Genomic DNA, 57,671 nt, shown 5'->3' on the forward strand with positions numbered 1-57,671 from the left:
GCATATCGTAAATTCGTTGTATCAAAAGAACTTGTCTAACCTATAAATAAAAACACCCACAGAGTGTGTATTTTCCCTCTCTGTGGGTGTTTTTATTTATAAGCTCTTCTGGTCATCCTATCTTTAAGATGCGGAACTAACCTGATTTCTACCATTTCTTTTGGAGTAATATAATGCATCATCAGCAGCTTGAATAAATTGCTCTGGTGATTGTTCATATACTGAAATCCCTACTGAAACCGTAATTTTTATTTTTGTTCCATCTAACAATTGGAATGAATGTTTTTCAACAGCTGCGCGAACTTGTTCCCCCATACGCATTCCGTAAGCTAATCCCTTCTGCGGTATCAGAAGAGCGAACTCCTCTCCACCCTTTCGAAAAGCCAAATCTGGAAACGTTGAAACTTCTCTTAAAATACGACCTATTTGTTTTAACACTTCATCTCCTGCAGGATGCCCATACGTATCATTTACACACTTAAAGTGATCAATATCTATAAGTAGTAAACAAAGTGAATCATTTTTCATACGCTTATTACCAATATGATGATTCATTTCTAAATCAAACTGCCTTACATTTCCTAAACTTGTCAATGCATCTATCGTTGCATATTGCTTCATCTTTTGAAATAACTCATTGGATTGTAATACATAATTTGCGCTTATAAATGTGATATATGCTGCAACACTACTACAAACTAAATATAATGCTACTATAGACATATCCTTAAATAGCATAGAAAGTGGCACCGCTAAAATAAATAAACTATATACATTAAACCAGATCCATCTTGTAAACATAGAAACTTTCATCCGCCAAATGAAAGTAACTCCAATACCTATCAATACAATAGTATAACAAGCTAATTCAGAGGCTAAAGAGTACTCGGTTAACAATAATCGGGTAATTAAAATAATCGTAACTGTTATACTACTAGCTATCGGACCTCCGATTATAATTGCCAAAATAACCGCTAAATAACGTAGATCCAACATAATATTTTCTATATGTACACCAAAATACATTAACAGTACACTTAGTATTCCAGTAAGAATACCTACTACACATTTCTGCCAAAAAGAGAACCCTTCTTCTAACGGTTTATCTCTTAAAAGCTGACCTCCAACAAAAATAAAGGAAAGAATAATTGTTGTGTTTACAAATAAGTCCTTTAACATAAAATAATCTCCCTACTTTTCTATCTATCCTTTTCCTTATTTTATTGTATACGAAATACCTATAATTCCCAAAGATTTTTATTTTTTTGCTGTTCCACGTGAAACAGCAAAAAAATAAAAAGGACGAAAATTCGTCCTTTTCACTAACAACAGCGCGAGATTTTTCCGCCCTTTGCATTAAACCTTGCTTCTTGCGCTTCTGCAAAAAATTGTTTTTGACATACAACTTCTTCTTCTGGATGATGCTTTTTCATATGCTCTACATATGTTTCATAGCTTGGTACCCCAACAAGTAAGCTAATAAAGTGTTTCCTTTGTCCCCATACTTGCCGTAGTCTTTTAAGCATAGTTTCTCGACTCACTTTCATCTCTAGGGATATATGGTGCCTCTTTTAGCGGCATCGGCTTATTTCTTAATACTTGAATCCAAATTCGAATTGCAGAAATTAATACAGCGATTACAACGATCATAAAAATCCCACAAAGTGCCGCATCAATATAATCATTGAAAATAATTTGCTTCATTTGGGCAACATTTTTAGCTGGCGCTAACACTTTCCCTTCATCTAATGCTCCTTGAAACACCTTTGCGTGGGATAGAAATCCTATTTTAGGGTTTTCATGAAATAGCTTTTGATAACCCGCTGTCATCGTTACAATAAGCAATCCGACAGTTGGAATAAGCGTCACCCAAACATATGCCTTTTTTCCCATTTTGAATAAAATTGTCGTTCCAAGTAATAATGCAATACCTGCTAACATTTGATTTGCAATACCGAAAAGTGGCCATAATGTATTAATTCCACCAAGTGGATCAACTACCCCTTGATATAAGAAATAACCCCATCCTAATACACATAACGTTGTAGCTATTACATTCGCTAATGTAGAATCCGTTTGCCCAAATGGCTTATACACATGCCCTAAAATATCTTGAATCATAAATCGGCCGACACGCGTTCCAGCATCAATTGTTGTTAAAATGAATAGCGCTTCAAAGAGAATCGCAAAATGATACCAAAATGCCATCATGGCCGTTCCACCTATTACTTGTGAGAAAATATATGCCATACCTATCGCTAACGTTGGCGCACCACCTGTACGTGATAAAATCGTTTGCTCTCCAACGTTTACAGCGAGATCTTTTAGTTCATTTGGTGTAATAGCAAATCCCCATGAGGAAATAACTTGAGCTGCCTGCGAGACATCTGTACCGATAAGTGCTGCAGGACTATTAATTGCAAAATACGTTCCCGGTGTTAATACACAAGCTGCAATCATCGCCATGGCCGCTACAAACGACTCCATTAACATTGCTCCATAACCGATTGGCTGTGCGTGTCCCTCTTGCTCAATCATCTTCGGCGTCGTACCTGATGAAACAAGAGCATGGAATCCAGACACTGCACCACAAGCAATAGTAATAAATAAGAACGGGAATAAGTTTCCAGAGAACACAGGACCAGTTCCATCAATAAATTTCGAAACTGCTGGCATTTGTAAATCTGGTGCTACAATTAAAATACCGATTGCTAATCCTACAATTGTTCCGACTTTTAAAAATGTACTTAAATAATCACGTGGTGCTAAAAGCATCCAAACTGGTAATGCCGATGCGATAAATCCATATACAATAAGCATAATAGCAATTGTTTCTCCGCTAAACGTGAACATGCTTGCAAGCGCTGGATTTTCCGCTACATACTGCCCTCCAATAAGAGACAGTATAAGTAGGATAATTCCGATTACTGAACCTTCACCAACTCGTCCGGGCCTAATGTAACGCATATATACTCCCATTAAAATAGCAATAGGAATCGTTGCTGCTATCGTAAACATTCCCCAAGGGCTTCCGACAAGCGCCTTTACTACTACTAATGCTAATACTGCTAATAAAATAATCATAATGCCTAAAATACCAATCATTGCAATAAGTCCTGTAACAGGACCAATCTCATCTTTAATCATTTCACCGAGAGATTTACCATTACGTCTCATCGAAGCAAATAAAATAACAAAATCTTGCACAGCTCCAGCGACAACTACCCCTACAATAATCCATATTGTCCCTGGCAAATATCCCATTTGTGCCGCCAAAATCGGTCCTACTAAAGGCCCAGCCCCAGCGATTGCTGCAAAATGATGCCCAAATAATACCCATTTATTTGTCGGAACATAATCTTTTCCATCATTTAATGTATGAGCTGGCGTTTGCCGATTATTATCTAAACCGAATACCTTTCTGGCTATAAATCTACTATAAAAACGATAAGCAACTGCATACACACATACCGCAGCTACTAAGAGCCATACAGCATTAATAGTTTCACCTTGTGATAAAGCTATTACACCAAAAGCACCGGCTCCTACTGCTGCAATAACTCCCCAAAGTAAAATCGACTTCAATGTTCTCACATACAATCCCCCCAATACTATTTCTTAGTGGGATTGTACTAAATTTTCTGAATATTTAATTTGAATCCTCCCTATCATGAAGGATTTTTAGTTTATCATGTTAAAAACTTCGCATTATCTGCTATAATTCAATTTTATTTCGAAGTCGTTTCACATAATTACGACTTACTGGAATCGGTTGCTCATCATATTTATCTAAATACAGATTATATGTGCCATTATAGTAAGGCTTTAACTCTTGTACATATGACATATTAATTAAATAACTTTTATGCACACGTAAAAAATCATATGCATTTAGCTTATTTTCTAGCTCCTGGAGTGTATATGTTGAAATATACTGATTATTTGTTGTATAAATTGAAACTGTTTTGTTTTCCTTGTTTTTGCTTACATATACAATATCTTCAGGGAAAATATACCGAATCCCTTCTTGACCTTCTATCGGTAGTTTACGCAAATAGCTCTTTGCTTTCTCACCTTGCTCTTTAGCCATTCTATATAAAAGGAATTGCAAATCTTCCTCGCGAAATGGGCGTAGTAAATAATAAACTGCTTGAAAACGAAACGCTGTAATGGATTCTTCTATATCTTCACCCATAAAAATAAATTTCGTATAACAATTTACTTCCCGTAATAAACTCGCATATTCAAAACCCGTTCCATCTAGTAATTTTGAATTTAAAAAAACAAAATCTGGTGTATGCTTCTTCATCATAAATAATGATTCTGTTCCTGTATTTGCTTCAAAACATTCTACATTCCTTATATTTTCAATAAATTTTTCAGCTAAACTTTTTCGCTCTTCTGCATCTTCCATAATCAGTAAAATTTTCATTTGTTCAACCACCTAATTCTTTTGTCCGTATGTCCTGTTGTATACATTCGCTTTTATAAGGAACATTCCCTTTTTCTTACTATACCATTATTTATCTAAAAAAACAGAAAAAAGGGAACCATCATGGTTCCCCTGCCCTTTTATTCCGTTATTTGTAGGCAGTAAAACCCACTGAATGAGAAAACATGAGCTCTTAGTTTTACTACTCTAAAACATAATTGGTACGGGCCAATAATGAGATCACTTACCGATTAAAGTTTTACCTTATACTAATTCTCGTTGTTTCGTTTCTTGCCCAAGTATAATTACAGCAAATACGCCTATTAAAATTGATCCACAGAAAATCGTAAATATTAGTGATAGTGAAGCCTGTGAAGCCACTAAATATCCTACTAATAGCGGTCCAAGAATACCACCAATACGACCGAATGCTGCCGCCATCCCTGCACCTGTACCACGAATAACTGTTGGGTATTGTTCAGGTGTATAGGCATATAATGCACCCCAAGCACCTAAATTAAAGAATGATAGTAACATGCCTGCTACGATTAATACCGTTAATGACTCTGCCACTCCAAATAAGTAAGCACTGCAAGCTGTACCAATTAAATACGTAACTAAAACAAACTTACGACCAAGACGTTCAATAAACCAAGCAGCCGTGAAATAACCTGGCAATTGAGCTAACGTCATAATAAGTACGTATTGGAAACTTTTTATTAAACTAAATCCTTTTAATACCATTACACTAGGTAACCAAAGGAACATGCCATAATAGGAGAAGACAACAGAAAACCATAAAATCCATAACATAATTGTTGCCTTACGATATTCCCCAGACCAAACTGACTTTATATTTTCGATAACGGATGGCCTTTTTTCAACCTTTTGGAATCTTGGAGAATCCGGTAAATTCCATCTTAAATATAAAGCATATAGCGCTGGAACCGCACTCAATATCATCGCAACTTCCCAACCATATTTCGGTATAACAAAATACGAGATAAGAGCTGCGATTAGCCATCCACCTGCCCAAAAACTTTCTAATAGCACAACTATTTTGCCACGTTCATGTGCTTCAACACTCTCCGATACCAATGTAGAAGCAACTGGAAGTTCTCCACCAAGCCCCATACCAATTAAAAATCGTAAAACAAGGAACATAGCAAGTGTCGTCGTTAAAGCCGTTAAACCACTACCGATAGAAAATAATAATAATGTAATAATAAAGACTGATTTCCGCCCTATTTTATCTGATAGTATTCCAAAAACGAGCGCCCCGACCGCCATACCAATTGAATTAATGCTGCCTATCCAGCCCATTTCTTGCGTACTTAATCCCCAATCTTTTTGCAATGCTACCATTACAAATGAAAGCATTCCAACATCCATTGCATCAAATAACCATCCAAGCCCCGCTATACCAAGTAGCTTTCGCTTCGAAATTTCTTTCACCTTGCCCACAAGAAGTCCTCCTTACACAGCTGTCTTTACACATCATTTTACATGTGTGAATTGTATAAGTAAAATACTTTCGTGTAAAAAATTCTCCTTCATCATTCCCAAAAAGTAAAATACTTATCCGACTATTTGATGGCAGTAAGACCCCTCACCTCAAAATTCAGCTGAAGCAAAGGCGGACAGATAAAAAAAAAAATGGCCATTAAACACTCGATTAGTGAGGGTCCGCAATCGGTAGTAGATGAATAAAAACTCACTTTATTAAAAATGGACAAATAAAAAAGTAGCGATAGAACGCTACTTTTTTGAACGCATGACTTCTTTTAAAAATTCCGCTAATACTAACTGACGACGCCAACGCGTTGGATTGCTACATAATCTATAAAACCACTCTAAATGGATCGCTTGAATCCATTTTGGTGCACGTTTTACCTCTCCAGCCCATACATCTAAACTTCCGCCTACTCCAACAGCTATTTTCGTTTCTAAACGATGCTTATTCGTTTGGATAAAGTTCTCTTGTCTCGGGAAACCAAGTGCAACAAGCAATAAGTCTGGTTTTGCCTTTTGAATACGAGAAACAATATTCTCTTCTTCTTCTTGTTTAAAATACCCATCTTGTATACCCACAATAGATACAGCTGAATACGTCTTCGTTAAATGATCTGCTGCAGCTTGTACAACATGCGGTTTTGCACCTAATAAGAAAACTGATACTGGTTTACTGTCTTCTGATAACGCCGCAAGTAAATTACACATTAAATCAAAACCTGCTACACGTTCCTTTACAGGTGTACCTAACATACCACTTGCTTTTACGACTCCAATACCATCAGGTGTAATTAAATCTGCATTTAATAATGTTTGATGGAATGCTTCATCCTTTTTTGCACACATAACAATTTCAGGATTTGCTGTTACTACCTGAAAAGTATGTGTTCGCTCCACTTCTAGTTGTTCTTTTAAATATTGGACCGTTTCATCCATTGTCATTGTAGAAAAAGGAACGCCTAGAATATCAACTGTTTGTACTGCCATAGTTAACTATCCTCTCTATCATTACAAGTTTTTCGCTATTAATTGCTTATATGTTTCCTTTGTATCTTCATATAGTTTTTGAAGTGAGAAGTTCATAATAGCATGCTCATAAATATGTTTCCCCATTGCTGCTAATTCTCCAGTTTTCCACTTATCATACGCTTCTTCTAAAGCTAATGCTAATGCCCTTCCATCATCTGTTGGCACAATCCATCCGTACGTTTCATCTACAATTAATGGTTCAATTTCTCCAGCCCTAGTTACAATTGATGGTACGCGTTGATTTGCCGCTTCTAATAAAACTAGTGGGAACCCTTCACTATGGGAGGTTAATAAATTCACATGTGACGACGCAAATAATTGTTTTACATCTTGACGATGCCCTAAAAACTCAACTTTATTATTAACCCCTTTTTCAGTAGCCAATGACTTTAGATTTTCTTCTAACGGGCCATCGCCAACTAACAATACTTTAATTTTCTCTAATTTTGTTCGTTGTAACGCATCAAATAGAACTTCATGTCCTTTCACAGGATGCAATCGTGCTACTTGGATTGCCGTAAATACATCTTCATCAATATTGAACATTTCTTTTTTATTATAACCTTCTGCTTTTTCCTTATCGTATTCAATTCCATTATAAATAACATGCATCTTTTCATTAGAAATACCTAAAGCAGCTAAACTTTTCTTTAATCTATTTGTTACAACAAAAAATAAATCTACATTTTTTAAGGCTTTCAAATTTAATTTCGTAAAAATCCAACCTTTTAAGCCTTGTTTAGTAAAGTCTTCAAATGGATCACTATGAATAGTTGTTACCCATTTTGCCGTTATTCTCTTTTTCATTAAAGAAACATAGAAATTAGCCCTAGGACCATGCGTATGAACTATATCAAATTTTTCATTATTAATGAATTCGCTTATATTCTTTAAAATAGATAAATCATAGCGGGATTTTTGTGAAAACACATGGACTTTTATCCCTAACTCTCTTGCTTCTTTCGCAACAATTCCATCTTCAAATACCGCTAATTCTACTTCACCAGTTGGAAACTGATCGAGAAGTGAAATAATATGTGTTTTCCCTCCCCCATCTTCTGCTCCTGCATTCATATGCAATATCCTCATATTTTTTCCTCCTTTAAATCCTCGCTACATTTCCATCTATCTTTATTTTACTGTACTAAAAAATAAAAGCTAACAAAAGTTAGCTTTTATTTTGATCATTCAATTTCTAAGTCTACAATTAGATAAGCTAACACCACTACAAAATAAATCCCAACTCCTGGTGCTGTTAAAATATGTCCTGCAATATAAGCAATACCTAATGCTAACAATAAGCTTGCTGCAATCATTCCATATTTTATATTAAATATCTCTTTAAACCTTGTAATAAATACTAGTAGGATTCTTAAGCCGTAATAAATAAATGGAATCATTAGTAATGCAAAACCAATAATCCCAAAGTCATAAAACCAATCGTGGAAGTCCATTTCAATTAGCTTTGGATCTGGCTGCTTTTGTTCATTATATTTAAAATTACCTGCATAACCCATTCCTAATAACTTTTGTGACATTGGCGCTTCTTTAAAGAACTGCTTATGTCTTTCTTCATATACTTGACGTCCGCTGAAAATAAGGTTTTCTTGATTTTCTTTCTTTTGCTCTTTCTCAAGCTCTTTCTTAACTTCCTCTTCTATCTTCGCCTTTTCTTCTGGCTTTTCACCTTTATGATGAGTTTCTTCTTTTGCTTTAAGTTCTTGCTCTTTTTTCAGCTTCTCTTTAATTTCTTTTTCTTTTTGACCTTGCTGTGCTACATTTTGCTCTGATAAATAGTTATTGTGAATACCCATATTTTGTGCTAATGGTGTCTGTTTAAACGTTCCAACTACACCAGCTAATAGGACAATAGCAATTACTGCATTAAGCGCAAGGGATTTTTTGTTCGGATTTTTTCTATTAAATAATAATTGTAGTACAATGATCCCGATTGCTGCCGCTAACGTAGCACCAATTGAGCCCATTCCTACTTTCGTACCGACCTGAATTAATGAGTAAATCATTAAAAGCGATGGAATCCAATATAAAACGTGTTTCCAGCTCTTTGTTTTTTGAATAGAATATAGTACCACAATAGGGAAAATAATAGCTAAGATTGAACCTAGTTCATTCCCTGCATAGAACCAACCTCGAGAACCCACCTTCATCCATTCATAACTACCAAAGTCAGTAGATGTTGAAATAGAAATAACCATAATTGCGTTAATGATTAATGTAGAATATACAATACTATTTCGAACCTTATCACTAATATTAACTTTCTTTTTCAGTGATTTTAAAGCTAAAATGTATGATCCCAGCATGATATATATATATAATGCTTTCGCAACGAATTTAACTTCTTCACCAAGTACAATAGGATCCTTAACTAGTTTGTTATTAATAAATCCTACCCCTAAAACTCCGGCTAATAATATAAGATAAATTAAAAACTTTCTATTTCCCTTCTCTTTTGCCTGAATTAAAATGTAAATACCACCAACAGCCATAATAAGGAATCTTACTAAAATTCCAACGGTAGCACTTGACTTTAATAAAGTGATGCTAAGAGACGTTAATAAATCTAAAACAGGCTGTAAAATAATAAAAAAGAGCAAAAAACGCTCAAATCTAACCCTAGCTTGATTTGCTAACATTCCAAGACCTCCATACAAAATCTTAACATTATCTTTTAATCATAATTTTTTATCATTCAAACACACCTAGCAATTATAACATAACTCATATTCAAATCGAGAACTATTTTTCCGGCTAAAACTAGCAAGGACAAGTATTAATCAGTAATAGAAATTACTGTCCTTTCGCTATACTCCCTATTTTTACAAAAGCTATCTAACAACCATCCCCTTATTTTTGTCAGTATATACATATTTTTTTATCATTTTATACAGATGTAAACAGCATACCTAACATTGTAACATTTTACCAAATAGGTAGCATCAAAAAATGTAAAATTAATCTTTTCATATCTTTTTCAAATTACTTTATAGCTATTTTCCAAACATTTTCAAACGCTTTCTTTATGTATTTTATCCGTTTTTCTACATGTAGCGAAAAGTAATTGTTATTTCCAATACTTTAGTGTATATTTTTTCTCTGGAACATCTTTAAGAGGAAGGGATTAAGGCCATGTTATTAATCGATATATTTACGTTTCTTGGCATTATCGCCGCTGCCATTTCTGGTACATTAGTTGGTTTAAAAAAAGATTTAGATTTATTCGGTGTCCTTTGTTTAGCTGTAGCTACTGCGCTCGGCGGCGGTATTATTCGTGATATTATGATCGGTAACCTGCCTCCCGTCGCATTTGTTAAACCCATTTACTTTTTCGTAAGCGTATTATCAGCATTATTTACTTGTATGTTTTTTGAGCGTATCAATAAACTTCAAGTTGTTATTATGCTTTCTGATGCTGTTGGCTTAGGCGTTTTTACAGCTATTGGTGCAAATGCGGCAATGTCACATCATGTTGACGCCTCATTTTTAGTTGTTTCAATGGGAGTCATTACAGGTATTGGAGGCGGTATTTTGCGTGACATTTGCGCTCAAGATATCCCCTACGTATTCCGAAAAGAAATTTACGCCATCGCTTCTATTTTAGGGGCAATTAGTTTCCTAATCACATATGCAATGGGGGCACACGTATTGGCTTTCTATGTTTGTTTATTAGTAACATTCATTATTCGTGTTGTCACTGTCATATATAATGTACATTTCCCAGTTTTCTTTAAAACACATGCTAAAATTAATAAAGGTCATTAAGAGAATTCTATATGGAATTCTCTTAATTTATATACTATTCTACACACTAATATAGAGTAATTGCATATAAAAATATATAATTATATTAGAACCAAAAAATGAAAACGCTTTACAAACAGGGGGAAGAACGATGCTTGGGGTTTTTAAAAAACATAACAATAAAACAAACGTAAGTATACTTGAATTAAGTAAGAATCAACAAATCACTTTTAACGTTCCTACTAATTCTGAACTGAAAATTCAAATGGATATGCTACATATTTCAAAAGAAGATTTACAAATCGTAAAGGTACTACAGCCTTTTATTTATGAAGAAATTGATTGGATTACTGAAAAATTCTATTTCAATATTACAAAACAGCCTAATTTAATTACGATTATCGAACGTTATAGCTCTATTCCAAAACTAAAGCAAACTTTAAAAACACATATAAAAGAATTATTTAGCGGAGATATGCATGAAGACTTTATTGAACAACGTGTTAGAATTGCAAAAAGACATGTACAAATTGGGTTACATAGAAAATGGTATACTGCCGCTTATCAAGAATTATTCCGCTCTATCATAAAGATTTTAAAAACGAAAATTACAACAATTGACGATTTTTCTTATTCTATAAACGTAATAAATAAATTATTTACTCTTGAACAAGAACTCGTTATTGCGTCTTATGAATCTGAATATGAAAGAATGCAAAAAGAACTTGAAAAAGAAAAAGAAATAACAGCTATGACCATTACGCATATTGCAACAGAACTAGCATCTGTATCTGAAAAAACAAGCGCTTCTATTCAGCAGTTAACCGCTAAATCTGAAACGATTGTAGAAATTGCTAAAACAGGTACGTCATTAGCTACAACATCAGAAGAAAAAGCAAATAAAGGTAAAGAACAATTAAATGAGCAAAATAAACGAATGGAATACATTCAAACGAACATGGAAACGATTATTACAGATACACATGAACTTCTCGATATTTCTAACAAAATTAACGAAATTATAGATATTGTAAAATCAATTGCCGAGCAAACAAATTTACTCGCACTAAACGCAGCAATTGAATCTGCGCGTGCTGGGGAATTTGGCAAAGGCTTTTCTGTTGTAGCTGGAGAAATTAGAAAGTTATCAGAGCAAACGAAAGAATCTATATTTAACGTTACAAAGCTCGTTGAAAAAACAAATGAACAGATTGTTCGTGTCTCTTCTTCCGTGAAACAAATTAGCTCTCTCGTATCTGAAGGAACTGATAGTATGTCTGCAACGGACCAATACTTCCAAGAAATCGTAAAAGACATGTCTAACTCAAAAGAACAGAATAAAAAAATTGAAAATGAGTTAGAAACCATTTCACAAGTAATGAAAGGAATTCAAGACGATTCCTCAAAAATGGCTCTAACAGCTGATAGTTTACAACTAGAACTGAACCGATAGAGCGATTATGTCAGTAGAGATTCTTTATCTCTACTAGCTCTTAGTATTCATCTTCCATCAAAAAAAGAATCCGAATTGGATTCTTTTTATTTTCTAAAGAATATTTTTTGACAATATACATAACTCATATAAACACCAAAGCTTTGCAAAATAAACAATGCTGGCACAATAAGATTATAATATGCCATATCGACTTGGAAGAGCTTTAACAATACGTATCCACTAATTAACAATAAGAACAACATATATCCCTCGTTTTGTTGTTTCTTAATAAGAAAGTGTAATAAAGCGATAGACATAAACAATGTTACCGCTGTATATATCAGTTTTTCATATTTGAAAAGGGTAGAATTTATCCCCTCATCTGAAAACTGATTTATCACCGGTTCTAAAAGTTTAAATCTTTCTCCCTCAATCTCTTTTAACTTTTGATCAATATGCTCTGTTACACTTTGATTTTTCGATACTTTTTCCTCACGTTGCGTTTTTCCAATTAAGACAGATTGAACATACGTCTCATTCGTAATCGTATATTGTGACAGTCCCATTGTCTTAATTCCATAATTCACACTAAAATGAGCACTATAAAACAGAATAAGTATCCCTATCGTCTTTAGTAACACTTTTTGTTTCGTTGCTGATTGAAACACTTCAATTAATAATACATATATCGTGATAAAAATAGGAAGAAATAATCCCACTGGGAAAATCATATTACTACATGCAAATAAAATTGCTGAAAACACCCACATATAAGGATGATCTAATCCTTTATATAAAAGTATGTAGCAAGCAAAATAAAATAAAAATATTGCAAGTGACTCATGAGTTACTACGGAACTCATGAATATATTTGGAATATACAGAGCATAAAATGTGGAAGCAATACGACCGCATCCTTCCCCAAAAACCATTGCCGCAATACGATAAATAAAAAATGCAGTTCCTGCGCAAAATAACACATTAAATAGTTGTAAAGCAAATAATGTATCACCAAATATACGAATAATTACTGACTCATATATAATAAACGGCAAATGAGTTACAGTCCCTATATTATTACCAATTGCAATCTCCTTTGCAGACTCATACATCACTTTCATATCACCAATTATTGGAACGTCTACAAATAACAGCATACTAAGCCTCACAACTATAGATATACTTATAAGAAAAATAAAAAATTGTTTGTCTGTAAAACGATATTGTAAAATTGATGCCACTAACAAAATGAGTATGACGAAAATTGCCAATATGATTGTTACACTTGTTGTACTTCCTCCAAAAAATTGCTTACTCGTCTCAAATGCTGTCCAACAACTATAAACAAAAAATGCGAGCATCGCACCGATCGTAATTTTATTGAAGAAAGATGAAAAATTTGTTTGTATATGATTCATATGTCCATTGCACCTCTATTTCCATTCATAACAAAACGATTCTATCATGAATGGGTACACGGCTGATAGGGAATTTCTATGACAAATACATAGTCATTACTTTTTACTTGCAATGTAAGCGAATCCTCTTTTACACTACATTTTAGATAAAATAAATTTTCTTTCAGTTACATGAATACAAATACAGAAGTTTAAATAATCCTCTTTTGGAATACGCTTTACTTTATTAAATATCTAATATGAGTAATCCAATTACACATATTATTCTGATTGAAAACAGACTATAGGGGCTGAATATATGGAAAAGAAATTCATGCGAGAATCAAAAGCAATTAAAACAACACGTGTTTTTCCTAACGATTTAAATAATCACCAAACACTGTTTGGAGGGAAATTATTAGCAGAAATTGATAGTATTGCTTCAATTGCGGCTGCAAGACATAGTCGTAAACATTGCGTAACAGCATCTATTGATTCAGTTGATTTTTTAACTCCAATTCACCAAGCTGATTCTGTTTGTTATGAAGCATTTGTATGTTATACAGGGAAATCTTCAATGGAGGTTTTCGTAAAAGTAATCGCAGAAAATTTATTAGCAGGCGAGCGTAGAATTGCCGCCACTTGCTTCATTACATTTGTGGCAATAAAAGATGGAAAACCTTCGTCCGTACCACAAGTACTTCCTGAAACTGAGGAAGAACATTGGTTACACACAACCGGTTCAGAACGCGCGGAAAATAGAAAAAAAGGACGTTTAAAAAGTAAAGAAATGGCTGAGGTTTTAACTTTAAATAAACCTTGGAATATTTAATACGATACTCTTCCATATACATGCATAGGTTCTTTCTTCCTTGCATGTATTTTTTATACAAAACATTCCCTCTTATCCTTTGATTCTCAATCTGTTCTCTTAAATCATGCACCAGCTTTTCCTTTATTTTGTTATACTGTTAATGGTATATTAAATAAAGTTCGTTTAAAAATAACCATAATATGATTAAGTATATAAGGGATGGTGCGGTAATGACTATTGAAGTACCAATTTCAATACCAAAAACGTTAATTATTATTCCAGCGTATAACGAGGAAGAGGCAATTGCAGATACATTAACAAGATTATTAAAACTAAAACAGCATTTTACTGGATTAAGCATTTGCGTTATTAATGATGGATCACACGATAAAACAGCTCAAATCGTAAAAGAATTTCCTGTTCACCTTGTGAATTTACCGTATAATCTAGGTATTGGCTCAGCTGTACAAACTGGATATAAATACGCATATGAGAATGGATATGATATTGCGATTCAGTTCGATGCTGATGGACAACATAACCCCGATGATTTATATAAAATTATAAAGCCTATCGCTGAAGATGAATGCGATATGGTACTAGGGTCACGTTTTACAGAAAAAACAGCATATAAAGGTAGTATTTCCAGAAGAATCGGTATTTTTTATTTTACTGCCCTATTGAAAGTACTAACAAAACAAACATTTATGGATCCAACTTCTGGATATCGTGCTATCAATCGAGAAGTAATTACAATTTTTGCACACAATTATCCAAAAGATTATCCAGAACCAGAAGTTCTTATTCATTTAAAAAAGAAAAAACTTCGCATTAATGAAATATCTGTAAATATGCAAGAGCGACAAGGTGGACAATCTTCTATCACACCTTTTAAATCTGCATATTACATGATTAAGGTAAGTCTTGCTATATTGATGCAAAAAATCGTGAAAGGTTGATAATAAATGCCTATAATTACCTTTTCATTCATCTTTATTTTATTATTATTATTATTAATTATTAATTCTATTCGTCGCGGAACTTTAGAAACGAAATATGCTGTTTTGTGGATTTTTGTTTGTATTGCAATGGCTATTTTAAGTTCTACCGATAAAATTATAAACTGGATTGGAAAACTATTAAAAGTAGAATATCCCCCTTCCATTTTATTTTTATTTGGATTATTATTCTGTTTCATCTTAATTTTTGACCTAACAAGAAAAATTTCTAAACAACATCATCAACTTGTAACATTAACGCAAGATTATGCGTTACTAAAGCAAAAATTACATGCAACTGAGCCAGACAAAGACTAACCTAATAGTTCAAAGCCAATATAAAAAAACCTCTTAATTTATTTCAAAAATTAAGAGGTTTTTTATTCTCAATGATCATTTATTCCCCTTCACAATCGTTATGATAAATACATCCTACTTACTAACTAAATAAAAATAGTATAAAGAAGAATTTATATGCAATAAACATATTAAAGCTGTTTGAAATACGAAAATTAACCATAAGCCACCACCTTTTTAATAGAAAGTTGATTTACAAAGTTTATATGCGTTAAAATTATACAGATGTTCTTGTAATCTTCTTCCTTTCAAAAGGCTTGTATATATGGTGCAAGACATAAAAAACTTGAGGAGATAAAAATTCTATGATGGAGCAAAAACAACTTGTTTCTGTTGTCATACCTCTGTATAACACGGAAAAATATATTGAAGAAACGATGCAATCAATATTAGATCAAACATATAAAAACATCGAAATTGTAATTGTAGATGATGGGAGTAAAGATCAGTCACCTTCTATCGTAAAAAATCTTGCTGAAAAATACCCAGGGCAAGTAAAATACGTTCATCAAAAAAACCAAGGCGTTTCAGTAGCCCGTAATACAGGTATGGAAAATGCTAGCGGAGAATATGTCGCTTTCCTTGATAGTGATGACTTATGGCATCCAACTAAAATTGAGAAGCAAGTCGAAAGTCTGCATAAAAACGAAATGGACGCGTGCTATTGTGGTTATATGAATTTCTACGAAGAAACAGGCGAGAAGGTTGAACATACAACAAACTTTATTAAAGGTGATATGACAAAAGCATTCCTTACACATCAAGTTGTTGCTCAAACAAGTACTTGGATTTTCAAAAGATCTATCGTAATAGATCATAACATTCGTTTTACACCAGGATGTAGTTGGGGCGAAGACTTGGAGTTTTTATTTAAACTTATGAGTGTGACAAATGTATGTTATGTCGATGAATACTTAACATATTACAGAATCTTATCAGAAGGAAATCTTTCTTCTAAATATAAAGATTATGAATTAAAAACGGCAAAAGAGCTGGAAGTATTCAATCGTATGAAAGACTGGATACATAATAAATCTCAAGATTTCATTACAAAAGACCCTCAGTCACTTATTGAGATTCTTGAGACTTATTTATTTCCTTATACAGTCATCAATAACTCTTGTATATATATTAAAGAAAACTCTCAATTAGATAAATCACAAGTTCAATTAATCAAAAAAGATATAAAGAAATATTGCCGTAAAATCTATTCAAAGAATGGAAAGCGTAGTAAAAAACTATATGCAATGCTTTGGTTTGTACGAATTAAATTTCTGTTTTCTTAAACTGAAAATATAACGATACTCTCTTTCTGTGAACAAATCAAAATTACAAATAGGACGAGCTAACCGGGTCCTAAAGAATAGAAAGGTCTTTTCTCATGAAAACAAATAAAATTCTAAAAAATGCATCCTACCTCTTTGTAGGAAACATTACTGTTCGTTTTGTACTGGCTATTGCAACAATTCTCTTTGCAAGATATGTTTCACCAGATGAGTACGGGATGTTTACAGTTGCATTAGCAGTTTCCGCTGTCATTTGCTATTTTACGGATGCAGGTTTGACACATACGTTTATGCGTGAAGGAACAAGAAGCAACGCTAACATTAGCGTATTAATAAGCAGTTATTTACGAATTCGTTTAGTATTAGCTATCGTAATTTCTGTGCTCTTCGCCATTTTCGCTCAGTTCTTCTACACCGATGCTTACTTACGTGCCATGGTATATTGGGTCGTACTACCAACCATGTTTGGAGCTACTTTACAAGGGGTTGGGATGGCCTATTTCCAAGTAACAGAGCGTATGCAATTCACAGCGATTATTTCTGTACTACAAGGTGTGACGGCCGCAGCCGCTCTTCTGCTAGGGATGTCATTTAAATGGTCACTTATGATGGTTGCTGCTATGTACGGAATATCTAGCCTTGTAACAGGAGTCATTGCCTTTATAATGACAATCCGCTATACAACAATTCATAAGGGTTGGAATAAAGGCATTTTAGATCAATTACTTATTTTCACAGTCAATGGCGTTATCATTATGCTTTTACCGCAGTTAGGTCCTATTATCTTAGAAAAAGTTTCAACGAAAGCACAAGTTGGATTCTTTGGGGCCGCCTATAAAATACCTGCTGTACTTTACCAAATACCTGGTGTAATTGCAGCAGCCTTTTATCCAAAATTGTTTGCTTTTGGAAACGAAAATAATATTGATGAACATAGAAAGCTATCTCAATTCGAATTAAAGCTTATGTCTTTCTTAGGGATGGGAATTTCTATCCCGTTTATTGCCGATCCAAGTTTTTGGATTGTAACTCTATTAGGTGAAAAATATGCACCAGCTGGTGATGCCCTTGCAATTTTAGCCTTTATGGTCATTTTACAATCTATCAACTATCCGCTTGCTGATAATTTAACAACAGCTGGTCAACAATGGAAACGTGCAACAACTATGGCAATTGGATTAGCTGTCGCTATCATAAGTTACATCATATTAGGTAGCCAATTTGGAATGATGGGAGCTGCTGTAGCTGCTATCCTTACTGAGATTACATTATTAATCGGATTTTCATTATTCGTTCGTAAAGGATTTTCATTGCTATTTAAAGGAATAATATTCAATACACTAGCATTTATAATTAGTTATGCAATATACCGCACAGTACTAATTAGCTTACCACCACTAGTAGCTTTAGTACTTACTGGTATATTGTATGGCATTATTGGCCTTGCAATTGATCCACAAATACGTAGATTAATTTTAGGGTTTGTAAATAAAAAGCTAGGTAGATAAACAATAACAAGGCAAGCTTCTAAATTGTAAATAGAAGCTTGTTTTTTTACTTATATACAATTCCCCTTCATAATAAGAAGTTCTAGGTACAACCCCAATATATTTCTCGTACTTCTCTCCACTTAATACAACTGGTTTTTCCGTCAAATATAGTATTTCCACAAATTCTTTCATCTGCTTATCAAACAGACCAATGAACTGGATCATTCCTCTTTTTACAGTTATTATTCGTTTGGTATATCCCGTTAATTCCCGTATGTGTTAAATCAATTCCTCACCTGTAATGGCACCATAACCTGATATGTTCCAATTTTGTCCATAGGCCTCGTCATGTGAAGCTAATTCAACTATTGCTTTTGCACCATCTGGTGTAAAAATATATTCACGGGCGATCTTTTTATCTCCAACAAAGCTAGACATTTTATTTGCAAGTATTCCTTTTAATGTATGATGGACAAGTGTGTTTTCTGCATTTGGACCATAAAAGTCTGGGAAATGAGCAATAAACATTCGTACATTGGCTTGTTTTGAAAATATATACATTTTGAAATGATGGCATTATATGAAAGAATTTAGTATCATGATTCAAGGTACTATTTCAAGTTGGACGGAGGATACTATGAGCTTATTAACAGTTGAAAAATTAGGACATACATTTGGCGATCGTACATTATTTAAAGATGTATCTATGCGATTACTAGCAGGTGAACACGTTGGATTAGTTGGTGCAAACGGCGTTGGTAAATCAACATTTATGAATATCATTACTGGTCAACTTATTCATGACCAAGGTCGTGTAGAATGGACACCGGGCACACATTACGGCTACTTAGATCAGCATACTGTTTTAACGCCTGGACGTACAATTCGTGACGTACTGGCGGATGCATTTTTACCGTTATTCGAAAAGGAAAAAGCTTTAAATGAAGTTACAGAAAAAATGGGAACTGCTACACCAGAAGAGCTAGAAGAACTTCTTGAGCAAATGGCAGAAATACAAGATGCACTTGAAGCAGGTGGTTTCTATTTACTAGATATGAAAATTGAAGAGGCTGCACGTGGTCTTGGAATTGATGCGATTGGTTTAGATCGTGATGTTTCAGCACTAAGCGGTGGACAACGTACAAAAGTATTGCTTGCAAAGCTATTACTTGAACAACCAGAAGTGTTATTACTTGATGAACCTACTAACTATTTAGACGTTGAACATATTCATTGGTTAACAAATTATTTAAAAGAATACCCACATGCATTCTTATTAATTTCTCATGATACGGAATTTATGAACAAATGTGTTGATGTTATTTTCCATCTAGAATTCACAAAAATGACACGCTATACAGCGACATATGAAAAATTCCTAGAACTAGCAGAAATCAATAAAAATCAACATATAAACGCTTATGAAAAGCAGCGCGAGTTTATCAAAAAGCAAGAAGATTTCATTGCAAAGAACAAAGCCCGTTATTCAACAACAGGTCGTGCAAAGAGTCGTCAAAAACAACTTGATCGCATGGAACTTATTGATCGCCCGGAAACAGCAATTAAACCTGAATTCTCATTTAAAGAAAGTCGTGCAAGTAGTCGCTTCGTCTTTGAAGGTGAAAATGTAGAAATTGGATATACACATCCGCTACTACCAAAGCTATCAATGACAATTGAACGCGGTGAAAAAATTGCTATCGTTGGATGTAATGGTGTTGGTAAATCAACGTTACTAAAAACAATTTTAGGTAAAATTAAACCTTTAAGTGGTAAAACGAGTCTTGGTGACTTCTTAGAGCCAGCATACTTTGAGCAAGAAGTTAAAGCTGATAATATAACACCAATTGATGATGTATGGAATACATTCCCTGGCCTAGACCAGCATCAAATTCGTGCGATGTTAGCAAAATGCGGATTAAAAAATGAACATATTTCTCGCCCATTAAGTCAATTAAGTGGTGGAGAACAAGCAAAGGTTCGTTTATGTAAGCTAATGGGTGAAGAAAGTAACTGGCTACTATTTGATGAGCCGACAAACCATCTTGATGTTACAGCAAAAGCGGAACTTAAGAAGGCTATGAAAGCATATAAAGGAACAATTCTTCTTGTATGTCACGAACCGGACTTTTATGAAGATTGGATTACAAAGGTTTGGAACATAGAAGAATGGGCACAACAAAACTCTTAATTACCTAAACCTGCCCTTTATACTGTAACTTAACGTACAAAGGGCAGTTAAGTTGAATCAGTAATAAATTTTGATAAGGGGTTTTCAAATATTATGGAAAGTACGTTCTCTCTCAAACTTAATACGTTTTTTGTGAAATTTTTATTAGTACTATGTCTAATTATTTCTGGTGCTATCACATGGCATTCGGTAGCAGTGATTAAAGAACATGATGATACTAGCCTCTTAGTTTTAGTACCAGTCCTTATTCTAATAGGTCTTGTATTTTTACTTTTTGGCTATATTTCTAATAAATATATGTCAAAATTGACATTTTCTATCTCACTAATCATTTTGGCTTTTTCTATTCGATTAATTTGGGTGCTCAATATTCAAACCCCTGTAGAAACAGACTTTGCAATGATGTACCATAGCGCTATACAAGCTGCTAAAGGAGACTTTAGTTTCGCACAAAATACTTATTATACTTCATGGGTTTACCAACTTGGATTTACAATGTACCAAGCCTTTATTATTAAGTTATTTGGCGAAGGGACGTTTCTCTTAAAATTTTTAAATATAATCTATTGTACAGGAACAACATTACTAATTTATAAAATAACTTCTTATATATTTAATGAGTGGTCTGGACGAATAGCTGGATTACTATATGCATTTTATATACCAAGTATTGTATTGAGTTCTGTACTAACAAATCAACACCTTGCTGTATTTTTATTTTATCTAGGCTTCTATTTATTAATTACAAAAGGCCTAAGCAATAAGTATACGTGGATTTTTATAGGAGCTATCCTAGCTTTAGGAGACATCATGCGTCCACTTGGTGCTATAATCTTAATTGCAATAACTATATATGTCTTTTTACAAGGTATATTAGGAAAATCCAGAAAAGAAATTTTTACTTCTGTAAAAAAACTTGGTGGCATTTTGATTGTATTTTTCCTTTTACATCAAATTGTAAGTTATTCATTTATATATTCCGGAATCACACAATACCCTCTATCTAATCGTGATCCGCTTTGGAAATTCACAGTAGGATTTAATCATGAAACAAAAGGGAGCTATTCTGGTACAGATGCGGAATATATTATGTCCCTTAAACTTGGCGAAGAACGAACTGCGGCCCAAAAAAAGCTAATTCAAGAGCGACTATCTGATCCACAGAAGGTTTTATCTTTATTTGGGGATAAATTTGTACTCATGTGGGCAGATTATGACTCCGCACCATTATGGAGCCTAGTAACATTGGAAAAGACAGATAAGGATATGGTGTCATTAAAAGAGGATCTTACAAAATATGAAAAGTATATGTATACTGCGGCTATGATATTTGGCACATTATCACTCCTTTATCTCATCCTAACTAAACAAAATAAAACACATTACACTCTATTTTTATTACTAATAATTGGTTACGTAGCTATTCATTTCTTAATCGAATACCAAACAAGGTACCGATACTTCATTATCCCTAGCTTTACAATAATTCAAGGCTACGGAATATATATTTTTTATAGTCTAATATCGAAAAAGAAATTCTCATAAAAAGAAAATAAGAAACTACCTTTCAAAATATTTATAATTGCCCTCAATTTTACTTATAATTTACATTTTGAGGGCAATTTTTTCATGATTAATTTCATTTAAAACTTGAAAATATGGTATAATTTTTATTTGTTGTATACGAATAACACTTCTATATTTTTTGTTTTACTTATATATTATTATAAACATGAGGATATTATTATGGAAAAACTCTTAAAGTTTGGCTTAGTAGGGATCTTTAATACACTCATTACAATTATTAGCTTTTGGATATTATTAAAATTTGGTATGAACTACCTTATTGCGAATACCATTGCCTATTCAATTGGTGTTGCCAATAGCTACTATTGGAATAAAAATTGGGTGTTTAAACCTAATAATAAAGGCTCGTCAATGTTCTTTAAATTTCTAACTGTAAATTTAATTGTATATGCTTTTAATACATTATGTTTATTTATATTAGTAAATAAACTTACCTTTAATGCATTAATTGCACAGATCTTCGCAATTGGTTTCGGAATGGTTATAAATTTTGTCCTCAATAAAATTTGGACATTCAACCAAACTAAAAAGGTGACTAATTAAATTTTAACAACTAATTAAAAATACGGAGGATGCAACATGCAAAAATTAATTTCGGTTGTAGTTCCTATGTACTTCGAGGAAGAAGTAGCACAAGAATGTTATAACCGTTTAAAGTCCGTTATGCTTCAAAATAACATTAATTACGAGTTTGTCTTTGTAAACGACGGTAGTACAGATCGCACAATGGAAATCTTATCTGAGATTGCAGCAAATGATTACCGTACAAAAATTGTTAATTTCGCACGTAACTTTGGTCACCAAGTAGCTGTTACAGCTGGTATTGCTGCTGCAAAAGGTGACGCTATTGTAATTATAGATGCAGACTTACAAGATCCACCTGAAGTTATTCCTGAACTTATTGCAAAATGGGAAGAAGGATATGAAGTTGTTTATGCAAAACGTAAGCAACGTAAAGGTGAAACTTGGTTCAAACTTTTAACAGCTAAGTATTTCTATAGATTCTTAAACTACATGTCTGATATCGATATCCCAAAAGATACTGGTGATTTCCGAATCATCGACCGTAAAATAGCTGATGTTTTTAATCAAATGACTGAGCGAAATCGCTTCATCCGCGGTATGATGTCTTGGGTTGGCTTCCGCCAAACGTATGTTGAATACGAACGTGATGAGCGCTTTGCTGGTGAAACAAAATATCCATTAAAGAAAATGATTAAATTTGCATCTGACGGCATTATTGCATTTTCAACAAAGCCATTACGCATCGTTATGTCTTTAGGTTTATTATCAGTTCTTATTTCTATAATTGTCTTACTATATACAATTACTGTGAAAGTCTTTGGACATGGCACGCAAACAGGTTGGGCGTCCATTATGGTTGCTATTACATTCTTTAGCGGTATTCAATTACTTGGTCTTGGAATCGTTGGCCAGTATATTGCTCGTATTTATGACGAAAGTAAAAACCGTCCGATTTATATCGTAAAAGAAACAATTAACATTGATGAAGAAGAGACTGCACCGAAAAAAGAAAAAGTGAATGCATAATAAAAAGGTAACAATGAAAACTATCATTGTTACCTTTTTATATTGTAATAGCTCATAAGCCTCAAACGAAACTCTTTTATAGCTGGATATGCCTCTAAATTAAACAACATCCCTTGGATAACTGGAATTCTTGGATTTTGCATCCTCATTTCTGCCTCCAAAACATCTAATGTAACAAGCAATTCCTCATCTTCTAATTGATCCGCTAAAGTACGTTTAAACACAATAATTTCTTTTAAAAAATGTTCCTTAACCTGCTCCTTAATAAGCTCTGATTTACAAAGAAATTCTCCAAGCTTTTCTTCATGTAACACAGGTTCTTCTGAAGATTCTACCAATCCATCTACTAAATGATCCACTCTTTTCAAAATAAAAGCAGAGACGTAAGATAAGTCTATTTCTGGCGCTTGTAAAATAATTAGTTCTAAATATCCACGGCATATGCCTTCTACCATAATGACTAAATCTAATAAATATGGCATAACCTTATCACCATAAATAGACAGTAAACTATTCCGATAAAATGCGTGAGACTCTAACTTCATCCGCATCATAAATTCTTCTACTTCTTTATTAAAAGGAATCGCATTTTCCCTTGCATGCATAATAATAAATTCTTTATGCTTTTGTATATCATTAAACTGGCAATGCAATTGTTTTGCAAATTTTTCACGTGGCAATAACGACTCTTTTTCAATATCCATCATTTTGTTCTGAATCTTGTCATAGTAATATCGAAGTGTCGCTAATAAAAGTTCCTCTTTTGATTTAAAGTATAAATAAAAGGCTCCCTTAGATATGCCACAAGCTGTCACAATTTCCTGCACTGATGTCGCATTTACACCCTTAGTCGCAAATAACTTCATAGCCATCTCTATAATTAAACGCTCTTTTTCTTTCATATCATGTCTCTCCTAAATTTAATCTCGCATCTTATTATGAATGTATTATACCATCCCTTTTCATTGACGGCTGACCAATCAGTCAGTTATATTATGTATTAGACTGACCAGTTGGTCAATACAATACAAAGGGAGCGCAAACATGAACAAAATTATTAATTTTTCGTTAAAAAATAAGTTCGCAGTTTGGCTACTAACCATTATTGTTACCATTGCAGGTATTTATTCTGGGCTGAATATGAAGCTAGAAACAATTCCTGATATTACAACACCTGTCGTAACAGTAACCACGGTTTATCCTGGTGCTACACCAGAAGAAGTAGCTGATAAAATTTCAAAACCGATGGAAGAGCAACTGCAAAATTTAAGTGGTGTAAACGTTGTTAGTTCATCATCTTTTCAAAATGCATCTTCTATTCAGGTAGAATATGATTTTGATAAAAATATGGAAAAGGCTGAAACAGAAATAAAAGAAGCTCTCGCAAATGTGAAAATGCCAGAAGGCGTAAAGGACCCGAAAGTTTCACGTGTAAACTTCAATGCCTTTCCTGTTATTTCATTAAGCGTAGCAAGTAAAAATGAATCTTTAGCTACCTTAACTGAAAATGTAGAAAAAAATGTTGTTCCAGGATTAAAAGGACTTGATGGGGTCGCATCTGTTCAAATTTCAGGTCAACAAGTAGATGAAGTACAACTTGTCTTCAAAAAAGATAAGATGAAAGAATTAGGTTTAAGTGAAGATACTGTAAAAAATGTAATTAAAGGATCGGACGTATCTTTACCACTTGGTTTATATACATTTAAAGACACAGAAAAGTCAGTTGTTGTAGATGGAAATATTACAACAATGAAAGCATTAAAAGAATTAAAAATCCCTGCTGTTCCTTCATCAGCAAGCGGTCAAGGTAGTCAAAATGCTGGGGCTGGTACACAAGTGCCGCAAATGAATCCAGCCGCTATGAACAACGGGATTCCGACAGTTACATTAGACGAAATTGCTGATATTAAGGAAGTCGGAAAAGCGGAATCTATTTCTCGAACAAATGGAAAAGAAGCAATTGGAATTCAAATTGTAAAAGCTGCTGACGCGAACACAGTTGATGTTGTAAATGCTGTTAAAGATAAAGTAAAAGAACTTGAGAAAAAATATAAAGACTTAGAGATTATTTCAACATTCGACCAAGGTGCACCTATTGAGAAATCAGTAGAAACAATGCTAAGTAAAGCCATTTTTGGTGCTATCTTTGCGATTGTTATTATTATGTTGTTCCTACGAAATATCCGAACAACATTAATCTCTGTCGTTTCCATACCACTTTCTTTATTAATTGCTGTATTAGTTATAAAACAAATGGATATTACGCTTAACATTATGACGCTCGGGGCAATGACAGTCGCTATCGGGCGCGTTGTGGATGACTCCATTGTTGTTATCGAAAATATTTACCGACGTATGTCGTTATCAGGAGAGAAACTACGCGGAAAAGATTTAATTCGTGAAGCTACGAAAGAAATGTTTATTCCGATTATGTCTTCTACCATTGTAACAATTGCTGTATTTTTACCGCTTGGACTAGTAAAAGGTATGATTGGTGAAATGTTCTTACCATTCGCCTTAACTATCGTCTTCGCTTTATTAGCATCGTTGCTAGTAGCAGTTACAATCGTACCGATGCTAGCTCACTCTTTATTTAAGAAAGAGAGCATGAGGGAAAAAGAAGTACATCATGAAGAAAAACCAAGTAAATTAGCAAATATTTATAAACGCATACTTGCATGGGCTTTAAATCACAAAATTATTACATCAAGTATCGCTATCCTTCTATTAGTTGGTAGTCTTGCACTTGTGCCAATCATTGGTGTAAGTTTCTTACCATCTGAAGAAGAAAAAATGATCATTGCAACATACAACCCTGAACCAGGTCAAACGTTAGAAGACGTTGAAAAAATCGCAACGAAAGCTGAGAAGCACTTCCAAGATAATAAAGACGTCAAAACAATTCAATTCTCATTAGGTGGCGAAAACCCAATGAGTCCTGGTCAATCAAACCAAGCAATGTTCTTCGTACAATATGATAACGACACGAAAAACTTCGAAAAAGAGAAAGAACAAGTCGTTAAAGATTTACAGAAGATGTCTGGAAAAGGCGAATGGAAAAACCAAGACTTCGGAGCAAGCGGCGGTAGTAATGAAATCAAACTATACGTTTACGGAGATAGCTCTGAAAAGATTAAGCCTGTCGTAAAAGATATTCAAAATATCATGAAGAAAAATAAAGACTTAAAGGATATAGACTCTAGTATTGCAAAAACGTATGCAGAATACACTTTAGTCGCAGATCAGGAAAAACTAAGTAAAATGGGTCTAACGGCTGCGCAAATCGGAATGGGACTTTCTAATCAACATGATCGCCCTGTTCTGACAACAATTAAAAAAGACGGTAAAGATGTCAACGTATATGTAGAAGCTGAAAAACAAAATTATGAAACAATCGATGACTTAACAAATCGTAAAATTACAACGCCACTTGGTAATGAAGTAGCTGTGAAAGATGTGATGACTGTAAAAGAAGGAGAAACTTCGAATACAGTGAAACACCGCGATGGCCGTGTTTATGCAGAAGTAAGTGCAAAACTAACATCTGATGACGTTTCAAAAGCATCTGCCGCTGTTCAAAAAGAAGTAGATAAAATGGATCTTCCTTCTGGCGTAGATGTTTCTATGGGCGGCGTTACAAAAGATATTGAAGAATCATTCAAACAACTTGGCTTAGCGATGTTAGCTGCGATTACCATTGTATACTTCGTTCTTGTCGTTACATTTGGCGGGGCTCTTGCACCATTCGCAATTTTATTCTCGCTACCATTCACCATTATTGGGGCTCTTGTTGCCTTACTAATCTCTGGTGAAACGTTAAGTGTCTCTGCAATGATCGGTGCCCTTATGTTAATCGGTATCGTTGTAACAAACGCAATCGTGCTTATCGACCGCGTTATTCATAAAGAAAATGAAGGTCTATCAACACGTGAAGCTTTATTAGAAGCTGGCGCAACACGTCTTCGCCCGATTTTAATGACTGCAATTGCAACAATCGGTGCTCTTATCCCGCTAGCACTAGGATTTGAAGGTAGCGGCTTAATTTCTAAAGGACTTGGTGTAACAGTAATTGGTGGATTAACAAGTTCAACATTATTAACACTTCTTATTGTTCCAATCGTTTATGAAGTATTAAGCAAGTTTAAAAAGAAAAAAGTAAAGTAACAAAAAAATAACCTCGCTAACTGCGAGGTTATTTTTTGTTTTCAAACAAGATTAGGAAATCACCATAGCCTTCTTTTTCTAATTCCTCTTTTGGAATAAATCGAAGAGCTGCTGAATTTATACAATAGCGAAGTCCATTCGGTCCTGGACCATCTGGAAATACGTGCCCGAGATGTGAATCTCCTTCCTTACTTCTCACTTCTGTACGCGTCATATTATGACTCACATCCATTTTTTCTTTCACACTAGCTGACATAACTGGCTTCGTAAAACTAGGCCATCCACATCCACTATCAAATTTATCTAGAGAAGTGAACAAAGGTTCACCCGAAACGATATCTACATAAAGACCTTCTTCCTTATGATTCCAATACTCATTTCGAAATGGTGGTTCTGTACCATTTTCCTGTGTTACATAAAATTGCATCTCATTGAGTTTTTCCTTTAAATGAGCATTATCCTTTGGCCAATGTTGCTTAATAAACGCATCTCGCCCTGAGCCCTTACGGTATAACTCGTAGCGGAATTCATTTTTCTTATGATATCCTTGGTGATATTCCTCTGCGGGATAAAACGTAGCAGCTGGCAATATTTTTGTCGCAATCGGCTTTGAAAAGCGCCCACTCTTTGCAAGCTCTTCTTTTGAAGCCTCTGCTTTTTTATGTTGTTCTTCATTATGATAAAAAATCACTGTTTCGTAAGACTGTCCGCGATCGTGGAATTGCCCACCTACATCAGTCGGATCAATTTGTCTCCAATATATATTTAATAACTCCCCATACGGCATTTTATTTGAATCAAATGTAATTTGTACTGCCTCATAATGTCCCGTCGTTTCTGAACATACCTCTTTATATGTTGGATTCTCTTTATGACCACCTGTATAGCCAGAAACAACCTTTATAATTCCTTCCATCTCTTCAAATGGCGAAACCATACACCAGAAGCACCCTCCAGCAAATGTAGCTAATTCTACCTTTTCATTTACAGCCATTATTTCACCCCTATTCTATCTTCTTCTTACAGTATGGCATAAGAAACATCATGTTATAAAAGAAAAAGCATCGAATATCGATGCTTTTTTCTCTTCACTTTATTTTTTTCCAGCGTCCTTCTCCATTTCATCACTTGTCACATCTAAGACATCTAATAAGAAAATGAAGATTGGAATACCGATAATTAATCCCCATACACCTAAGAAGTGTTCCGAGAAGATTAATACCATAAACGTATAGAAAATTGGTAAGTTTGTTTTTTGCGACATAAACTTCGGATTTAACACGTAACTTTCAAGCGCATGAATGACTGTTACGATAACTAAAATATAAACAACGTACATAATACCGCCGATATTGTAAGCAATCATACAAAGCGGGAATAACGAAATGATAACCCCAGCTACTGGAATTAAACCAAGTAAGAAGATCATTAACGCTAAACCTAATAATTGTGGGAATCCTAATATCCATAATGCAATAACGGATAAAACGCAGTTAACAACTGCAATTAAAAATTGTGCCTCAATTACTTTTCCGAATGAACGTGCAAATTTCTTACCGAAGTACTCGATTTCAGTATAGAAAATTGCAAGTCTGCTCTCTTTAAATTTTGCAGTAAAAGCAACGATACGAGCTTTTTCCAATAAGAAAAATAAACTTAAAATTAAAGAAAGTAACACTTGAAGGCCAAATTTTCCAACATTCGTAATCGATTTATACAAAATGTCAACGCCTTGTCCTACATACTTCGAAAGTTCCATATGATTAACAGCATTAACTGCATACTTAATTAATTCACTGTCCGGTGGGTTTCTTAAAAATACGTTAAATTGATAAATCAATTGTGAAATTTGTATCGTTAATACTGGTAAATATTTAAATAGCGTAATAGCAATTCCGCCAATTAACATGACATATAGAAATGCTATAACGAGCTTTCGATTAATGGGCATAAAGTGGTCTAATTTACGAGAAATAAACTTTTGGAATCGATCCATTAAATACGTAAGAATAAACGTAATTAATATTAAATTCAACATACTTTGCAGCCCATATAATACGAGAGCAAGTATTACTAATACGAGTAACCTCTGAAATCCTTTGCTTTGAAACAGGTTTTTTATTTGCATAATCGACGAGTACTCTCTCCTGTCCTATAAAGTAAAACGTTAATAAGTAGATTTTTCTCTCTTTTCTACTTTTAATTATTCATTCATATTAAGATTTTTATAAGCTCATTATACGCCTACCTTAGCAGATCTATAGTAGCTTACTTCTTATTTTACAATACAATGACCTAATTCAAAACGTATTCTACACAGTATTAATGAAGATTTAAGGAAACTTACATTTTGTCACAATAGGTCTTACCACTACTGTAACATAAAAAGCAAGCTATCAGTAGAAATCTGTCCTACAAATAGCTTGCTTTTCTCATTTTTTAAGTAAGTTTTACTATCCAATGAATGGCATGAACATCGGTATGACAACTACCGTTACAACTCCAACTACTGTTACAGCAATACTTGCCATAGCTGCCTCTACTTCACCCATTTCAATTCCTACTGCCACTCCTAATGCGTGACCTGCTGTTCCAAGTGCTAAACCTTTTGCAATTGGATGTTTCACTCTAAATGTTTTTAAGAATAACGCTCCTAATGCGTATACGATAACTGCGTTAAAGATTACTGCAAACGATGTAATTGCTGGTATACCACCAATACTTTCAGAGATTGGTAACGCAATTGCTGTTGTTGCCGCTTGTGGTAACATTGAATTCATTACTGCTGTATCTAGGCCAATTGCTTTTGCAACAATGAACACGACAATTACTGAACAAATAGATCCAACCACGATAGCTGATAAAATTTGCCACCAATATTTTTTCAACTTATCGACTTGTTTATATAATGGAATTGCAAACGCAATTGTTGCTGGCTCTAAGAAAAAGCTAATCATTTTTCCACCAGTATTATATTCTTCGAAAGTAAAGTTACCTACTTTTAAAAAGATAATCCCTAATACCATTGCTACGAATAATGGTGTGAATAAGAAGAACCCTTTTGAATGCTTGAATAATAATGTTCCGATTCCGTATGCGATTAATGAAACGACGATTCCGAAATATGGAGTCATTGTGCTTGCCATGTTCATTCCCTCCTAACAATATATACTAAAATGGTTACGCAACTTTTCCGTGCTTGCGTCCTTTATTTACTACTTTCAATTCTTTTGTATCTTCTGTTTCTTTTTCATCTTTTCCTAAAATAAATTGTGCAAATAATCCTGTTACAGCGAGTAAAATAACTGTCGCGACAACAATTACAGTTAAAATTTGTACAAAATATTGTCCCATTACACCAAGAGAATTAATAACCGAAATACCTGATGGGACGAAAAGGAATCCGATAATACCTGTTAAAGCTGTTCCAAGTGATTCAACTTGTTCCAATTTAATAACCTTTAAACATAATAGACTAAATAAAATGACTAACCCGATTACCGATGAAGGCATCGGAATTGGTAAATGTGTTGCAATAATATTAGAAATTAACATAATAGCTGAGAATATGAATGCTTGTGATAAGAAACTATATACTTTTTTCGTACTCATTTTGGCCACCTCTTTCGATTTGGTACCTTTATTGTATAGGATATAACCAACTTAGTAAGCGTTTACATAACAGAACGTCAAATATACAGAATCAGTTACAAATATAAAAGGATGAAATACAAAAGCTGCTTCTTAAATACGAAGCAGCTTCTTGAGTTCTTTTGCATATGTACGACTAACAGGTACTTTTGATCCTTCTTTCATAATTAAATTATAAGTAGAGTTGAACCATGGCTGAATTTCAGTAATGTGATTAATATTTGCAATAAAACTACGATGAACACGCATAAAACTTGCTTGTGGCAACTTCTTTTCCAAAATCACAAGTGTATCGTGTGTTACATACATTTCCCTCATTGTTTTTACTGTCACTTTCCCATCTACAAGTCCTACATATACAATATCTTCAATATTAACAAGTACGATTGATTCTTCAATTGGTAATGCTAATTTATGCATCTCTGCCGTTACATCTGTTCCTTTTATTTCTTGCTTTGTTTCTATTTGCGCTTGTTTTTGCTTTTTATACTTCTTTAATGTTTGTACAATACGTTCTTCATCAAATGGCTTTAAAATATAGTCTAACGCGTCTACTTCAAATGCTTGCAGCGCATACTGATCGTATGCAGTAGCAAATACAATTGCAGGTGGATTTTTCATCTTCTTTAATATATTCGCGATTTCAAATCCGTTATCATCAGATAACTGAATGTCTAGGAAAACAATATCTGGTTTGTTTTTCATTAACTCTTCTAATGCGTCCTCTACACAATCAGCCTCACCAATTATCTCAACTTCCTTCGTTCTTTCTAATAAATACTTTAGTTCATCACGTGCTAACATTTCATCATCAACTACTAGTACTTTTAACAATCTGCTCTTCCTCCCCTACTTTTTTTGGAATAACAAAAGTAACCTCTGTCCCCTCATTTAATTCACTTTCAATATGAAGCATCGTTTCTTTCCCAAATAATCCAATAAGACGTTCATTAATATTATATAAAGCTGTTCCAGTCCCTTTCTTTGACGAAACTACCATCTTTCCTAATTGTTCTAAACGTTCTTCCTCAATTCCCTGCCCATTATCTTTTACTTCAAAATGAACCATACCCTCTTTTTCAAAAACATGCACTTCCACTTCGCATACTGGTTGCTTCTTCGGAAAGGCGTGTCGCAACGCATTTTCAACCAATAGTTGAAGAACAAATGGTGGTACTAAAGTTGTCTTTAGCTCATCCTCAATATACATCTTTACTTCATACTTATTTGGAAACCTTGCTTGTTCTAGCGATAAGTATGCCTGTACATGGTTTAATTCTTGTTCTAGTGGAATCAATAACTGACGTGCCCCTTGTAAATTACAACGGAAATACACACTAAGCTGTAATAATAACTTCCTTGCTTTTTCTACATCTGTTCGGCATAAAGCTGATACTGTATTAATCGCATTAAATAAAAAGTGCGGGTTAATTTGTGCTTGTAATGCCTTTATTTCCGCATCTTGCAATAATTTACTTTGTAACTCAGCTTCCCCTAATTCAAGTTGTGTAGAGAATATTTTTGCTAATCCTTCTGCTAATTCCTCTTCCACACGACTTAACTGGTTAGGATTTTTGAAATACAGTTTTAATGTCCCTATTGTATTTCCATGTGAAGTTAGTGGAATAACAATCGCCGCTTGCAAAGGGCAGCCTTCATGTTGACAATTAATAACCTCACGTGATTTTGCTTTCATTATTTTCCCTGTGTGTAACACTTCTTTCGACAAACCAGTTATTAAACTATGTGAAGGAATATGGTGATCTGATGCTAATCCAACATGAGCTAATATTTTCTCTGTATCTGTTAAGGATACCGCATCTGTTCCTGTAAAACGGTGAATAATTTGTGCCACATGCTTACATGATTCTTCTGTTAAGCCTTGGCGAAAATACGGTAACGTTTTATCTGCAATACGTAATACCTTATGAGTCTGAAGTGCCTTTGCGTTCTCTTCCTGACGCAATATAGCTTGTATCATAGAAAGTAAAATAAAACTTCCAAAACTATTTACAAGGATCATTGGTATCGCAATTGTTTTCACAATACTCATTCCATCCTCTACAATTGATAAGATCATAATCATTTCTAAAGAAACGATAAACACACTTAAAACCGCTGAGAATTTAGGCGTAATTGTACGATTATACTTTTTGAAAATGTATCCGATATAACCAGTTATAACACCTGCTAAAATTGAAGAGATTGCACAACTTAGCGCCGTCGTCCCGCCAAGCATATAACGATGAATACCAGCGATTGATCCTACCCCAATTCCAACGATAGGTCCGCCAAGCAATCCACTAATTCCAACGCCCATAATACGTGTATTCGCAATGGTACTCGATGATGAAACACCTTGTAGCCAATTTTCATTCATAATTGTATTCCCAGCAATTTCAATTCCCGTGTAATTGCTTACAATTGTAAACACTGAAAAAATACAAATAAGCTTAAGCTTATCTACATACCCATCTTGCTTATGAAGAAGGCGCCTGAACGTTTTAATATGCGAAAGTAAAAACCCTAAAATAACAATAAGCCCGACGCGTTCAATCATCATAAGTACTAAATTTAGCATCTGTGATTCATTCCTTTTTATATGAGTTAGTTTTATTATGGGAAAATAATGAAGTGGGCGTCAAGAAGAATGAAATATCTTTTGCAATATTTTACACATAACAATTCCCGCTCTATTTGACAATCCAATAGAAGAGTGCTAAAAATAAAGTAATATAATACAGTCCTTTAACCCAACCCCGTGAGGTTGAGAAGGAAGTCGGAATATACTATACGTATGGCCTTTTTTAGGAATACGTATGCTTTTTTGGCCTTCTCATCATATCAGGTGAGAAGGCCTTTTGTTATTCTTCCATAGCGACTGTAGAAGAAAATAAGGAGGAGTAATGATGAACGTCACTACTGATGTACAATCAACAACAGAGGAAACGAAAGAGAAAAGATATAAAACATTATTTGGGTCTGCGCTAGGATATGCAGCAGAAGGCTTAGATATGTTGCTCTTATCTTTCGTACTTGTCTACATTTTAAAAGAATTTCATTTAAGCCCTGTTGAAGGTGGAAACTTAACTTTAGCTACCACAATAGGAATGCTAATTGGGTCTTATTTATTTGGATTTATTGCTGATTTATTTGGGCGTATCCGTACAATGGCCTTCACGATCTTACTATTTTCACTCGCAACAGCACTTATTTATTTCGCAACAGATTATTGGCAATTATTAATTCTTCGCTTTTTAGTGGGAATGGGAGTTGGTGGTGAATTCGGGATTGGAATGGCCATCGTAACTGAAACATGGTCTAAAGAAATGCGCGCTAAGGCGACATCCGTTGTTGCACTTGGATGGCAATTTGGCGTACTAGTGGCTTCACTCCTTCCAGCATTTATTGTCCCGCATTTTGGATGGAGAGCTGTTTTCTTATTTGGACTTATTCCCGCTTTATTAGCTGTTTATGTACGAAAAAGTTTAAGTGAACCGAAAATATGGGAACAAAAACAACGATACAAAAAAGAATTGTTACAAAAAGAGGCTGAAGGCAGTTTAACAACTACTGAGGCTGAACAATTAAAACAAATGAAAAAGTTCCCACTTCGAAAGCTATTTGCAAATAAAAAAGTAACAATAACAACAATTGGGCTTATTATTATGTCATTCATCCAGAACTTCGGATATTATGGCATCTTTACATGGATGCCAACTATTTTAGCGAATAAATATAACTACACATTAGCAAAAGCAAGTGGTTGGATGTTCATTTCTACGATCGGTATGTTAATTGGAATTGCAACTTTTGGTATTCTAGCCGATAAAATTGGTCGCCGTAAAACTTTTACAATCTATTATGTCGGTGGTACTATATACTGTCTCATTTACTTCTTCTTATTCACAGACTCAACATTATTGTTATGGGGAAGCGCATTACTTGGATTCTTTGCAAATGGCATGATGGGAGGCTTCGGAGCAATTTTAGCTGAAAACTATCCTGCTGAAGCTCGATCTACAGCAGAAAACTTTATTTTCGGTACTGGACGTGGTTTAGCTGGCTTTGGACCTGTTATTATCGGATTACTTGCTGCAGGTGGCAATTTAATGGGAGCATTATCTCTTATCTTCATCATCTATCCAATCGGTTTAGTTACAATGTTACTATGTGTCCCAGAGACGAAAGATAAAGTATTAGAATAGATGGAAACTGCACAGTGTACGGTAGTTATATAAGTAGTAAAGAGGAAGCATCTCAAATGAAATGCTTCCTCTTTTGATATAAAATATACAATTATTTATTTTGATCTACTAGCTTTTTGGAACAAGAAGCTAGTTTTATCTTCTTCTTTTACAATGCCTTGTTTTAATGCTAGTTCCCCTGCAACTTTAGGCGCTAGCCATAGCATTGGGAGTAACAGAATGGATACCGGGACAGCTGTTACTACGATGAATGATTGCAATGCATTAATACTTCCCTCACCCATGTATAACAGAATTGCCGCAACTGCTCCCATAATAAGCGACCAAAAAATTCGTAAGCTAATTCTAGGATCTCCGTCTCCAGTCACTGCCATCGAAATCGAATAAGCCATTGAATCTCCTGTTGTCACTACAAATAAAATTGTTAATAAAAGAAATGCCGGCCCAATAATATGGGAGAGTGGCAGTTGCTCTGTAATTGCAATCATAGCAGCTGGCATACCCGATTCACTTAATGCGCTTGAAATAGAACCAGGTTTCATCAATTCATAAAACACACCTGATCCTCCCAGAATTGTAAACCAAAACGTTGTAATAATAGGTGCAATAATTCCAATTGCAACGATGATTTCTCGAATCGTTCTTCCTCTTGAAATACGGCTCACTAAAATTGCCATCATCGGTCCATATCCAATAAACCATCCCCAGAAAAAGATTGTCCACGATCCTAACCAACCTGTATCACCGCGGTATGTGCTCATTGGAATAAATTCATTTATATAAAATCCAAACGAAGATACAAACGAATCAATAATAAATCCACCTGGTCCACATAATAATACAAATACCATTAATAAAATCGCTAATTTAACATTTAAATCGCTTATAATTTGAATCCCTTTATTAATTCCTGTTACTGCAGATATAGTAGAAACCGCAACTACACAAATAATAATTGCTAATTGAGTAGTAAAAACATCAGGAATATTAAACAATGCTTGTAAGCCATAACTTGCTTGTAAGCCTAAAAATCCGATCGGTCCAATCGTCCCTGCAGCTACCGCAATAATGGCAAATGCATCAATCATTGTTCCAAGCAAACTCTTTCGCAATTTCTCACCAAAAATAGGATATAAAAGCGTTCGAGGTTTTAACGGCATACCTTTATGATAATGCCCATACATCATAACTACCGCACTGATTGTACCTAAAATCGTCCAAGCCAAGAAACCCCAATGCATATAACTTTGTGCTAAAGCAGGCATTACTGCTTCTTTCGTTCCAGCAGATATACCTTCATGTATCGGCGGCACCGTCATCAAGTGGTACATTGGCTCTGCAGCTGCCCAAAAAACGCCACCTCCGGCAAGTAATGTCGACATAATAATAGCAAGCCACTTTGCCGTACTAATCTCAGGCTTTTCTAATCCCCCAAGTTTAACTCTTCCATATTTCGAGAATGCCATACACATTGCAACAATAAATGTACCAATTAATAAAACTTGCCAGAAGGCACCAAAATATTTAATTGAAGCTGCAAAACTGCTATTAATGACTCCTTCTACATAATTTTTATTTAAGAAAACCGCAATTACAAATAATAAAAGCGAACCACCACTAATAAGAAATACAGGCCAATCCGTTTTTCGACTCTTCATCCTCATTTACACTTCCTCCTTCCTCAGCAATCTAAAAAAACAACTTTATTATGTTTTATTGTTTAAACCCAAAACACAATGATTATATAAGCATAATAATTCATCTATTTCCTACACACTTATGTTGTCCCTAAAAATATGCTAAACCCCTTATTTAAAAGAAAATTTCTATTCCTCTTACATAAAAAAGCAAAATAAAAGACCTTATATTTCTATAAGGTCTTTGAAACAGAAATTTGATTATAACATAAGGAACTCCTTGGTTCAAAAAGCTTCTTCCAAAAATAACCGATAGTAAAGGCTTCCATTTGCTACGTAACAGTAATTAAAAAAAATTATATTTTTACAGAAAATGCCCTATACTACAAACTATTTATGAAAAAAATTCGGCTTCAAAATTTCATTCGGATACGGTTTATGATAAATATGAGTGGTAGCTGGAGATAACGGCGGAATGAGCCACACCCAATTGCCCGTTACAACACGACCGCAAGCAGCTTCTTGCTTCTCAAATTGCTGAAATTGTTGAGCCGCAGTATGATGGTCAACAATACTAACTCCTTGTTTTTTAAAGGAATGTAAAACAGCCACGTTTAATTCAACTAACGCCTTATCTTTCCATAACGTACCGTTTCTCGATGTATCCAAATCCATCATTTCCGCAACTGCTGGAAGTAAATTATAACGATCGTGATCCGCTAAGTTACGTGCCCCAATCTCTGTTCCCATATACCATCCATTAAACGGAGCTGCTGTATAGGAAATACCGCCAATTTCTAAGCGCATATCTGAAATCATCGGAACCCCATACCATTTTGCTCCAAGTGACGAAATCGGGTATTCTGGGTGTTCAATTGGCACCTCTTTTACTTCTTCTATCGGAATTTCTTTATATATAGGCGCTTTTCCATCTATAGAAAACACAAGTGGCAATACATCGAAATTCGTACCTTCTCCTTGCCAGCCAAGTTCCTGACAAAAATCTGTAAACGCAGCTGAATGAGAGTCACCAATCACTCCCATTTCTGTTTTATATCCTGCATACCGAATCAATTGGTGATTATAAATTCGTATATTATTTTCTTCACCTTGATATTGCTTAAAAATTGTAATTGTCGGTTTCACTTTTCCGTCGTTCGTTGCATATTTAATATGATGAATTAATGCATTATATACACCTTCCTCATCATTTACTTCACGTGCATCTAATATGTGCATCTTACTCCAAAATAGTCTTCCTATACATCGATTACTATTGCGCCATGCCATTCGCGATCCGTGAACAAGTTCTTCAAATGTATGTTCATACGTCCCCGTCTTCTCTATTTCAACTCGAATTTCTTTCATGCGTTCTTCTATGAATTGTTCTTTATTAAGCTCTTTATAGCAAATCGTAATAAAATGACTCGCTTCCTCTATTAATTGCTTCGTTTTACTCATAAACGATCTCCTTCTATTTCAACAAAACGTTACTACTTTACAGTATAAGCAAAAAGAATAAGAGTCACAAACGAAATTCGAAGTGTTACTTTTATTGTAATATTTTTCAGAAAATTATAAGGATTGCTATTGACTTGTATAAAAAATAGTTGTATTTTTGACTCAGGTAAATTATTTTTACCAAGGTCAACTTTTAGATAGAAAGGAGGGAATGTCATGTCTTCATTTCAATTGCCAAAGCTTTCATACGACTATGATGAACTAGAGCCATATATCGATAGCAATACACTTTCTATTCATCATGAAAAGCACCATGCGACATACGTAAATAATTTGAACGCCGCATTAGAAAACTATTCGGAATTACATAATAAATCTTTAGAAGAGTTACTATGTAATTTAGAAGCTTTACCAAAGGAAATTGTTACAGCTGTCAGAAATAACGGTGGTGGACATTATTGTCATAGTCTTTTTTGGGAAGTAATGAGCCCACGGGGTGGCGGCGAGCCTAATGGAGACGTTGCAAAAGTAATTGATTATTATTTCAATACCTTTGACAACTTAAAAGATCAACTGTCTAAAGTAGCAATTAGCCGCTTTGGAAGTGGTTATGGATGGCTTGTCCTTGATGGTGAAGAACTTACTGTAATGAGTACACCTAATCAAGATACACCTTTGCAAGAAGGGAAGATTCCATTACTCGTCATTGATGTATGGGAACATGCCTATTATTTAAAGTACCAAAATCGTCGCCCAGAATTTGTTACCAACTGGTGGCATACAGTGAACTGGGACCGGGTAAATGAAAAGTATTTACAAGCAATTCAATCACAAAAACATTAGTCGTGCGTATAAGGTAAGTTTGGTAATGTAAAATTAGTATTGTCGAAATCCTCCAGAATCCCCCGGATTGCCACCGGGGGATTTATGATCATTTCATTGCATGTATGTAATAACGTAATACTTTTTCTATTTCTATTTTCAACCCTCGGAACGGGAATCCTAATTCATTAGCTTTTCCATTATGTAATGTACAATTAGTCACTTCATTATAAGGTGCTACATGATCTCCTGCTTCTTGAACAAGTGCTTTTATTCCAGTAGTTTCTTCTATGAAATGAATAATGTCCCGAGCAGAAACTACCCCGTTGCTACAAGCATTAATTGGCCCTTCTATGTCTTTCATCCCGCACCAAACTAAAAATCCCCCTGCTTCTTCTTCATGTATAAACGACAACTTTCCATCTAGATGATTCACTGCGACAGGTTCTTCTCTCACGATATGTTCAACGTAAAATTGTAACCTTTTCGTATAATCGTTTTCTCCAATAACAATCGGAAAACGAACTGCAACAACTGGGAATGTTGCTTGTTGAAATACAACGGCTTCGGCTAATCTCTTTCCTTCACCATAATTGAAGTCATTCCTATCTCCATACGCGATTGCATACTCGTAAGGATTGAAGTCTTCTTCTGATAAGCTTAGTGCAGGTTCATAGACGGCCATTGAAGATGTCATAACATATTTCTTCGTTTTCCCTCGTAAAACTTCACATATTATCTTCGCTGCATTCGAGCTATAGCATAAATTATCGTATACAATATCATAACTTTTATCTTCTAGACGCTCTGCTAGTTGTTTTTCATCTTCTCTATCTACAATAAGTCTTTTTACTGCACTTCCAAAAGAATCTTCCGTAATTCCTCTCGTCGCAATCGTTACATCGTGCCCCTCTTGCAAAAGTGCTTCTACTAAATGTTTACCAAAAAATCTTGTTCCCCCTAGCACCAATACTTTTTTCAACTTCATCATCCCCATTTTAGAAAATTGTAAGATACTACTTCTCTATTATAAGTGCTAACATATAAAAAGCATGGAATTCGTTTAACGATTCCATGCTTTTCTACAGAAAATATATTAACGTACTCGATATTTATAAATACAATAACAGAAGTATAAAATAGAAATTACAGATACATAAACCCATAATTCATATACGAATCCCTCTCCCCATACTCCCATAAAATAAAAGAGTGAAGGTAACGTCAATGTTACCCATGATTGTACGAAGGCAATCCTTCCAAGATATTGATTGATGTTCTTTTTTTGTGTATTTAATACAAAGAATAAATACCAAAGTAATGCCCACATAAACCACGTTAACGCATTCACAACATCGTGGAATTGAACAAATGAAACAATCATATAAAATAAAGCAATAATTGCTACCCAAATACAAAACCAACCTAGACCGCTACTATCCATTCCTTTTATAAAAGTAACACCTACATATAAATAGGTTAATCCGAATAAAAAAGTAGCTGCATATGAATATACCGTCCAATTACTTTGATCAGAAATCATGATTAAATAGAACGGAATAATAATTTGTAGTGCACCCACAAATAAATTAAAAACACCTGCACTTTTCATCTCTGCTTTTCCTAATATAACAAGACTATTTAAAAATAAAGCTGCACCCGAAAGTAATAATCCTACGTAACCCATATGTATTCGTGTGAAAGTCTTTCCCTTTCACACTTTTAACCTCCCCACAATATAAAGTGATTCTTTATTATTTTTCTTCCTATTTAAAACTACATACATAATTTTTAATCTAAATAAGTCAGACTTCCTACCTTTAAGAACACCAAATTTAAAACGCTTTCAATCATAAATAATCCTATCAGAACATTAATAGGATTCCTTGATTATAAACGTACTCTAACCATGACACAAGTATTGATGTTATTTTTAATATTACGTTTTTTATTTCTATAAAAATTAATAGGAAAATGCATTTTTTCTATCTTATTCTACTAATTCCTAACCTGGAATATTATAAAATGAGCTAGTCAGTAATACATTCATCTTTATAAGATAATCGTATACTGACCTAAACTTTCATAGTCAATATTGATAGCTTCTCATCCCTAATAATTGCTATTTATCATAAATATCATTCGGATTAATTGTAGGAATAAATCCATTTATAGAACTATATTTTTTAGATACGCTATTGGGAGTAACGGTAAACGTTACAATCTTATTACTTTCTTGTTTAAAATAGCGCATCCAATTTTGACTCCATTCATCTTTCGTAATAACTTGTTTATTGAAGTCCTCCCACAATACACCATGTATAAAATTCAAGGATGTATTTTTGATTGTGTCAAATCCCCAATTCTGTATAAGAAGCAAATCAGAATCAACATCTTTTATTTCTTTTAATAAATTTACATATGCTTCGCGAAATTTCCCTTGTGTAACTGGCTGATCATAAAAATAGTCATCAATATCACCAGCGGTATCTAAAAACACACCGTCTATTCCTTTTCCAATAACTTGCTGTTTCACTTTATTTACAATAATCCGCCGGTAATGTTCATCAGCTAAATTCATAATATATGTATCCCACTGCTCAATCTTCATTTTCTTACCGTCTCGATAATAATAGTCTGATTCAACTACTTGCGATTTATGCCACGATTCTAATTCTAAAACACTAACATACCCAAGGACTACTGTTCCTGATTTTTTTAATTGCTGAACTTGCTCTTTCGTAAATGCATATGGCTCTATAATGACCATGTCATACTTTGACAGTCCCTCAATTACTTGCTCATTTGCTTCACCATAATAAATTTTATAACTTCGTACATTTTTTAAAACTGGTTCCACGACATTTGCTTGGGCGGATGTACTTGAGGAAAAAAGAAAAGAAAATATAGCTAAAAAGCATATGGAACGTTTCCACTCCATAATAATATTACCCCCTATAAAACTGTAATTTTTTATCGTTTTAAATATTAATACAAGTATAGTAATACAATAACATTTTACATTTTTTCAAGCTCGATATTTAATAAAAATCCCAATAAATACAATACATTAACAAAAATTAGAATTTATTACACTTGAATTTACTACATCTCTGTTGATAAAATGATTTGGGCTTCATATATTATATATTTTAAAATAATTCTTTTAAATTATGTATTTTATTTCAGTGTACTATTCCTCAAAATTAAATTTGCAAACGAAAGAAGGGATTTTTTATGCACTATAGACAATCTAATTTATTACAAAAAATGATTGAACCTACGATTCTCTTTATTGCTCTATTTTTTCTCTCAATACTAACTGATTTTCTAACACCAACGTATGAATACTTCTTACTCTTATTTATTACATTAATTATTTCTAGCCGGTATGGCATATCTATCGCCCTTTTCACCTTTCTAGAAGCAATGATTTATATTTTTGTAAGCGGTATATATAAGGAAGATGATATATTACTGTACTTTTATTCATTAGATTACTGGATTAATTGGATTTTCTTACTTGTTATTAGTTTATGTTGTGGACTAATGAGTACTGCACAAAAAGAACGGTATGAAGATGTACATATGATAAATAATGAGCTAAAAGCCGAAAATAAAGAATTAAAATATGTTGTGAAACAATTGGATGAAACACGTATTACACTACGTTCTCGTGTACTTGAATCAAATAATCACTTATCTAAAATGTATCATATGTTTAAAGCTTTAAATCATACACATCCTGAAATTGTACTCGATGAGGGAATAAATGTATTAAAAATGTATTTCGGAGCAAAAAAAATTGGTATCTATCACGTCGATAACAATAAACAATCACTTCGTATTAAATTAAGAGCAGAAACTGGTAAAAATACCTTACCTCAATCCATTTTTGTTAAAAATGCTTCGCTAGTCATCAAAAATGCTCTAGCGCATAATCGACCTTTTTTCCGTACAGAAGAGGATGTTCAAGACGCTCCACTTTTAGTTGGTCCCGTCCTATTCCAAGATGATGTACAATACGTCATTATATTAGACGAAATTGAATTTTCAAAAGTAACTTCTGAGCAATTCGAACTTTTCACATGGTATTTACGCTGGATGGGTGATCGTTTACAAAACGCTTCTAATCTTTGGCTATCAAGTCAAGAGGATCGTACATTCCCTAAAACGAGCATTTATTATGAAGATGAATTTGAACATTTACTAAAAATAGAAAAGAAACGGTACGAAACATTATCTTATCCATATTCCTATTTTGAATTTACTGTTCCACAAGATTCCTTAGAAATGATAAATTCTATTTTAAAAGATCATTTGCGTGATATTGATATATTCGGTTATAACACGACCGAACAAAAAGTTATGATTCTATTACCTGGCACTGAAGAAAAGTTTTTATTACCAGTCCAAACTCGTATACAAAACGCTCTTTCTTCTAAAGGAGTGGTATTATAATGATTTTACTCCTTCTTTACTTTATTTATGCTATTTTGGTTTTTCTTTTATTTCGATTTACGAAAGGTTTGATTACTGAAGATAAGAAAGGAATTATTGAGTTTTGCTTGATTATCTCTCTCCTTTTCCCGCTTGTCGGACTTATTGTATCAGCAATCATGTTATTACTGAATATAAAACGCTCCAAAACCGAGTGGTTACAGCAATACTCTGAGTATGTTTCCTTTCAAGTTGATCATTATGAAGATATTTTGGCATCAGCAAAACAAGATATGGACCTAATTTCATTTTCTTCTGGATTAGAACTAGATAAGCCTGAATTACATAAACAACTCATTGTACAGTTAAGCTCCTCCCCTATTTCCAATGAAGGAGGCTTATTGAAAGAAGCCATTCACCATAAAGATCCTGAAACTGTACATTACGCAGCAACTACTATTAATTTACTAAATGAACGGTACGAAAAACAGATCGAATACTTAAATAAGCAATTTCTACAAAATCCACAAAATGAAATTGCAAAAGAGTTGGTTTCTAACTATTTAAGATATATAGACAGTGGTCTTCTTTCTAATCAGCAAAAGGAAAAAATAATCGCCGAATTTATGAATTTTATTACACAAAGTGTAGAACTTTTCCCTACTGAACCTCTTTATCCTTTCCACCTTGGAAATCTGTTTCTACATACAAAACAATATGCAAAGTCTGAAGAACAATTTTTAAATCTTATTCATTTCTATCCTGAATCATATTACGGTTACGTTGGATTACTTGAAATATATTATGAGCAAAAGTTATGGGACGAGCTCTATAACTTAATCAATAATCTAGCAGCTGCAAAAAGAGTTCATATACTACCGCGTAAATATCAATTATTTGTAAGGCAGTTTAGAGGCGCACACATTGAAAAAGGGGACTAATATATATATCGGCATTGTTAGTATCATTTTATTTCTCTTAATTATATCTATCCTTATATATCGAACAGAAAATTTCTATCAAAAGTTTTCTGTTCCTAAAACTAAAGAAACAGATACTGTTAAAACACTCAAAGCAAAAGATGTAGCCCAAAATGGACAAAAAATGCAATTATACGTTTTAAAAACGGATAATACATTAGGGCAACAAGTCGAATTTAATACGAAAAAGGCAATGGATTACGCACACCTACACTATAAAGATATTACAGCTAATGAAATTAAGGGACTTACTCCCTCTCCCTATACAGGAATTATTATTACAGGTGAAATAATGGCGCAACTTCCACAAGCTGATATTCAAAATTTTGTACAAATGGGCGGAAGGATTATTATCGCAAACCGACTTGATTCAGATCCTTCCTGGAACAAATTATTTGGTATTACCAAAAAAGAAGGCTTCAAAGATGTGAAAGGATTAACCTTTGAAGAAGTTTTATTCCCTGGTTATCCTGATCTCTCAATTTCTTCTCCATTGTTCACTCATAGCTCAATGAATATTACGCTAGATGAGAATACAACTAATACTTGGATTACTGCAGAAGATACTCCCATCCTTTGGACCAATGACTACGGTGAAGGAAAAGTCTTATATTGGAATACAACAGCATTGAACGATAAATTAGGTAGAGGTATGTTCGTTCAATCACTGGGTACTATTTTCCCGACTTTCGCTACAGTACAACTTGGAGCGGAGATTATGTATATCGATGACTTCCCATCTCCAATTCCAAGTGGAGAACTAAAAAACTTAACAACAGAAAAAATTTCTGTTGAAGAATTTTATAAAAAACATTGGTGGAAAAATATGAAGGATATCTCTGAAGAGCTTGATATTAAATATACAGGGGTTGCAATTGGGACATACCAAAATAAAGTAACGCCACCTTTTGAAAATTTCACAGGTAAAAATAGAAATACCTATTTATTATTTGGGAGAGAATTATTAAGTCACGGTGGAGAAATCGGTATTCATGGCTATAACCATCAACCTTTATTATTACCACCAGACCCAGTAGATAAAGCACTTGAATATGTTCCATGGAATTCAAAAGAGGACATGGAGAGATCCTTAGATGCTTTACAAAAACTCGTGTATAACTTCTTTCCAAACGAAAAACTAAAAACCTATGTACCACCATCCAATATTATAAATACAACTGGATTAAGTGCATTAAACGACGCGGTTCCAACTATGGAAACAGTTGCTTCTCTATATGTGGGAAGTAAAAGTAACGGCAGTTTAATTCAAGAATTTGGACCAGACGAGCACAACAAAAATATTTATCACTTCCCGCGTATTACGAGTGGCTACGCTATCCCAGATGAAGAACAATTTATTTTAGCTGATGTTACCGCAAATTTAGGGGTTATCTCACATTTCGTCCATCCAGATGATATCCTTGATGAAAAACGTTCAGGTAATTTAACATGGGAAGAATTATTCAAAGCTTATAAAACGACAATTAAAGAAATACGAGAAAGATATCCTTATATAAAAAGTATGACACAAAGTGAAGCAACTGCTTCCATGAAAATTTATCAAACTGGTGATTTAGCTGTTTCTTATGAAGATGATGCTGTTCACATTGCATATAAAGGATTACCAAACCACACTGCAACGATTATACGTGTGGAAGAAGGGAAAAAATTGAAAACCGGTTCATTCCCATACGGCACAGTTACAAAGCTAGATTCACAAATTTATAGCGTTATATTAAAACAAGCTAACGCTACAATTCCAATTAAAGGGGTATAGCAGATGAGAATAGGTTTAGTCGTTGAAGGAAGTTATCCTTTTGTCAGTGGCGGAGTAGCAAGTTGGGTACAAATGATCATCCAACAATTTAAAGAACATGAATTCACCATTTTTGCGATCGTACCGCAAATAAAAACAGAAGAGGAATATCAATATGAAATTCCTAACAATGTAAAAGATATCATTATGATTCCCTTACAATCAGAAAGTGACTCAAAACATATAAAAACCAATTTAACGACTGATGAAGTACAAACACTTCAAAAATGGTTTACATTCCAAGCTAACGACACAGAAGCATTACAAATATTAGGGAACAAGCAAAAGCTAGGAACACTACATTCCTTCTTCGAAAGTCGTGAATTTTATGAAATAGTGAAAGAAAGCTATTTGTATGAAGAAAGTAGTGGTTCTTTCTTAAATTACTTTTGGATGTGGAGATCTATGTTCACACCAATCATTCAAATTTTACAAATTGATTTTCCTGAATTAGATCTTATCCATTCTGTATCTACAGGCTATGGTGGGCTTCTTGGAGCTGCAATTAGTGCCAAATCTGACATACCATTTATTCTAACAGAGCATGGTATTTATTCTCGGGAACGTGAAGAGGAAATACTCCAATCAACTTGGATACCAATCGAATACAAAAAAAGATGGGTTTCTTTCTTCCATCATTTATCTCACCAAGCATATGAACAAGCTGCTGATGTGATTACGTTATTCGGACGGAATAGTGCATATCAAAAAGAACTAGGAGCTCCGGCCCATAAACTAAAAATTGTTCCAAATGGTGTTACTTTATCTGACTATAAAGGGCTACGTAAGCCAAAACATAATTCAGATAAACTCATTATTTCTGCTATTATACGAGTTGTGCCAATTAAAGACGTAAAAACAATGATTTATGCAGCTAAATTATTATTAGAAAAAGATATTCCGTTTATCTTCTACTTATTAGGTCCTGATACAGAAGAACCAGAGTATGCCCAAGAATGTCGTGATTTAATTCAGCAACTTGGATTAAAAGAACATGTAATAATGACTGGCAGAGTAAACATTAAAGATTACTTAAAACAAACGGATATTCTCGTATTAACTAGCATATCTGAAGGACAACCACTAGCTATGTTAGAAGGAATGGCATCGGGATTACCATGGGTTGTTACAGACGTTGGTTCTTGTAAGGAGTTAATTTATGGACAAGATGAAGATCCTTACGGCCAATGTGGCTTTGTTGTACCACCTGTATCTCCTGAACAAGTTGCCACCCACTTAGAATGGTATTATCGCCACCCTGAATCCATTCAACAATTCGGAAACAATGGGCGTAATCGTATTGAAGCATATTATCAATTATCAGGTGTTGTTGATAGTTATCGTAAGCTTTATTTAGAAAGGGGTGCGAAAACATGGCAGGTATAGGATTTCGATTACAAAAATTATTTCAGGAAGACTACTATTCTTCAAGGGTAAAAGCTTATGGGTTTTCGTTATTTGTTACAGCTGGTCCTTGGTTAGTCGTTATTTTAGCAGTAACAACTATTCGATTCATTTTGAGTTTATTTCATTCTATTTCAATTGAAGAACAGCGCCTTTTCACTATTTCAATTTCATATTGCTTTATTTTTTCTCAAATTATTTACGGAGCATTGCAGCTCATTGTAACTAGATATGTAGCTGACCTTTTATACGAACAAAAAGCTGATAAAGTATTTTCTTCATTTTTAGGAATGACGAAGATCACACTTTTTTTAGCTATTATGTTATGGCTTTTGTTTGCATTTTTCACACCATTAGCTTTATATTATAAAATCGTGATGCTATTTTTATTTTTAGCTTTAAATATCATCTGGATTCAGTCCATTTATTTAACAGCAGCTAAAGATTATCAATCAATTGCACTGGCATTTTTAATCGGATCCATTTTTTCCCTATTAGGAATTATCCTAGTAGCTTACTGGCACCCTACACTTGGGTTAGAACATGAATCTGCCCTATTGCTTTTAATTTCGTTTACACTCAGTACTTTCATTACACTAGTATGGTTAAGTATCGTTATTGTACGAATGTTTCCAAATAGTGATGCTACTGAACAATTTACCTTTCTGTCTTATTTAGATAAATATCCAGAATTATTTTGGTCAAGCCTCTTTTACAATGTGGGTATTTGGGTATGTAATTTTGTTATTTGGTTTGGAGACGGTCGGGGAAATATTGAAAACACATTTATTTATCATCAAATTTATGATACTTCTGTTTTCTGGGCGTATTTAAGTATTATCCCAACCTATATTTTCTTTGTAGTATCCATTGAAACCAGGTTTTATGAAAGATATAAAAAGTTCTTCGGTTCGGTAAACAATGGCGGAACATTACATACGCTTTTACAATTGAAGGATTCCATGAACTTTGTCTTAAAGCAGGAAATGGAACGTATCCTTCGTAATCAAGGTATTTTTTCCTTACTTATTATTTTTATAATATGGATGTTTAGTTCGCAATCTGGAAACATAACACTTAATTACTCTATTCTGCAACTAACTATAGTTGGTGCTTATGCAAATGGAATGGTACTCGTTATTACATTACTACTCCTATACTTTGAGGATCGTAAAGGGGCATTTCGAACATCAGCTATTTTCTTTTTTGCAAACTTGTCATTAAGCCTTATCCTGCTTCCATTTGGATTCAATGGTTACGGCATTAGTTTTGCAGTTGGATCCTCTATTACATTCCTATATGCTATTTCTAGGCTCTTTACTTACATTAAAGATATTGATTATTATACATTTTGCCAGTCAAATATTCCTATAAAACAGCGGACTTTTTTTACCAAATTAGCTAATAAACTTAACGGGAAATAAATACAAAAATGACCTTTGCTTATGCAAAGGTCATTTTTTGTATCTACATATTAAACTTCCAAATAGCCATTTTTATTATTTGATTGCCATCTCCAAGAATCTGCACACATTTCTTCTAATCCACGTTTTGCTTCCCATCCTAGTTCACGTTTTGCCTTTGATGCATCTGCAAAACATATTGCCACATCACCAGGACGACGCTCTGTAATTTTATAAGGAACTTTTTTTCCTGAAACCCTTTCAAATGCTTCAACCATCTCAAGTACACTATACCCTGTACCTGTGCCCAGATTATAAGCATCTACTCCTGTTGTATTCAGTACTTTCTCTAGGGCTTTTACGTGACCTTTTGCTAAGTCTACAACATGTATGTAGTCACGGATGCCTGTTCCATCTTTCGTTGGGTAGTCATTTCCAAATACACTTAATTCTTTTAGCTTACCTACTGCCACTTGTGTGACATATGGCATTAAGTTATTTGGAATTCCATTTGGATCCTCTCCAATACGTCCACTTTCATGTGCACCAAATGGGTTGAAATAGCGAAGTAACGCGATACTCCATTCTCTATCTGCAAATGCTACATCACGCATAATTTGCTCAATCATTAATTTCGTTTGACCATATGGATTTGTTGCACTTAATGGAAACTCCTCTGTAATCGGTGACGTTTCCGGGATACCATATACAGTTGCGGATGAACTAAAAATCATCTTCTTTACATTATGTTTCTGCATTACTTCACATAGCACTAAAGTGCTCGTAATGTTGTTATGATAATATGTTAATGGAATTGCTACTGATTCCCCTACAGCTTTAAATCCTGCAAAGTGAATAACTGCTTCGATTGCATTTTCTTCAAAAATTGCGTCAAGTGCTTCTTGATTTAAAACATCTTCTTTATAAAACTTAAATTGTTTTCCTGTTATTTCTTTCACTCGATTTATAGATTCTACCGAGCTATTCGAAAGATTATCAACTACTATAATTTCGTAACCGCTATTTAGTAATTCTACACATGTATGACTACCAATATACCCTGCTCCACCTGTTACAAGTATTGCCATAATTATAGTCCTCCATATTTTATTCATTATAAACTTCTCAAAGTATATCACATATTTCTTATCCTATGTTTAATATGCGAACACAGAAACTTACATTTTATCCCATAATAATTTTATAACATATACGATTCCAATCAAGTAATAAGAAAAACGCCACATAATTTTTGTTATGTGGCGTTTTTCTTATTAAATTACGTAACAATATACACTTAGAAAATGTGCAAGACTACCTAATAATACAAAAACGTGAAAAATTTCATGATGTCCCACATATTTAAACTCTAGCCATTTTGGCTTTGTTCCATAAATAAATCCACCAATTGTATAAAAAATGCCCCCAAGTACTAAGAACACAATGCCTCCTGTACTTAGATTCTCAGCTAACGGCGCAAAGAATAAAACAATTAACCAACCCATAGTAATATAAATTGCTGTCGATAACCATCTTGGACAATTAAACCAAAACATTTTAAACACAATGCCACAAATCGCAGTTGCATAGACTAAACAAAATAATAGCAAACCACTTGCTGAATTTAATGTAATTAAGCAAAAGGGTGCATATGTACCTGCAATTAATATAAAAATCATAGAATGATCTAGCTTCCTAAAGAAGTAAATAACACGTTCATTGGCCACAACACTATGATATACAGCTGATGCCGTATAAAGGACCATCATTCCAATCCCAAACAAAATAACAGCTGTAATTGCAGCAAATGATGGCATCTTGATAGAAACTTTCACAAGCATAGCTAATAAGGCAATAAATGATAATATCGCTCCACCTAAGTGAGTAAATGCATTAACTGGTTCCCTCACATAAGCATTCATAATAACACCCCTCATATAATTACATGTAGTTTTAATAACTACATGTAATTATATACACATTTCTTTTTAAGGTCAACATTTACAATTTATTTGTTTCGTAATACCATATTTAAGGATGTATTAGACATTAAGTTCCACTAAGTTATAAAAGTGAGGGATTCTACGTGGAAAATATAAATGAATTACTTGAGACATTGCATTTAGAAAAAAATATTAAACTTGAGGATATTCCAAATGTTGACTTATATGTAGATCAAGTTGTCCAACTATTTGAGAATACTTATGCAGATACAACGAGAACTGATGATGAAAAAGTATTAACAAAAACGATGATTAATAATTACGCAAAAGGGAAACTATTCATCCCTATCAAAAATAAAAAGTATTCAAAAGAGCATATGATTTTAATTAGCCTAATTTATCAATTAAAAGGTGCTCTTTCCATTAACGACATAAAAAGTTCATTAGCAACTATAAATGACTCCTTATTAAATGATGATTCATTCGAATTAAATACGTTATACAAAAATTATCTTGCTCTTACTGAAAGCAATGTCGAAAGCTTTAAACAAGACGTAAATAACCGTGTTACAGAAGTAAATGAGATTTCTTCCTTAGAAGACACAGAGCTAGAAAAATTTCTACTACTAACATCCTTCGTGACTATGAGTAATATGTATAGACGTTTAGCGGAGCAACTAGTGGATGATTTAAAAGAATCATAAATAAAAAACTATCCACCTATTAAAGTGGATAGTTTTTTATTTACTTAATTGCTTCATGAACTTTTAGTTGTTTCCCTTTAATCGTTGTAGTCTTCATGACTTTCAAGACAAGTGGTCCTTTTCCATTTAATATTTCAACGTAAGAAACATTATCTTGTATCGTAATAATGCCTATATCTTCTGCTGTAACACCTTTAATTTTAGCAATTGTACCGACGAAATCTACCGCCCTAATTTTCTTTTTCTTCCCGCCATTAAAGTACAGCTTCATAATGCCTTTGTTGATGTCTGCATTTTTATCTTTCTTTATAATTGGTTTAGCATGTATCTTTTCTTCAAATACAGCTTTCCCTTTCATAACTTCTTCTTTTGAAGGTCCAATTGCCTTTGGAATTTCAAATCCAATATACTCCTCAATCTCTTCTAAAAATCTATTTTCATATGGTGTTATAAATGTAATAGCTTTTCCACTATTTCCAGCTCGTCCCGTTCTTCCAGTACGATGTACATAGCTTTCTTTTTCAAGTGGAATATCATAATTAATAACATGTGTAATATTATCAATATCAATTCCTCTCGCAGCTACGTCTGTTGCTACTAAATAACGGAATTTTCCTTTTCTAAAATCATCCATGACTTCAAAACGATCTTCTTGTACCATACCACCATGTATTTTGTCACAAGGATAGTTAGCTCGTTTTAATTGTCTATATACATGATCTACATTTTCTTGTGTACGGCAGAAAATGATACAGCTATCAGGATTCTCAATCGTTGTTACATCTTTAAGTAGTGAAAGCTTCTCGTCTTCTATCGCCTCAAAAAGAGTATGTTCAATTTTATCCGTCGTAATCCCAGCCGCTTTAATTTCAATATGAGTTGGTGCATTCATATATGTACGTGATAACCTTTCAACATCTTCCGGTAAAGTTGCTGAAAATAGCATTGTCATTCTATTTGTAGGTAATTCATCAATAATTGCCTCTACTTGATCGATAAAGCCCATGTTTAGCATTTCATCCGCTTCATCAATCACTAAATATTTTAATCGCTCTAAAGAAAGGGTCCCTTTTTCAATATGATCCAATACACGCCCTGGAGTCCCTACTACAATATGCGTCTTTTGCTTTAACTCTAATTTTTGACGTGCAAATGGGGATTTACCATAAATTGCGGCGGCTTTAATTCTTTTGAATCGCCCTATATTTGTAATATCTTCTTTCACCTGTACCGCAAGCTCTCTCGTTGGTGTTAAAACTAATGCTTGTGGTTTATTCTCTTCCCACTCCACCATTTCACAAAGTGGAATACCAAATGAAGCTGTTTTTCCACTTCCCGTCTGGGACTTCACAACAAGATCCTTCTTTTGTAATGCGACTGGAATAACCTCACCTTGTACTTCTGTTGGATGATCATACCCTAACCCAGTAAGTGCCCTTACAATTTCTTTACTTAATTTATACTCAAAAAAACCTTTTTTACTCATATATTAACCTCATTTTATTCTGTATTATTTTCTTTTTTATCTTTTGTATACGTTACTATCGCCCTACTTATTATACTTGAAACCTCGCATAAAAAGATGGATTATGCCAGATTCATCTTTTTATATAGAAATAAACCTTATCATTTCATATATTGTTCAACTACTTGATAACATCTTTTGCTCGTATTGTTAGCATTAACCTTTTCATAGAATCCTACATCCGCTCCAAAAAAATAAAAAGAATACATACATCCTTGTATAATTATCTTAATTTTTCAACCCTTTTTATAAACGAACAATACAAACAAAAAAACATTTTAAATTCGTTTTTAACGTTGTTTTTTAGATATAAAATCTACTTTTAAAAAAAACGTTAAGAAATCCTTTGACTTTTAAATGAAAACAATGTAAATTATCATATGGACGAACATTTTTGATTAATAAAAATAAAATATTCGTATTTTAGGGGTGTAAATGATGGAAAACGTATTCGACTATGAAGATATTCAATTAATTCCTGCAAAATGCATTGTGAACAGCCGCTCTGAATGTGATACAACTGTCACTTTAGGTAAACATAAATTTAAATTACCTGTCGTACCTGCAAATATGCAAACGATTATTGATGAAAGAATTGCAACTTATTTAGCTGAAAATAATTACTTCTATATCATGCATCGTTTCCAACCAGAGAAACGAATCTCATTCATTAGAGATATGCAATCACGTGGATTAATCGCTTCTATTAGCGTTGGTGTAAAAGAGGACGAGTATGAATTCGTACAACAGTTAGCTGCTGAACACCTTACACCTGAATACATCACGATTGATATCGCGCATGGACATTCTAATGCTGTAATCAACATGATTCAACATATTAAAAAGCATTTACCAGAAAGCTTCGTTATCGCTGGAAACGTTGGAACTCCAGAAGCGGTAAGAGAATTAGAAAACGCTGGTGCTGACGCAACAAAAGTTGGTATTGGACCTGGTAAAGTTTGTATTACTAAAATTAAAACAGGCTTTGGAACTGGTGGTTGGCAGCTAGCTGCACTTCGCTGGTGTGCAAAAGCTGCAAGTAAACCAATTATCGCTGACGGTGGTATTCGTACACATGGCGACGTAGCTAAATCTATTCGATTTGGGGCGACTATGGTTATGATCGGTTCTCTATTCGCTGGTCATGAAGAGTCTCCAGGGGAAACAATCGAAAAAGATGGCAAACTTTATAAAGAGTACTTCGGTTCAGCTTCTGAATTCCAAAAAGGTGAGAAGAAAAACGTTGAAGGTAAGAAAATGTTCGTTGAGCATAAAGGTTCTTTAGAAGACACTTTAATCGAAATGGAACAAGATCTTCAATCTTCTATCTCTTATGCTGGTGGAACAAAATTAGACTCCATTCGTACTGTAGATTATGTAGTCGTGAAAAACTCTATTTTCAACGGTGATAAAGTATATTAATTTTTAAATTTAACTCGAGGGACAAGCATTTTTATGCTTGTCCTTTTTCATATATAGAAATGTAAAATATTTTCATTTTACTGAATTTTCTAGTATCATATTTTTAAATACTTATACTAAGGGGGATATACTATATGAAAGATGTAATTGAGAAACGCCATATTCGTGCAGAAGTTCCTACTGAATTAACATGGGACCTCTCTAATTTATACGTATCTGATAAAGAGTGGGAAACTGCATTACGTGTATTAACAGATGATATAAAAAAACTTGATGCGTTTAAAGGTCAATTACACACTAGTCCCACGACCTTATTACATTGCCTACTTTTAGAAGAAGAGCTTTTAATGAAGTTAACAAAACTATACTCCTATGCAAATTTAAAAGAATCTACTGATCGTACAAATCCAGTTATTCAAGCGAACTCTTCCAAAATTTCCGCTTTATGGACGAAAGTACATACGGCGCTATCCTTTATTCATAATGAAATTCTCTCATTAGAAGAAGGCACAATTGAAAAATATTTAACTGAAGAAACAAAACTTGAACCTTTCCGTAAATCATTACTAGACATATTACAAAAAAGGCAGCACACGCTCTCTCCTGAAACTGAAGAAGCACTTGCTGCACTTGGCGAAGTACATAGTTCTCCATACAAAATTTACGGTATGACTAAATTAGCCGATATGGATTTTAACTCCATACAAGACGAACAAGGAAATGAACTTCCTGTCTCATTTGCATTATTTGAAAGTAAATATGAGTTTTCTCCAAGCGCAGACATACGCAGAAAGGCATACTCATCATTTGTGTCCACTTTGAAGCGATATAAAAATACCGTGGCAACAACATATGCTACTGAGGTAAAAAAACAAGTAACACTCTCTCGTTTACGCAAATTTGAATCTGTTACTCATATGCTTTTAGAACCTCAAAAAGTTCCACTTGAAATGTATAACAATCAACTCGATATTATTTATAAAGAATTGGCGCCTCATATGCGCCGTTTTGCAGATTTAAAAAAGAAAGTATTAGGACTCGATCAAATGCTGTTCTGCGACTTACATGCACCTTTAGATCCCGAATTTAATCCAGCAATTACTTACGAAGAAGCTGGAAAACTCATTCAAGAATCTTTACAAGTACTTGGCGATGAATATAGTGCCATTATCAAAAAAGGGTTCAAAGAAAGATGGGTGGACCTTGCAGATAACGTAGGCAAATCAACTGGAGCATTTTGTTCAAGTCCATATGGTTCTCATCCATACATTTTAATTACATGGCAAAATACGATGCGTGGCTGCTTCACATTAGCTCATGAATTTGGGCACGCTGGTCATTTTTATTTAGCAAATAAAAACCAGCGTATTATGAACGTACGTCCATCTATGTACTTCGTTGAAGCACCATCTACAATGAATGAATTACTATTAGCCCAGCATTTATTAGCGACCACTGACGATAAGAGAATGCGTAGATGGGTCATTCTGCAACTACTCGGCACATATTATCATAACTTTGTTACTCACTTACTTGAGGGAGAATATCAAAGGAGGGTATACACGCTAGCAGAAGCAGGAGAAGCACTTACAGCTACAACTTTAACTGAAATAAAAACAAATGTCCTTTCAACATTCTGGGGAGATTCCGTAGAAATTGATGAAGGTGCTGGCTTAACTTGGATGCGTCAACCTCATTATTATATGGGCTTATATTCTTACACATATTCCGCAGGCCTCACTGCATCTACTGCGGTGGCTCAAATGATTAAAGAAGAAGGACAACCTGCTGTTGATCGCTGGTTAGATGTACTTCGCGCTGGTGGTACGATGAAACCACTGGAATTAATGAAACATGCTGGAGTCGATATGTCAAAACCAGATACAATCCGCAAAGCTGTTTCTTACGTTGGTTCCTTAATTGATGAATTAGAGCGCTCTTATCAAGAATAAAGTGAAACTTTAATCAGTGGGGGCCATCCCCCACTGATTATTAGTTGAACCAATCGGGCTTTTACGGACAGTTGATTCCCTATCTAAATTCTTTGCTTCCGCTGAATTTTGAGGTAGGGATCTTACTGCCCGGCAAATAGCGGGATAAAAAATAAGCCCTCGCTTTATGAGGGCTTATTTCATATTTACTTTCCAAATCTTTTACGGTATCCACATTTTCTACATAGCTCTTCAACTGCAACTCTTCTAGAAAATCCATCAACAATGTTTGTTGCTCTTTCGCCTTCTATAATGTTAG

The 57,671-nt window shown here is 34.0% G+C and carries 48 protein-coding genes and 2 pseudogenes (2 of these 50 only partly in view); 24 read left to right on the plus strand and 26 right to left on the minus strand.

Annotated elements, in window-relative coordinates; all coding sequences use genetic code 11:
- On the plus strand, positions 1-39 hold the end of the coding sequence (gene pdxK / locus EKQ63_RS28570; RefSeq protein WP_000174249.1) for a pyridoxine/pyridoxal/pyridoxamine kinase. 786 nt of this gene lie to the left of the window's left edge; only the last 39 of its 825 coding nucleotides appear in the window; its start codon lies beyond the left edge, outside the window; its stop codon occupies positions 37-39.
- 84 nt (positions 40-123) lie between these two features.
- Here the strand turns inward: pdxK and EKQ63_RS28575 are convergent, their stop codons facing one another.
- The 8 genes from EKQ63_RS28575 to EKQ63_RS28615 form a co-directional block, all read right to left on the minus strand.
- Entirely contained in the window at positions 124-1,179 is a 1,056-nt protein-coding gene (locus EKQ63_RS28575) for a GGDEF domain-containing protein (RefSeq protein WP_143881722.1), read from the minus strand.
- 143 nt (positions 1,180-1,322) lie between these two features.
- Positions 1,323-1,526: a YbdD/YjiX family protein gene (locus tag EKQ63_RS28580; protein ID WP_000919824.1), complete on the minus strand. Its 204-nt coding sequence runs from the start codon at positions 1,524-1,526 to the stop codon at positions 1,323-1,325.
- Positions 1,519-3,594, minus strand: a complete 2,076-nt coding sequence (gene cstA / locus EKQ63_RS28585; RefSeq protein ID WP_087995288.1) for a carbon starvation protein CstA — start codon at positions 3,592-3,594, stop codon at positions 1,519-1,521. Before cstA ends, EKQ63_RS28580 begins: the two co-directional genes overlap by 8 nt.
- Positions 3,595-3,715: 121 nt before the next feature.
- Entirely contained in the window at positions 3,716-4,432 is a 717-nt protein-coding gene (locus tag EKQ63_RS28590) for a LytR/AlgR family response regulator transcription factor (RefSeq protein WP_087955225.1), read from the minus strand.
- Between the two features lie 264 nt (positions 4,433-4,696).
- On the minus strand, positions 4,697-5,896 hold the full coding sequence (locus EKQ63_RS28595; protein ID WP_087955226.1) for an MFS transporter: 1,200 nt from the start codon (positions 5,894-5,896) through the stop codon (positions 4,697-4,699).
- A 294-nt stretch (positions 5,897-6,190) separates the two neighbouring features.
- Entirely contained in the window at positions 6,191-6,931 is a 741-nt protein-coding gene (locus EKQ63_RS28605; RefSeq protein ID WP_048553392.1) for a WecB/TagA/CpsF family glycosyltransferase, read from the minus strand.
- A gap of 21 nt (positions 6,932-6,952) precedes the next feature.
- A complete protein-coding gene (locus EKQ63_RS28610) occupies positions 6,953-8,062 on the minus strand; it encodes a glycosyltransferase family 4 protein (RefSeq protein WP_190240626.1) in 1,110 nt (369 codons plus the stop codon).
- Between the two features lie 95 nt (positions 8,063-8,157).
- Complete coding sequence (locus EKQ63_RS28615; protein WP_048553387.1) at positions 8,158-9,630, minus strand: O-antigen ligase family protein; 1,473 nt, start codon at positions 9,628-9,630, stop codon at positions 8,158-8,160.
- 493 nt (positions 9,631-10,123) lie between these two features.
- Here EKQ63_RS28615 and EKQ63_RS28620 point away from each other — a divergent pair, with 493 nt between their 5' ends.
- The 3 genes and pseudogenes from EKQ63_RS28620 to EKQ63_RS30775 all read left to right on the plus strand — a co-directional run bounded on the left by EKQ63_RS28620 (position 10,124) and on the right by EKQ63_RS30775 (position 12,188).
- Positions 10,124-10,756, plus strand: coding sequence for a trimeric intracellular cation channel family protein (locus tag EKQ63_RS28620; RefSeq protein WP_000924376.1), 633 nt, complete (start codon positions 10,124-10,126; stop codon positions 10,754-10,756).
- Positions 10,757-11,006: 250 nt separating this feature from the next.
- Positions 11,007-11,384, plus strand: a pseudogene (locus tag EKQ63_RS30770) (protoglobin family protein); the annotation flags it as partial.
- The gene (locus EKQ63_RS30775; protein ID WP_372460084.1) at positions 11,382-12,188 is read left to right on the plus strand and encodes a methyl-accepting chemotaxis protein; all 807 of its coding nucleotides are present in this window, start codon (positions 11,382-11,384) and stop codon (positions 12,186-12,188) included. The pseudogene EKQ63_RS30770 and the gene EKQ63_RS30775, both read left to right, overlap by 3 nt.
- Positions 12,189-12,274: 86 nt before the next feature.
- On the opposite strand, the gene EKQ63_RS28630 is transcribed toward EKQ63_RS30775, so the two are convergent.
- Entirely contained in the window at positions 12,275-13,588 is a 1,314-nt protein-coding gene (locus EKQ63_RS28630) for an ArnT family glycosyltransferase (protein ID WP_143881723.1), read from the minus strand.
- Between the two features lie 298 nt (positions 13,589-13,886).
- On the opposite strand from EKQ63_RS28630, the gene EKQ63_RS28635 reads away from it, so the two are divergent.
- The 5 genes from EKQ63_RS28635 to EKQ63_RS28655 all read left to right on the plus strand — a co-directional run bounded on the left by EKQ63_RS28635 (position 13,887) and on the right by EKQ63_RS28655 (position 18,530).
- Entirely contained in the window at positions 13,887-14,399 is a 513-nt protein-coding gene (locus tag EKQ63_RS28635; RefSeq protein ID WP_000412121.1) for an acyl-CoA thioesterase, read from the plus strand.
- Positions 14,400-14,611: 212 nt separating this feature from the next.
- Entirely contained in the window at positions 14,612-15,340 is a 729-nt protein-coding gene (locus EKQ63_RS28640) for a glycosyltransferase family 2 protein (protein ID WP_000151538.1), read from the plus strand.
- Positions 15,341-15,346: 6 nt separating this feature from the next.
- Positions 15,347-15,697: a DUF2304 domain-containing protein gene (locus tag EKQ63_RS28645; RefSeq protein WP_001121772.1), complete on the plus strand. Its 351-nt coding sequence runs from the start codon at positions 15,347-15,349 to the stop codon at positions 15,695-15,697.
- 344 nt (positions 15,698-16,041) lie between these two features.
- Entirely contained in the window at positions 16,042-17,022 is a 981-nt protein-coding gene (locus EKQ63_RS28650) for a glycosyltransferase family 2 protein (protein WP_143881724.1), read from the plus strand.
- Between the two features lie 95 nt (positions 17,023-17,117).
- Positions 17,118-18,530 carry an oligosaccharide flippase family protein gene (locus EKQ63_RS28655; RefSeq protein WP_087995286.1) on the plus strand — a complete coding sequence of 471 codons (1,413 nt, stop codon included), beginning with the start codon at positions 17,118-17,120 and terminating at the stop codon, positions 18,528-18,530.
- Here EKQ63_RS28655 and EKQ63_RS30415 read toward each other — a convergent pair.
- Positions 18,519-19,061, minus strand: a pseudogene (locus EKQ63_RS30415) (short chain dehydrogenase); the annotation flags it as partial. The gene EKQ63_RS28655 and the pseudogene EKQ63_RS30415 overlap by 12 nt on opposite strands.
- Before the next feature lie 88 nt (positions 19,062-19,149).
- Here EKQ63_RS30415 and EKQ63_RS28670 point away from each other — a divergent pair.
- The 4 genes from EKQ63_RS28670 to EKQ63_RS28685 all read left to right on the plus strand — a co-directional run bounded on the left by EKQ63_RS28670 (position 19,150) and on the right by EKQ63_RS28685 (position 23,841).
- Positions 19,150-20,703 carry an ABC-F family ATP-binding cassette domain-containing protein gene (locus tag EKQ63_RS28670; RefSeq protein WP_014481802.1) on the plus strand — a complete coding sequence of 518 codons (1,554 nt, stop codon included), beginning with the start codon at positions 19,150-19,152 and terminating at the stop codon, positions 20,701-20,703.
- Between the two features lie 93 nt (positions 20,704-20,796).
- A complete protein-coding gene (locus EKQ63_RS28675) occupies positions 20,797-22,248 on the plus strand; it encodes an ArnT family glycosyltransferase (RefSeq protein WP_087955233.1) in 1,452 nt (483 codons plus the stop codon).
- A gap of 201 nt (positions 22,249-22,449) precedes the next feature.
- Positions 22,450-22,833, plus strand: coding sequence for a GtrA family protein (locus tag EKQ63_RS28680; protein ID WP_000413286.1), 384 nt, complete (start codon positions 22,450-22,452; stop codon positions 22,831-22,833).
- A 36-nt stretch (positions 22,834-22,869) separates the two neighbouring features.
- A complete protein-coding gene (locus EKQ63_RS28685) occupies positions 22,870-23,841 on the plus strand; it encodes a glycosyltransferase family 2 protein (protein WP_087955234.1) in 972 nt (323 codons plus the stop codon).
- A 29-nt stretch (positions 23,842-23,870) separates the two neighbouring features.
- Here EKQ63_RS28685 and EKQ63_RS28690 read toward each other — a convergent pair whose 3' ends face one another.
- Positions 23,871-24,743 carry a TetR/AcrR family transcriptional regulator gene (locus EKQ63_RS28690; protein ID WP_074601638.1) on the minus strand — a complete coding sequence of 291 codons (873 nt, stop codon included), beginning with the start codon at positions 24,741-24,743 and terminating at the stop codon, positions 23,871-23,873.
- Positions 24,744-24,885: 142 nt separating this feature from the next.
- On the opposite strand from EKQ63_RS28690, the gene EKQ63_RS28695 reads away from it, so the two are divergent.
- Positions 24,886-28,005, plus strand: a complete 3,120-nt coding sequence (locus EKQ63_RS28695) for an efflux RND transporter permease subunit (protein WP_143881725.1) — start codon at positions 24,886-24,888, stop codon at positions 28,003-28,005.
- Between the two features lie 28 nt (positions 28,006-28,033).
- Here the strand turns inward: EKQ63_RS28695 and msrB are convergent, their stop codons facing one another.
- From msrB to lytS, 6 genes are all read right to left on the minus strand, one after another.
- Positions 28,034-28,999 carry a peptide-methionine (R)-S-oxide reductase MsrB gene (gene msrB / locus EKQ63_RS28700; protein WP_143881726.1) on the minus strand — a complete coding sequence of 322 codons (966 nt, stop codon included), beginning with the start codon at positions 28,997-28,999 and terminating at the stop codon, positions 28,034-28,036.
- A 99-nt stretch (positions 29,000-29,098) separates the two neighbouring features.
- A complete protein-coding gene (locus EKQ63_RS28705) occupies positions 29,099-30,133 on the minus strand; it encodes an AI-2E family transporter (protein WP_001166019.1) in 1,035 nt (344 codons plus the stop codon).
- Positions 30,134-30,458: 325 nt separating this feature from the next.
- Positions 30,459-31,151, minus strand: coding sequence for an antiholin-like protein LrgB (lrgB, locus tag EKQ63_RS28710; protein WP_029440323.1), 693 nt, complete (start codon positions 31,149-31,151; stop codon positions 30,459-30,461).
- 34 nt (positions 31,152-31,185) lie between these two features.
- Positions 31,186-31,617 (minus strand): antiholin-like murein hydrolase modulator LrgA, encoded by a 432-nt coding sequence (gene lrgA, locus EKQ63_RS28715; RefSeq protein WP_000104901.1) that lies wholly within the window; start codon positions 31,615-31,617, stop codon positions 31,186-31,188.
- Positions 31,618-31,749: 132 nt separating this feature from the next.
- The gene (locus tag EKQ63_RS28720; RefSeq protein WP_087955235.1) at positions 31,750-32,490 is read right to left on the minus strand and encodes a LytR/AlgR family response regulator transcription factor; all 741 of its coding nucleotides are present in this window, start codon (positions 32,488-32,490) and stop codon (positions 31,750-31,752) included.
- Positions 32,468-34,237, minus strand: a complete 1,770-nt coding sequence (gene lytS / locus EKQ63_RS28725) for a two-component system sensor histidine kinase LytS (RefSeq protein ID WP_087955236.1) — start codon at positions 34,235-34,237, stop codon at positions 32,468-32,470. The genes EKQ63_RS28720 and lytS overlap by 23 nt, the downstream gene beginning before the upstream one ends.
- Before the next feature lie 328 nt (positions 34,238-34,565).
- Here lytS and EKQ63_RS28730 point away from each other — a divergent pair, with 328 nt between their 5' ends.
- Entirely contained in the window at positions 34,566-35,864 is a 1,299-nt protein-coding gene (locus EKQ63_RS28730) for an MFS transporter (RefSeq protein WP_087955237.1), read from the plus strand.
- Between the two features lie 95 nt (positions 35,865-35,959).
- Here EKQ63_RS28730 and EKQ63_RS28735 read toward each other — a convergent pair whose 3' ends face one another.
- Positions 35,960-37,528 (minus strand): BCCT family transporter, encoded by a 1,569-nt coding sequence (locus tag EKQ63_RS28735; RefSeq protein WP_061184141.1) that lies wholly within the window; start codon positions 37,526-37,528, stop codon positions 35,960-35,962.
- 363 nt (positions 37,529-37,891) lie between these two features.
- Complete coding sequence (locus tag EKQ63_RS28740; RefSeq protein WP_087955238.1) at positions 37,892-38,962, minus strand: nitric oxide synthase oxygenase; 1,071 nt, start codon at positions 38,960-38,962, stop codon at positions 37,892-37,894.
- A 216-nt stretch (positions 38,963-39,178) separates the two neighbouring features.
- Between EKQ63_RS28740 and sodA the strand changes: the two genes are divergently transcribed.
- Complete coding sequence (gene sodA / locus EKQ63_RS28750; protein WP_087955240.1) at positions 39,179-39,805, plus strand: superoxide dismutase [Mn]; 627 nt, start codon at positions 39,179-39,181, stop codon at positions 39,803-39,805.
- A gap of 88 nt (positions 39,806-39,893) precedes the next feature.
- Here sodA and EKQ63_RS28755 read toward each other — a convergent pair whose 3' ends face one another.
- The 3 genes from EKQ63_RS28755 to EKQ63_RS28765 form a co-directional block, all read right to left on the minus strand.
- Positions 39,894-40,775 carry an NAD-dependent epimerase/dehydratase family protein gene (locus EKQ63_RS28755; protein ID WP_087955241.1) on the minus strand — a complete coding sequence of 294 codons (882 nt, stop codon included), beginning with the start codon at positions 40,773-40,775 and terminating at the stop codon, positions 39,894-39,896.
- 105 nt (positions 40,776-40,880) lie between these two features.
- Positions 40,881-41,471 carry an AmiS/UreI family transporter gene (locus EKQ63_RS28760; protein ID WP_000542562.1) on the minus strand — a complete coding sequence of 197 codons (591 nt, stop codon included), beginning with the start codon at positions 41,469-41,471 and terminating at the stop codon, positions 40,881-40,883.
- A 435-nt stretch (positions 41,472-41,906) separates the two neighbouring features.
- Complete coding sequence (locus tag EKQ63_RS28765; RefSeq protein ID WP_087955242.1) at positions 41,907-42,725, minus strand: endo alpha-1,4 polygalactosaminidase; 819 nt, start codon at positions 42,723-42,725, stop codon at positions 41,907-41,909.
- Between the two features lie 296 nt (positions 42,726-43,021).
- On the opposite strand from EKQ63_RS28765, the gene EKQ63_RS28770 reads away from it, so the two are divergent.
- From EKQ63_RS28770 to pelG, 5 genes are read left to right on the plus strand one after another with little or no spacing between them, the layout of a single operon-like run.
- Entirely contained in the window at positions 43,022-44,245 is a 1,224-nt protein-coding gene (locus EKQ63_RS28770) for a GAF domain-containing protein (protein WP_143881727.1), read from the plus strand.
- On the plus strand, positions 44,245-45,165 hold the full coding sequence (locus EKQ63_RS28775) for a tetratricopeptide repeat protein (RefSeq protein WP_143881728.1): 921 nt from the start codon (positions 44,245-44,247) through the stop codon (positions 45,163-45,165). The genes EKQ63_RS28770 and EKQ63_RS28775 overlap by 1 nt, the downstream gene beginning before the upstream one ends.
- Entirely contained in the window at positions 45,149-46,981 is a 1,833-nt protein-coding gene (locus EKQ63_RS28780; protein ID WP_143881729.1) for a DUF2194 domain-containing protein, read from the plus strand. The genes EKQ63_RS28775 and EKQ63_RS28780 overlap by 17 nt, the downstream gene beginning before the upstream one ends.
- Positions 46,982-46,984: 3 nt before the next feature.
- Entirely contained in the window at positions 46,985-48,406 is a 1,422-nt protein-coding gene (gene pelF, locus EKQ63_RS28785; RefSeq protein ID WP_001219499.1) for a GT4 family glycosyltransferase PelF, read from the plus strand.
- Positions 48,394-49,848, plus strand: a complete 1,455-nt coding sequence (gene pelG, locus EKQ63_RS28790) for an exopolysaccharide Pel transporter PelG (protein ID WP_143881730.1) — start codon at positions 48,394-48,396, stop codon at positions 49,846-49,848. The genes pelF and pelG overlap by 13 nt, the downstream gene beginning before the upstream one ends.
- 50 nt (positions 49,849-49,898) lie before the next feature.
- Here the strand turns inward: pelG and galE are convergent, their stop codons facing one another.
- Positions 49,899-50,915, minus strand: coding sequence for a UDP-glucose 4-epimerase GalE (gene galE / locus EKQ63_RS28795; protein ID WP_000996533.1), 1,017 nt, complete (start codon positions 50,913-50,915; stop codon positions 49,899-49,901).
- Between the two features lie 186 nt (positions 50,916-51,101).
- A complete protein-coding gene (gene trhA, locus EKQ63_RS28800) occupies positions 51,102-51,749 on the minus strand; it encodes a PAQR family membrane homeostasis protein TrhA (RefSeq protein WP_143881731.1) in 648 nt (215 codons plus the stop codon).
- A gap of 164 nt (positions 51,750-51,913) precedes the next feature.
- On the opposite strand from trhA, the gene EKQ63_RS28805 reads away from it, so the two are divergent.
- Positions 51,914-52,474 carry a DUF1836 domain-containing protein gene (locus EKQ63_RS28805; RefSeq protein WP_087955246.1) on the plus strand — a complete coding sequence of 187 codons (561 nt, stop codon included), beginning with the start codon at positions 51,914-51,916 and terminating at the stop codon, positions 52,472-52,474.
- A gap of 40 nt (positions 52,475-52,514) precedes the next feature.
- Here EKQ63_RS28805 and dbpA read toward each other — a convergent pair whose 3' ends face one another.
- On the minus strand, positions 52,515-53,960 hold the full coding sequence (dbpA, locus tag EKQ63_RS28810) for an ATP-dependent RNA helicase DbpA (RefSeq protein WP_087995278.1): 1,446 nt from the start codon (positions 53,958-53,960) through the stop codon (positions 52,515-52,517).
- 477 nt (positions 53,961-54,437) lie between these two features.
- Here dbpA and guaC point away from each other — a divergent pair, with 477 nt between their 5' ends.
- Together guaC and pepF are read left to right on the plus strand one after the other, a co-directional pair.
- Positions 54,438-55,421, plus strand: coding sequence for a GMP reductase (gene guaC, locus EKQ63_RS28815; RefSeq protein ID WP_000432434.1), 984 nt, complete (start codon positions 54,438-54,440; stop codon positions 55,419-55,421).
- A gap of 134 nt (positions 55,422-55,555) precedes the next feature.
- On the plus strand, positions 55,556-57,373 hold the full coding sequence (pepF, locus tag EKQ63_RS28820) for an oligoendopeptidase F (RefSeq protein ID WP_087955248.1): 1,818 nt from the start codon (positions 55,556-55,558) through the stop codon (positions 57,371-57,373).
- A gap of 185 nt (positions 57,374-57,558) precedes the next feature.
- Here the strand turns inward: pepF and EKQ63_RS28830 are convergent, their stop codons facing one another.
- Positions 57,559-57,671, minus strand: the 3' portion of a protein-coding gene (locus tag EKQ63_RS28830; RefSeq protein WP_000713634.1) for a radical SAM/SPASM domain-containing protein. It continues 766 nt past the right edge of the window; 113 of the gene's 879 nt are visible here — the last part of the coding sequence; the start codon falls outside the window, past its right edge; it ends in the stop codon at positions 57,559-57,561.

This window comes from Bacillus sp. BD59S, assembly GCF_007363175.1.
Classification (GTDB): Bacteria; Bacillota; Bacilli; order Bacillales; family Bacillaceae_G; genus Bacillus_A; species Bacillus_A pacificus.

Excerpts from the sequence above, each read along its gene's own strand:
- dbpA (WP_087995278.1), bottom strand. The coding sequence starts at position 53,960 with ATGAGTAAAAAAGGTTTTTTTGAGTATAAATTAAGTAAAGAAATTGTA.
- EKQ63_RS28705 (WP_001166019.1), bottom strand. The coding sequence starts at position 30,133 with ATGCAAATAAAAAACCTGTTTCAAAGCAAAGGATTTCAGAGGTTACTC.
- EKQ63_RS28605 (WP_048553392.1), bottom strand. The coding sequence starts at position 6,931 with ATGGCAGTACAAACAGTTGATATTCTAGGCGTTCCTTTTTCTACAATG.
- lrgB (WP_029440323.1), bottom strand. The coding sequence starts at position 31,151 with ATGGCAAGCACAATGACTCCATATTTCGGAATCGTCGTTTCATTAATC.
- pepF (WP_087955248.1), top strand. The coding sequence starts at position 55,556 with ATGAAAGATGTAATTGAGAAACGCCATATTCGTGCAGAAGTTCCTACT.
- pelF (WP_001219499.1), top strand. The coding sequence starts at position 46,985 with ATGAGAATAGGTTTAGTCGTTGAAGGAAGTTATCCTTTTGTCAGTGGC.
- EKQ63_RS28670 (WP_014481802.1), top strand. The coding sequence starts at position 19,150 with ATGAGCTTATTAACAGTTGAAAAATTAGGACATACATTTGGCGATCGT.
- EKQ63_RS28760 (WP_000542562.1), bottom strand. The coding sequence starts at position 41,471 with ATGGGTTACGTAGGATTATTACTTTCGGGTGCAGCTTTATTTTTAAAT.
- EKQ63_RS28675 (WP_087955233.1), top strand. The coding sequence starts at position 20,797 with ATGGAAAGTACGTTCTCTCTCAAACTTAATACGTTTTTTGTGAAATTT.
- trhA (WP_143881731.1), bottom strand. The coding sequence starts at position 51,749 with ATGAATGCTTATGTGAGGGAACCAGTTAATGCATTTACTCACTTAGGT.
- galE (WP_000996533.1), bottom strand. The coding sequence starts at position 50,915 with ATGGCAATACTTGTAACAGGTGGAGCAGGGTATATTGGTAGTCATACA.
- EKQ63_RS28635 (WP_000412121.1), top strand. The coding sequence starts at position 13,887 with ATGGAAAAGAAATTCATGCGAGAATCAAAAGCAATTAAAACAACACGT.
- EKQ63_RS28580 (WP_000919824.1), bottom strand. The coding sequence starts at position 1,526 with ATGCTTAAAAGACTACGGCAAGTATGGGGACAAAGGAAACACTTTATT.
- EKQ63_RS28735 (WP_061184141.1), bottom strand. The coding sequence starts at position 37,528 with ATGAGGATGAAGAGTCGAAAAACGGATTGGCCTGTATTTCTTATTAGT.
- guaC (WP_000432434.1), top strand. The coding sequence starts at position 54,438 with ATGGAAAACGTATTCGACTATGAAGATATTCAATTAATTCCTGCAAAA.
- EKQ63_RS28685 (WP_087955234.1), top strand. The coding sequence starts at position 22,870 with ATGCAAAAATTAATTTCGGTTGTAGTTCCTATGTACTTCGAGGAAGAA.
- lrgA (WP_000104901.1), bottom strand. The coding sequence starts at position 31,617 with ATGAGTACGAAAAAAGTATATAGTTTCTTATCACAAGCATTCATATTC.
- EKQ63_RS28755 (WP_087955241.1), bottom strand. The coding sequence starts at position 40,775 with ATGATGAAGTTGAAAAAAGTATTGGTGCTAGGGGGAACAAGATTTTTT.
- EKQ63_RS28645 (WP_001121772.1), top strand. The coding sequence starts at position 15,347 with ATGCCTATAATTACCTTTTCATTCATCTTTATTTTATTATTATTATTA.
- msrB (WP_143881726.1), bottom strand. The coding sequence starts at position 28,999 with ATGGCTGTAAATGAAAAGGTAGAATTAGCTACATTTGCTGGAGGGTGC.
- EKQ63_RS28740 (WP_087955238.1), bottom strand. The coding sequence starts at position 38,962 with ATGAGTAAAACGAAGCAATTAATAGAGGAAGCGAGTCATTTTATTACG.
- EKQ63_RS28640 (WP_000151538.1), top strand. The coding sequence starts at position 14,612 with ATGACTATTGAAGTACCAATTTCAATACCAAAAACGTTAATTATTATT.
- EKQ63_RS28655 (WP_087995286.1), top strand. The coding sequence starts at position 17,118 with ATGAAAACAAATAAAATTCTAAAAAATGCATCCTACCTCTTTGTAGGA.
- EKQ63_RS28650 (WP_143881724.1), top strand. The coding sequence starts at position 16,042 with ATGATGGAGCAAAAACAACTTGTTTCTGTTGTCATACCTCTGTATAAC.
- EKQ63_RS28620 (WP_000924376.1), top strand. The coding sequence starts at position 10,124 with ATGTTATTAATCGATATATTTACGTTTCTTGGCATTATCGCCGCTGCC.
- EKQ63_RS28575 (WP_143881722.1), bottom strand. The coding sequence starts at position 1,179 with ATGTTAAAGGACTTATTTGTAAACACAACAATTATTCTTTCCTTTATT.
- EKQ63_RS28590 (WP_087955225.1), bottom strand. The coding sequence starts at position 4,432 with ATGAAAATTTTACTGATTATGGAAGATGCAGAAGAGCGAAAAAGTTTA.
- sodA (WP_087955240.1), top strand. The coding sequence starts at position 39,179 with ATGTCTTCATTTCAATTGCCAAAGCTTTCATACGACTATGATGAACTA.
- EKQ63_RS28610 (WP_190240626.1), bottom strand. The coding sequence starts at position 8,062 with ATGAGGATATTGCATATGAATGCAGGAGCAGAAGATGGGGGAGGGAAA.
- EKQ63_RS28765 (WP_087955242.1), bottom strand. The coding sequence starts at position 42,725 with ATGGAGTGGAAACGTTCCATATGCTTTTTAGCTATATTTTCTTTTCTT.
- EKQ63_RS28695 (WP_143881725.1), top strand. The coding sequence starts at position 24,886 with ATGAACAAAATTATTAATTTTTCGTTAAAAAATAAGTTCGCAGTTTGG.
- EKQ63_RS28630 (WP_143881723.1), bottom strand. The coding sequence starts at position 13,588 with ATGAATCATATACAAACAAATTTTTCATCTTTCTTCAATAAAATTACG.
- EKQ63_RS28690 (WP_074601638.1), bottom strand. The coding sequence starts at position 24,743 with ATGAAAGAAAAAGAGCGTTTAATTATAGAGATGGCTATGAAGTTATTT.
- EKQ63_RS28680 (WP_000413286.1), top strand. The coding sequence starts at position 22,450 with ATGGAAAAACTCTTAAAGTTTGGCTTAGTAGGGATCTTTAATACACTC.
- EKQ63_RS28770 (WP_143881727.1), top strand. The coding sequence starts at position 43,022 with ATGCACTATAGACAATCTAATTTATTACAAAAAATGATTGAACCTACG.
- lytS (WP_087955236.1), bottom strand. The coding sequence starts at position 34,237 with ATGCTAAATTTAGTACTTATGATGATTGAACGCGTCGGGCTTATTGTT.
- pelG (WP_143881730.1), top strand. The coding sequence starts at position 48,394 with ATGGCAGGTATAGGATTTCGATTACAAAAATTATTTCAGGAAGACTAC.
- EKQ63_RS28730 (WP_087955237.1), top strand. The coding sequence starts at position 34,566 with ATGAACGTCACTACTGATGTACAATCAACAACAGAGGAAACGAAAGAG.
- EKQ63_RS28615 (WP_048553387.1), bottom strand. The coding sequence starts at position 9,630 with ATGTTAGCAAATCAAGCTAGGGTTAGATTTGAGCGTTTTTTGCTCTTT.
- EKQ63_RS28775 (WP_143881728.1), top strand. The coding sequence starts at position 44,245 with ATGATTTTACTCCTTCTTTACTTTATTTATGCTATTTTGGTTTTTCTT.